At 63.1% G+C, this 57671-nt stretch carries 46 protein-coding genes (2 of these 46 cut by a window edge); 17 read left to right on the forward strand and 29 right to left on the reverse strand.

The window, feature by feature from the left end; translation table 11 throughout:
* The 8 genes from Q7S20_11715 to Q7S20_11750 form a co-directional block, all read left to right on the forward strand.
* A protein-coding gene (locus tag Q7S20_11715; GenBank protein MDO8502498.1) for an enoyl-CoA hydratase/isomerase family protein crosses the window boundary here: on the forward strand, positions 1-518 show its 3' portion. Its footprint begins 256 nt before the window's first position; 518 of the gene's 774 nt are visible here — the last part of the coding sequence; its start codon lies off the left edge, out of view; its stop codon occupies positions 516-518.
* Positions 519-549: 31 nt separating this feature from the next.
* Positions 550-2865, forward strand: coding sequence for a 2-dehydropantoate 2-reductase (locus Q7S20_11720; protein MDO8502499.1), 2316 nt, complete (start codon positions 550-552; stop codon positions 2863-2865).
* A gap of 3 nt (positions 2866-2868) precedes the next feature.
* Positions 2869-3708 carry an acyl-CoA dehydratase activase gene (locus tag Q7S20_11725; GenBank protein MDO8502500.1) on the forward strand — a complete coding sequence of 280 codons (840 nt, stop codon included), beginning with the start codon at positions 2869-2871 and terminating at the stop codon, positions 3706-3708.
* Positions 3705-4949 (forward strand): 2-hydroxyacyl-CoA dehydratase family protein, encoded by a 1245-nt coding sequence (locus Q7S20_11730; GenBank protein ID MDO8502501.1) that lies wholly within the window; start codon positions 3705-3707, stop codon positions 4947-4949. Before Q7S20_11725 ends, Q7S20_11730 begins: the two co-directional genes overlap by 4 nt.
* Positions 4949-5761, forward strand: a complete 813-nt coding sequence (locus Q7S20_11735) for an acyl-CoA dehydratase activase (GenBank protein ID MDO8502502.1) — start codon at positions 4949-4951, stop codon at positions 5759-5761. Before Q7S20_11730 ends, Q7S20_11735 begins: the two co-directional genes overlap by 1 nt.
* A complete protein-coding gene (locus Q7S20_11740) occupies positions 5758-7656 on the forward strand; it encodes an AMP-binding protein (GenBank protein ID MDO8502503.1) in 1899 nt (632 codons plus the stop codon). The genes Q7S20_11735 and Q7S20_11740 overlap by 4 nt, the downstream gene beginning before the upstream one ends.
* Positions 7653-8741 carry a 6-hydroxycyclohex-1-ene-1-carbonyl-CoA dehydrogenase gene (gene had, locus Q7S20_11745; GenBank protein ID MDO8502504.1) on the forward strand — a complete coding sequence of 363 codons (1089 nt, stop codon included), beginning with the start codon at positions 7653-7655 and terminating at the stop codon, positions 8739-8741. The genes Q7S20_11740 and had overlap by 4 nt, the downstream gene beginning before the upstream one ends.
* A gap of 613 nt (positions 8742-9354) precedes the next feature.
* The gene (locus tag Q7S20_11750) at positions 9355-9543 is read left to right on the forward strand and encodes a hypothetical protein (GenBank protein ID MDO8502505.1); all 189 of its coding nucleotides are present in this window, start codon (positions 9355-9357) and stop codon (positions 9541-9543) included.
* A 1-nt stretch (position 9544) separates the two neighbouring features.
* Here Q7S20_11750 and Q7S20_11755 read toward each other — a convergent pair whose 3' ends face one another.
* Positions 9545-10690, reverse strand: a complete 1146-nt coding sequence (locus Q7S20_11755) for a hypothetical protein (protein MDO8502506.1) — start codon at positions 10688-10690, stop codon at positions 9545-9547.
* Positions 10691-10952: 262 nt separating this feature from the next.
* Here Q7S20_11755 and Q7S20_11760 point away from each other — a divergent pair, with 262 nt between their 5' ends.
* The 6 genes from Q7S20_11760 to brxL all read left to right on the forward strand — a co-directional run bounded on the left by Q7S20_11760 (position 10953) and on the right by brxL (position 23550).
* A complete protein-coding gene (locus Q7S20_11760; protein MDO8502507.1) occupies positions 10953-11726 on the forward strand; it encodes a hypothetical protein in 774 nt (257 codons plus the stop codon).
* Positions 11727-11728: 2 nt separating this feature from the next.
* On the forward strand, positions 11729-12283 hold the full coding sequence (locus Q7S20_11765; protein MDO8502508.1) for a DUF1788 domain-containing protein: 555 nt from the start codon (positions 11729-11731) through the stop codon (positions 12281-12283).
* Positions 12283-15747, forward strand: coding sequence for a BREX system P-loop protein BrxC (gene brxC / locus Q7S20_11770; GenBank protein ID MDO8502509.1), 3465 nt, complete (start codon positions 12283-12285; stop codon positions 15745-15747). The genes Q7S20_11765 and brxC overlap by 1 nt, the downstream gene beginning before the upstream one ends.
* A gap of 86 nt (positions 15748-15833) precedes the next feature.
* A complete protein-coding gene (locus Q7S20_11775; GenBank protein ID MDO8502510.1) occupies positions 15834-19151 on the forward strand; it encodes a hypothetical protein in 3318 nt (1105 codons plus the stop codon).
* On the forward strand, positions 19148-21499 hold the full coding sequence (gene pglZ, locus Q7S20_11780; protein MDO8502511.1) for a BREX-1 system phosphatase PglZ type B: 2352 nt from the start codon (positions 19148-19150) through the stop codon (positions 21497-21499). The genes Q7S20_11775 and pglZ overlap by 4 nt, the downstream gene beginning before the upstream one ends.
* A complete protein-coding gene (brxL, locus tag Q7S20_11785) occupies positions 21496-23550 on the forward strand; it encodes a BREX system Lon protease-like protein BrxL (protein ID MDO8502512.1) in 2055 nt (684 codons plus the stop codon). The genes pglZ and brxL overlap by 4 nt, the downstream gene beginning before the upstream one ends.
* A gap of 668 nt (positions 23551-24218) precedes the next feature.
* On the opposite strand, the gene Q7S20_11790 is transcribed toward brxL, so the two are convergent.
* The 3 genes from Q7S20_11790 to Q7S20_11800 are packed head-to-tail and all read right to left on the reverse strand — an operon-like array spanning position 24219 to position 28239.
* Entirely contained in the window at positions 24219-25322 is a 1104-nt protein-coding gene (locus tag Q7S20_11790) for an ATP-binding cassette domain-containing protein (protein MDO8502513.1), read from the reverse strand.
* On the reverse strand, positions 25322-27058 hold the full coding sequence (locus Q7S20_11795; protein ID MDO8502514.1) for a hypothetical protein: 1737 nt from the start codon (positions 27056-27058) through the stop codon (positions 25322-25324). Before Q7S20_11795 ends, Q7S20_11790 begins: the two co-directional genes overlap by 1 nt.
* Before the next feature lie 8 nt (positions 27059-27066).
* A complete protein-coding gene (locus Q7S20_11800; protein MDO8502515.1) occupies positions 27067-28239 on the reverse strand; it encodes an ABC transporter substrate-binding protein in 1173 nt (390 codons plus the stop codon).
* Between the two features lie 263 nt (positions 28240-28502).
* Between Q7S20_11800 and Q7S20_11805 the strand changes: the two genes are divergently transcribed.
* Positions 28503-28760 (forward strand): BREX system Lon protease-like protein BrxL, encoded by a 258-nt coding sequence (locus Q7S20_11805; GenBank protein ID MDO8502516.1) that lies wholly within the window; start codon positions 28503-28505, stop codon positions 28758-28760.
* Positions 28761-28829: 69 nt separating this feature from the next.
* Here the strand turns inward: Q7S20_11805 and Q7S20_11810 are convergent, their stop codons facing one another.
* On the reverse strand, positions 28830-29087 hold the full coding sequence (locus Q7S20_11810) for a hypothetical protein (GenBank protein ID MDO8502517.1): 258 nt from the start codon (positions 29085-29087) through the stop codon (positions 28830-28832).
* A gap of 91 nt (positions 29088-29178) precedes the next feature.
* Here Q7S20_11810 and Q7S20_11815 point away from each other — a divergent pair, with 91 nt between their 5' ends.
* Positions 29179-29436, forward strand: coding sequence for a hypothetical protein (locus tag Q7S20_11815; GenBank protein MDO8502518.1), 258 nt, complete (start codon positions 29179-29181; stop codon positions 29434-29436).
* 113 nt (positions 29437-29549) lie between these two features.
* Here Q7S20_11815 and Q7S20_11820 read toward each other — a convergent pair whose 3' ends face one another.
* Positions 29550-30140: a hemerythrin domain-containing protein gene (locus tag Q7S20_11820; protein MDO8502519.1), complete on the reverse strand. Its 591-nt coding sequence runs from the start codon at positions 30138-30140 to the stop codon at positions 29550-29552.
* 68 nt (positions 30141-30208) lie between these two features.
* Positions 30209-31198: a DUF1906 domain-containing protein gene (locus Q7S20_11825; GenBank protein ID MDO8502520.1), complete on the reverse strand. Its 990-nt coding sequence runs from the start codon at positions 31196-31198 to the stop codon at positions 30209-30211.
* Positions 31199-31534: 336 nt separating this feature from the next.
* Between Q7S20_11825 and Q7S20_11830 the strand changes: the two genes are divergently transcribed.
* The gene (locus Q7S20_11830) at positions 31535-32731 is read left to right on the forward strand and encodes a PQQ-dependent sugar dehydrogenase (GenBank protein ID MDO8502521.1); all 1197 of its coding nucleotides are present in this window, start codon (positions 31535-31537) and stop codon (positions 32729-32731) included.
* 83 nt (positions 32732-32814) lie between these two features.
* Here the strand turns inward: Q7S20_11830 and Q7S20_11835 are convergent, their stop codons facing one another.
* From Q7S20_11835 to Q7S20_11940, 22 genes are all read right to left on the reverse strand, one after another.
* Positions 32815-33219, reverse strand: a complete 405-nt coding sequence (locus Q7S20_11835; GenBank protein ID MDO8502522.1) for a hotdog fold thioesterase — start codon at positions 33217-33219, stop codon at positions 32815-32817.
* Positions 33220-33313: 94 nt separating this feature from the next.
* Positions 33314-33868 (reverse strand): hypothetical protein, encoded by a 555-nt coding sequence (locus tag Q7S20_11840; protein ID MDO8502523.1) that lies wholly within the window; start codon positions 33866-33868, stop codon positions 33314-33316.
* A gap of 1 nt (position 33869) precedes the next feature.
* Entirely contained in the window at positions 33870-35414 is a 1545-nt protein-coding gene (locus Q7S20_11845) for an AMP-binding protein (protein ID MDO8502524.1), read from the reverse strand.
* A 5-nt stretch (positions 35415-35419) separates the two neighbouring features.
* Entirely contained in the window at positions 35420-36355 is a 936-nt protein-coding gene (locus Q7S20_11850) for a PHB depolymerase family esterase (GenBank protein MDO8502525.1), read from the reverse strand.
* On the reverse strand, positions 36352-36759 hold the full coding sequence (locus Q7S20_11855; GenBank protein ID MDO8502526.1) for a MaoC family dehydratase: 408 nt from the start codon (positions 36757-36759) through the stop codon (positions 36352-36354). Before Q7S20_11855 ends, Q7S20_11850 begins: the two co-directional genes overlap by 4 nt.
* Before the next feature lies 1 nt (position 36760).
* Positions 36761-38287, reverse strand: a complete 1527-nt coding sequence (locus Q7S20_11860) for a hypothetical protein (GenBank protein ID MDO8502527.1) — start codon at positions 38285-38287, stop codon at positions 36761-36763.
* Positions 38284-38787 carry a hypothetical protein gene (locus Q7S20_11865; GenBank protein ID MDO8502528.1) on the reverse strand — a complete coding sequence of 168 codons (504 nt, stop codon included), beginning with the start codon at positions 38785-38787 and terminating at the stop codon, positions 38284-38286. The genes Q7S20_11860 and Q7S20_11865 overlap by 4 nt, the downstream gene beginning before the upstream one ends.
* Complete coding sequence (locus tag Q7S20_11870) at positions 38784-39806, reverse strand: ketoacyl-ACP synthase III (protein MDO8502529.1); 1023 nt, start codon at positions 39804-39806, stop codon at positions 38784-38786. Before Q7S20_11870 ends, Q7S20_11865 begins: the two co-directional genes overlap by 4 nt.
* A complete protein-coding gene (locus Q7S20_11875) occupies positions 39803-40843 on the reverse strand; it encodes a LacI family DNA-binding transcriptional regulator (protein ID MDO8502530.1) in 1041 nt (346 codons plus the stop codon). Before Q7S20_11875 ends, Q7S20_11870 begins: the two co-directional genes overlap by 4 nt.
* A gap of 25 nt (positions 40844-40868) precedes the next feature.
* Positions 40869-41768, reverse strand: coding sequence for an alpha/beta hydrolase (locus Q7S20_11880; protein ID MDO8502531.1), 900 nt, complete (start codon positions 41766-41768; stop codon positions 40869-40871).
* A complete protein-coding gene (locus tag Q7S20_11885) occupies positions 41765-43306 on the reverse strand; it encodes a class I adenylate-forming enzyme family protein (GenBank protein MDO8502532.1) in 1542 nt (513 codons plus the stop codon). Before Q7S20_11885 ends, Q7S20_11880 begins: the two co-directional genes overlap by 4 nt.
* Positions 43307-43405: 99 nt before the next feature.
* Complete coding sequence (locus Q7S20_11890; protein ID MDO8502533.1) at positions 43406-45886, reverse strand: TonB-dependent receptor; 2481 nt, start codon at positions 45884-45886, stop codon at positions 43406-43408.
* A 220-nt stretch (positions 45887-46106) separates the two neighbouring features.
* A complete protein-coding gene (locus Q7S20_11895) occupies positions 46107-46454 on the reverse strand; it encodes a hypothetical protein (GenBank protein MDO8502534.1) in 348 nt (115 codons plus the stop codon).
* A gap of 171 nt (positions 46455-46625) precedes the next feature.
* Complete coding sequence (locus Q7S20_11900) at positions 46626-47618, reverse strand: FAD:protein FMN transferase (GenBank protein ID MDO8502535.1); 993 nt, start codon at positions 47616-47618, stop codon at positions 46626-46628.
* The gene (locus tag Q7S20_11905) at positions 47618-47764 is read right to left on the reverse strand and encodes a hypothetical protein (protein ID MDO8502536.1); all 147 of its coding nucleotides are present in this window, start codon (positions 47762-47764) and stop codon (positions 47618-47620) included. Before Q7S20_11905 ends, Q7S20_11900 begins: the two co-directional genes overlap by 1 nt.
* A complete protein-coding gene (locus tag Q7S20_11910; protein MDO8502537.1) occupies positions 47761-48342 on the reverse strand; it encodes an Rnf-Nqr domain containing protein in 582 nt (193 codons plus the stop codon). The genes Q7S20_11905 and Q7S20_11910 overlap by 4 nt, the downstream gene beginning before the upstream one ends.
* A complete protein-coding gene (locus Q7S20_11915) occupies positions 48339-49076 on the reverse strand; it encodes an electron transport complex subunit E (GenBank protein ID MDO8502538.1) in 738 nt (245 codons plus the stop codon). Before Q7S20_11915 ends, Q7S20_11910 begins: the two co-directional genes overlap by 4 nt.
* Positions 49076-49756 carry an FMN-binding protein gene (locus Q7S20_11920; protein ID MDO8502539.1) on the reverse strand — a complete coding sequence of 227 codons (681 nt, stop codon included), beginning with the start codon at positions 49754-49756 and terminating at the stop codon, positions 49076-49078. The genes Q7S20_11915 and Q7S20_11920 overlap by 1 nt, the downstream gene beginning before the upstream one ends.
* Entirely contained in the window at positions 49753-50766 is a 1014-nt protein-coding gene (locus Q7S20_11925; GenBank protein MDO8502540.1) for an RnfABCDGE type electron transport complex subunit D, read from the reverse strand. Before Q7S20_11925 ends, Q7S20_11920 begins: the two co-directional genes overlap by 4 nt.
* A complete protein-coding gene (gene rsxC / locus Q7S20_11930) occupies positions 50763-52100 on the reverse strand; it encodes an electron transport complex subunit RsxC (GenBank protein MDO8502541.1) in 1338 nt (445 codons plus the stop codon). Before rsxC ends, Q7S20_11925 begins: the two co-directional genes overlap by 4 nt.
* A gap of 7 nt (positions 52101-52107) precedes the next feature.
* Complete coding sequence (locus tag Q7S20_11935) at positions 52108-57129, reverse strand: 2-oxoacid:acceptor oxidoreductase family protein (protein ID MDO8502542.1); 5022 nt, start codon at positions 57127-57129, stop codon at positions 52108-52110.
* A protein-coding gene (locus Q7S20_11940) for an RnfABCDGE type electron transport complex subunit B (protein MDO8502543.1) crosses the window boundary here: on the reverse strand, positions 57126-57671 show its 3' portion. The gene runs 309 nt beyond the window's last position; only the last 546 of its 855 coding nucleotides appear in the window; its start codon lies beyond the right edge, outside the window; it ends in the stop codon at positions 57126-57128. Before Q7S20_11940 ends, Q7S20_11935 begins: the two co-directional genes overlap by 4 nt.

Raw genomic sequence — 57671 nt, forward strand, 5'->3', positions numbered from 1 at the left:
TGTTCCGCGTGCTGGGGGCGAGCGAGTTGCCCCTTGTCATGGCTGTAGACGGGGCGGCGCTTGGGGCGGGATTCGAGCTGGCGATGATGGCCGACGTGCTCCTCGCGAGCGATCGCGCGACGTTCGGTCAACCGGAAATCCGGCTTGGCTTCTTCGCGCCGGTTGGCGTCACCGCGTTGCCGGCGCGTATCGGACTCGCGCGTGCGCTTGAAATCACATGCACGGGACGCACGTACACGGCGGCGGAGATGCTCGCGATGGGCCTTGTGTCGCGCGTCATCGCGTTTGCCGAGCTGCCGGCGGCGATAGACGGTGTGCTCGCGGACCTGCGGCGCTCGAGCCCGCTCGTGATGCGGATGAACGTGCGGTTGACGCGAACGCTCTTCGGCCAGCCATTCGAGGATGCGCGCTGTGCGGCGGAACGTGTGTTCCTTGGCGAACTCATGGCGACGGAAGACGTCCGCGAAGGACTCGCGTCCTTCTTCGAGAAGCGCCGGCCGGCGTGGAAAAACCGATGAGCGGCGCGGGCGCGCGGGAGCGACCAGAGCGATGAGAATCCTGATCGTCGGTGCAGGCGCGCTGGGAGGGCTCGTGGGAGCATTCCTCACGCGTGCAGGAGAGGATGTGACGCTCCTCGAGACGAATGTTGCCCGCGCACATCTGCTCAACACGGACGGACTGCACATCGTGCAAACAGGACGCGATGAATCCATCACCGTTCCTCTGCGCGTCGTGACGTCGGCGGAAGGGCTCGAGCCGTTCGATCTCGTGTTCATCGCGGTCAAGACGTATCAGACCGAGGACGCCGTGAAGGCAGCGTTGCCGGCCGCGCATGCGGGCACGCGATTCCTGTCGATGCAGAACGGCATCGGCAATACGGAGGTCGTGGCAGGCCTTGTCGGTCCCGATCGCGTGCTGTGCGGCATCACGTACCACAGCGTGCAGCACGTCGGCCCGGGGCGGCTGCAGTTCCGCGCCGGGATCAAACCGATCCAGATCGCACCATTCGACGGGGTCGTGACCCCCGCGATCGACGCGATCGGCGAGACGTTTCGCCGCGCGGGGCTCGATACGACGGTCGTCGCGAACATCGACCACGCTGTGTGGCACAAGTTGCTGCACAACGCGGCAATCAATCCCGTCTCCGCCATCACCGGCCTCACCTGCCGCGAGATCCTCGGAGACGAAGACCTGCTGGCGTTCATACGCGACTTGTGCGCGGAAATTGTCGCCGTGATGCGCGCGCGCGGCGTTCCCATCGTCGATGAGGAAGATCCGTTCCGTCCGCTGCTCGGATCACTTAACGCGCTCGGAAACAATCGGCCGACGATGTGGCAGGATCTCGCGCGGGGCGTGCGGACGGAAGTGGACGCACTCAACGGAGCGGTCGTGGCGGAGGCGAAACGACTCGGGTTGCTCGCGCCGCACAATGCGGCGCTCGTGCGGTTCGTGCATTCACGCGAGCGGCAACGGTTTCTCAACCGGCAGCACATCACGCGCTCGCTGGGACTCGACAGCACGTCCCGAACGAACCGGATGAGTTCCGCTGCCGGTGGCACCTTTGCGGCTGCGCGGCGGGCGGACCGCGGGAACCAGCCACAGGCACCGCCGCTCGAAAGCACGCGGCGGCTGAAGGAAATCGTGCAGGCGTACTACCGCGACCTTGGTGCCGCCTCCGATGATCCCAACCGGTTCGTCGCAGCGTGTTCAAGCCTCGCCCCCGTGGAGATCGTTCGCGCGCTCGGAATCGCTCCCTACTCTCCGGAGAACCATGCGGTGCTCATCAGCGCGCGTCATGAAGCGGCGCGCTATCTGGCGCGCGCGTCCACGGAAGGGTTCTCCGAGTTCTCCAGCTCAGCGATGCGCGCGGACATCGGTGCACTTCTGGCGCAAAGCAGCCCGCTCATCGCGGCTCATGGGATCAAAGGTCCGCCGCGCCCCGATGTCGTCGTCTACTCGACCAACACGGGGCAGGAACTGCTGCGCTGGTTCGAGTTCTATGGCGCCCACTTCGGCGTGCCCGTTGTGGGCCTCCATCCGTCGTCGGCGCTGCACGAGATGGACAGCACCGAATTGTACGGCGCGGTCGAGCAGTTGTTGCGTCTGGTCGAGCAAGTCGAACGCGCCACCGGTCTTACGCTCTCCATGGACCGGCTTGGCGAAACGGTGGCGTACACGGCGCAGGCGGCGAAACTGTGGGGCGACATTCTCGATCTCGCGCGCGCGGCGCCGGCTCCGCTGACGTTTTTTGACATGCTGACCCACATGACACCGATGGTTGTGCTCCGCGGCACGCCAGAGGCGGTCGCATACTACCAACTATTGAAGAGCGAAGTCGAAAACCGTATTGCGAACGGCACCGCGGCGGTGCCCGGCGAGCGGCAGCGCTTCTACTGGGACGGTCCGCCAATCTGGAGTGCGCTGCGGCCGCTCGCGCAGATCTTCGCCGACCGGGGGGTCGCGATCGTGGCGTCGACGTTCTGCGCGACGTTCACGCTCACGGGGCTCGACCCGCGCGACCCGGTCGAGAGCATCGCGCGGACCTACGCCTCCGTGTTCAGCAATCGCTCGGAGCGATATCAGCGCGACTACCTCGCCGACAAGTTCGCGCGGTTCGGCGTCGACGCGGCGGTCTTTCACGATTCCCGCACGACACCCGAAGCGAGTCACGTGCGCTACGGGCTCGCGGTTCGGGCCGAGCGGCAGACGGGCGTGCCGGCGTTCGTGATCGAGGCCGATTCGCACGACGAGAGACTGTTTTCGGCCGATCGACTGCAACAGCGGCTCGGGGAATTCCTGGAACAGCATGAACCGCAGACAGCGGGCGTCGGCGGGCGCCAGCGAATGGACACGAGGAGGAGGTAGCCCATGCCAGACAGCGCGAGCGGAATCGCGGCGGGAGTGGACGTCGGAACGGAGTGCGTGAAGGCCGTCGTGATAACGGATGCCGGTCGCACGCTCGGTCGCTCGGTGATACCGACGCGCGGCTACTTCCAGGTCTGCGCATACGAAGCGCTGACCGCCGCTCTCGATGATGCGCACAGGCGGCTTGACGAGCTGACGGGGATCGGAGCGACTGGCTTCGCCATGACGTGCGTGCCGAACGCGACGGTCACGATAACGGAATCGGTGTCGCACGCGCGGGGCGCGTTTCATCACCGGCAACACGCCATGACGCTGGTGAACATCGGCGGCGGCGATCCGCACGTGATCATCGTTGACGCTGCGGGGCGCCGGGTCGGGGAGCGCGGCATGCGGCGCTGTGCGGTGGGGGTCGGGAGTTTTCTGATGTTTTCGGCGCGCCACCTCGACGTGAACGCGACCCAACTCGACGAGCTCGCCGCTGCGGCCGGCAACGATGCGGCAGCGGTGAGCAGCTATTGCTCGGTGTTCTCCGCATCAGAAGTGCTTGAACGGCTGCGTGAGGGCGCCACGCGCGAGCAGGTGGCGCTGGGCTGCATACGGTCCATCGCGCAGCGCGTGCTGGAACTCGGTGGCTTCGAAGATCCCGTCGTGATATCGGGGGGCGTTGCCGAGTATTTCCCAGGCGTGCTGCGTGCGCTGGAATCGCTCTCGGGATTGCAGCTGACCACGCTGCCGGAGCCGATCTTCACTGGCGCATTCGGCGCGGCACTCGCAGCGTTCAGTGACCAGTGGGAAGATCCAGCGCGCCGCGGCGTCGACCAGGCAGAAGGAGCGCTGAAATGACCGAACTGGCCAGCACCAACGCGCTACGCGCCACCATGGACGCGTATTACCGTTCGTTGGCTGATGCCGCCCTCCGCAAGACCGCACCGGTAGCCTGGTGCACGAGTGCGGGGCCGGTGGAATTGCTGCGCGCGCTGGGCTTTGCCGTGCATTTTCCCGAAAACCACGCGGCGATGATGGGAGCCGCGCGCACGGCGAGCCGTTACCTGCCGCTGGCGCACGCGCAGGGATACTCGCAGGACATCTGCTCGTACCTGACGAGCGACATCGGCGCGTACCTCGCGGGCGAGTCGCCGCTCAAAGCTTACGGATTGGAGCGCGCGCCAGCGCCTGACGTCCTCGTGTTCAACACCAACCAGTGCCGGGATGTCCGTGACTGGTTCGAGTGGTACGGACGCGAGCTACACGTTCCCGTGGTTGGCGTGCACTCTCCGCGCTCGATCGACGACGTCACCGAAAGTGACATCGATTCGGTGACCAGGCAGCTCGAGTCGCTGGTGGCTCCACTCGAGCAGGTGGCCGGCACGCGGCTCGACGACGCGCGGCTGATGGCCGCCATGCGCGCGTCGAGGGACGCCGCGCGACTATGGGGGACATGTCTCGGGACAGCGTCGGCCCGCCCGGCGCCGTTGACCTTCTTCGACGGCTCCATCCACATGGGGCCGGCCGTGGTGCTTCGTGGAAGCGACGACGCTCCGGCGTACTACCGGACGCTGCTCGCAGAACTCGAGCAGCGGGTCGAAAACCGTGTCGCCGCCGTGCCGGGCGAGACACTGCGCCTGTATTGGGACGGCATGCCGGTCTGGGGACGGTTGCGGGCGCTATCGACGATGTTCGCTGAGTTCCATACCGCGGTCGTGGCTTCGACCTACTGCAACAGCTGGGCATTTGCGGACCTCGACCCCGCTGAGCCGTGGCGGTCCGTCGCCCGTGCCTCGCTCGAACTGTTCATCGCGCGCTCCGAAGCACCGAAGGAGCGGTACATCGCCCGCATGGTGAAATTCTACGACGTCGATGGCGTGATTTTCCACGACTGCCGCACGTGCCCAAACAATTCGAACACGCGCTACGGCATGCCGGGACGTATCACCGAACGCCTTGGGATCCCGACACTGGTGCTCGACGGGGACGTCAACGATCTGCGGTGTTTCTCCGACGAGCAGGCGCGCACGAATATCGAGGGATTCGTCGAACAACTGACCGATGCGCGCGGGGCGACGTCAGCGAGGGGATCGCGCTGATGAAATTCTACGCCGGCGTCGACAGCGGATCCTGGACGACGAAGGCAGCCGTCATCGACGAAGAGGGCCACGTGCTCGGCACCGCCGTTACGCGGTCCGGCGCCGACCTGGCCGCGGCGGCCGAACGCGCGTATGCGACGGCCCTGGCAAACAGCGGCCGTACGGGCGACGACATCGAGGCGGTATGGTCAACAGGTTTTGGCCGGAACACGATTCCATTCGCGGACGGATCGCGCACGGAACTCGACTGTCACGGGCGCGGCGTGGCCTATTACCTCAAGGGACCGCTCGTGGTGATCGACGTCGGCGGGCAGGACGCGAAGGTCATCCGTCTCGATGCCGCGGGGCATCGTCTGTCGCATCGCATGAACCGAAAATGCGCCGCCGGCACCGGGAGCTTCCTCGACGAAATCTCGCTGCGGCTTGGCATCGACATCGGCGAACTGAATGCGCTGGGTCGCGGCGCGACCGAGAGTCTGGAACTCTCGAGTTTCTGCACGGTGTTCGCCGGAACCGAGTTGCTCACGCTGATCCGCAGCGGCAAGCGACCCGCCGACCTGGCGATGGCTGCATACCGCTCGCTCGTCAAACGCATCGTCTCAATGGACGTACTTGAAGGTCGCATCGCTGCGACGGGCGGCGTCGTGGCCTACCATCCGATCGTTGTCGAGCTGATCGGCGCTGCATGTCGCGGCGAAGTGGTCGTGCCTCCCCACCCTCAGGAGATCGGCGCGTTTGGCGCGGCGCTCGCCGCATTGGCCGCGTGCGAGGAGCACGACACGTCGGACACGGCGGAGTTGGTTCAACCATGAACCTCGCTGGCTCATCCGTCCGCGACGGAAACGTCATTTACTCGCTGCTGTCGCCGATCGGCGAGCGCGAGACCGTCGGGGCAATGCTGGCGCGCAATGCGGCCCGGCTCGCAGACCACGCCATGTATGGCGTCAAGCAGCGCGACGGACAGTTTCATCGCGTCACGTGGGGGCAATGCCTGCGCGATGTCGTCACGTTCGGACGATTCCTGGCGGAGGCAGGCGTGGATCCGAACACGCGCGTCGTGTCTTTCTCGCCGAATCGCGGTGAGACGCTGGTCGTCGAGCTGGCGACGATGTGCCTCGGCGCGACGTACGTCCCGATCTTTGCCGGCTATCCCTCCGCGGAGGCGCGCGACCTCATCGAATACGCTGATCCGACGGTGCTCGTCGTGCCCGGACAGCAGCAGATCATGCGGGCGTGCGTTCCGCAGACGGTGCGCGCACTGATCACACTGGATCCGCTCGCGGACGCCGAACGCGATGCGGTGCTGGCCGGCACGCGAGCGGCGCATACGACATTCGCCGGGGTGCTGGAGCGCGGAGCCAGCGATGCCGATGGCTCCACCGCTGGACATTTCCTCGATGCCGCGAAGCGGCTGGATCCGTCCACGCCCTGCCTGATGATGTACACATCCGGAACGAGCGGGCGCATGAAAGGCGTGGTGCTCACCCATGACAACATTCTCTCGCAGCAGCGCTCGCTCGCCGCGATATGGAACGTCACGCCGGAGGATCGCTTTCTGTCGTACCTGCCGTGGCACCACAGTTTCGGCGGCATTTTCGAGAAGTACACGGCCCTCTACAACGGCGCGACGCTCTTTATTGACGATTCGCTGGGCAAGGACACGACACGGTTGCTGGCCAACTGGATGAACATCCAGCCCACGATCTACTTCAGCGTTCCGCAGATCTACCAACAACTGGTCGTGCACGCGCAAACGCACGCCGAGGACGAGTCGCGCATCTTCCATCCGGGGTTGCGGTTCGTTTTCACTGCCGCCGCACCATTGCCGGCGAATATTTCGGCGTACTTCGCCGCCAGGCGCATTCCCGTAATCGAAGGATGGGGACTGACTGAGACGTCCCCTTGCTGCACGGTCACGGATCTCATGGAGCCTCGCACGTTGCCCGGGATGGTCGGGTATCCGATTCCAGGCGTGAAGCTGGGCATCGCCGACGACGGCGAGATCCTGGTGAAGGGACCCAACGTCATGCGGGGCTACGACAACGACTCTGCCGCGACGTTGGCGGCGCTGCCCGGCGACGGCTGGTTCCACACGGGTGACCTCGGGGAATTCGTTGGCGCCGGGCTCAAGCTCATCACTCGCAAAGACCGCGTTTTCAAGATGCTGAACGCGGAGAAGATCGTTCCGACGGAGATGGAGAATCGCCTCGCCGGAATGAACAGCTTCATACGGCATGTGATCGTTGCTGGCGACGGACGGCGATTCCTCGCCGCCCTCATCTACCCGGATTACTTCCGGATTGCCGAGCAGTTTGGAAACGACCGCGCCACCGCGGAGCGCGTCGTCAAGCAATCACTCCGCGAGACGATCCTGCAGTTCAATTGCGAGCGCCCAGCCAAGTATGAACGGATCGAAGCATTCGCCGTAGTCGCCAGGGAACTGTCGCTCGAGGCCCGCGAGCTCACGCCGTCGATGAAGGTGCGCGTGCGCAATGTGCTGCAGAACGCGGAAGCGTACCTCGAAGCCATTTACGAGCCGACCATCGACTGCGACTGCCGTTTTCTGCAGAAAGTCATGCGGCTCACGACCGACGAACGGGGTTGCTTTGCAGGACAGGCGCGCACGCTCGATCGCTGCCACGAGTGCGGCAGCTTCGTGTTCGGTGATGCATCCGTGCCAATATCGGAGAGCGACAGGAATCCATGACGAATATGACACACGCAAACAGCATGTGGGACGCGTGGGTGATGACGGCGCCGGGTGCGCTACTCGAACACCGCCCGCGGCCGGCGGAGACGCCGGGCCCCGGTGAGGCGACAATCGAGGTGGCGGGATGCGGCGTCTGCCACACCGATCTCTCGTTTCTCCACGACGGTGTGCGCACTCGATCGGCGTTACCGCTCGTGCTGGGTCATGAGATCAGCGGATACGTGCGACAAGTGGGACCCGACGTCGACACCGCACTGGTAGGACATCCGGTGGTCGTGCCGGCCGTTCTCCCATGTGGCGAGTGCGACCTGTGCCGGGCTGGCCGACGCTCCATCTGTCGCATGCAGGTTATGCCGGGTAACGACCGGCATGGCGGATTCGCCTCGCACGTCGTCCTGCCGGCACGGTTTTTCTGCCCCGTCCCCGACGCGGTTCTTCGGCAGCACGATCTCTGGGAGCTGAGTGTCGTCGCAGACGCCGTGTCGACGCCGTTTCAGGCCGTTAAGCGCTCCGGCCTCGCGGCAGGCGACCTCGCCGTGTGCGTAGGGGTTGGCGGCATCGGCGTGTACGGCGTGCAGATCGCGGCTGCGGTTGGCGCGAAAGTCGTCGCGCTCGACATTGACGACGCCAAGCTTGCGCAAGCGCGCGCGGCCGGTGCGCACGCGACGCTCAACGTCAAAGACCTGGCGGCACAGGACGCGCGAAAGCAGGTAAAACGTCTGGCCGACGAACTGGGAGCGAGCCAGTTCCTGTGGAAGATCTTCGAGACCTCGGGCACGCGCGCGGGGCAGGAACTAGCCTACGCGCTCATTGGCTACGGTGCGACACTGTCGGTGGTTGGCTACGCGACGGGCAAGATCGAGATTTGCCTCTCGAACCTGATGGCGTTCGACGCCGTCGCGCAGGGAAACTGGGGCGCCGACCCGCTGGTGTATCCGGAGCTCCTGCAGTGGATCGGCGACGGCCGGATTGCCGTGCGGCCATACGTTGAGCGGCACGCGCTCGCCGACATCAACGACGTGTTCGATCGGGCGCACCACGGCAAGCTCGTCAAGCGCGCGGTGCTGGTCCCGGCAGCGTGAATGCGCATTGCAATGCACACATGGCAGCGTCCTTCGCGGAGGAGTCCCATGCGTCGTCTTCTGGCCGGTTTGGTTCTGTGTTCCGCTCTCGCCGCCGATGCCGGTGGTCAGGCGATTTTCGGGATGTACACCACGACTCCGGTGCAAGGGGGGGCGCGTCAGTGACCCTCGTGTTGAAGAAGGACCCGCAATGAAAGGTGACAGGATCGCTCTCCGGCAACGGCATGTCCTATACGCGGTCCAGGGCGAGATGCCAGCAGCATGTGCGATTCGACGAGGTTGGAGAACGACAGCAGCAACCTCTGTTTGTCGGCGACCTGGATGAGCGGGGGGAAAATGCCGAGCGCCCGTACGTGTCGCATAGCTTCGCCCGAGATACCAGGTTCACAATGTCGCCGGCGCGACGCGGACGTAGCGCGCCGCCTCCGCGAGCGGGTGACTCCTTGCGCCGCGCCACCCCGCCCGTACCTTTCCCAGCGATAGGAAGAGGGAACCAGACCAATGGATGGAGGGTATTTTTCTGCCCTACGAGAACGGTATGGTTTCGCGAATTAAGTCCGCGCGCGCTCACGACGATACTTCACCGGCGATGGGTGCCAACACGGAGGATCACATGGCCATCGAAGTCAACTTGCAGGCGCGTTTCGTCGCCGCGAATGAGTTTCAAATTGTTGAACAGCTCGGCCCCGCAGAGGCGAAGAGTGACAGCAGCACCCCAGCGGTTCGGCCCGCGGCCGACCGCGTGGTTCCCAGCGGCTCAAGCACAATCGCCCCGGGAATGAGTATCGTGGTCTCTTGGTAGGCTAAGACTCCAGCCGCCACCGCCCCTCGCGGAACGAGTACTCTGCTCCGACGAGGGGCGCTTGGTTTTTCAGAGCCTGCTGAACGGCGTGTTGCGCCTGTTGCACCAGACTCTGCTGCGCCTGCTGCATAAGCTCCTGAAGGAGTTGCTGCGCGCTCTGCGGAATCTTCGCGACGTCGATAGTCGGCGGGAGCTGCAAATTCAGTGCGACGTTCACCGTGAGCGCTTGCGGCATCTGCCGCTTGGCGCGGACTTCAATCTTGCCGGCGAACGACCACGTGGCTGCCCGCGATTCCACCATCCCGATCGTCGCGTCTTCTGAATAGAAGTCCGTGGCCGCCACAACGGCCGCAGGGTCGAGCGGCTCGCGGAGCTTCATGTGCGTCTCGTACTCACCGAGCAAGCGCCACATCAGTGTGTCCAGCGTGGCGTCCGCCGCCTTGACGGGGAGGCCGATGTCTTGGGCATCCTTCATTCCAATCGCGTGACCGTGCGCATAGACCTTCTCCGCGAGCGTCTGCACGATTGTGGTGAGCGCCTCCTCGCTTGGGGGAGCCTTGCGCGACTGTAGAATCCGCCGCGCGACATCCCGAATATGCGTGTGGGTGCGGTACACGTTGCCCAAGACGACCGCATCGAGACGATCGGTCAGTTTCGCCAAGCTGGCGGTCAACGCGGTCTGTTCCGACAAGCCGGCTCGTTCCTGCACGAACTTCACGTAGGCCATCACGTCTTCTACGCTCACAGCCTCCTGAACGTCGCTGCCGGGGCGCACGACGTTCAGTTGCGGATCAATCGGCCCCAACTCCCCTTGGGGCCCGAGCACGATCGAGTCGGCACCAAGCGCGATCAACGTGGCCGCGCTATTCGCGCGATAGGGAACAAGCACGTTCCACTCGTCGCTGTACCGCCTGATCGCGTTCACAACTCGCCAGGGAACGTCAATGGCGCCGCCGCGGCTGTAGATGAAAAGGTCGATGCGCGGTACGTGCCCCATCTCGCGGAGCTGCTCGTACAGCGGCCGCAACGCGTCGTCCGACACTTGCGCGGTCACCGGGGACCGGTCGCCCGTGATGTACGTGATCACGCGGCTCTCCCGCGTCGTCTCGATCTGCTGGATCAACTCCCTACGCTCAGCCTGGCCCATCGGATTGTTCCTCCGTTCACGTCGCAGAAAGTACTTCGCTCAGCTCAGTGGACTCCGCACCCAATCTCATCGTTGTGTAGACACGTTAATGCCGGCGACTTTGCCGGCGATAAGTGTAGACACCATCTTGCATTGTGTCAACAGATGCCGGCAAGTTTGCCGGCGAGGCTTGCGACAATCCAGCTGGTGGTTCATATTTGCGTTTCCGACGCGGCTTAGCGCAACCGGTCAAGCGACCAATCACGACCACTGAGAATCCACCGTGCAATTCATCCGGGACCCCAACAACGCAGACCGGATCGGCTTCCGAATGGGTGACAAGGGCACACACACCAGCCGAACCATCATGCTCGACGATCTCTCGCTGACACTGGCTGCGGCCGGACCCGACTCGCGTCGCGCCGACTTCGCCGATGAGATCATTGAGCACAACTGCCTGGCCAAGACGACTGTCGCCACCCGTCGCCTCAGCAATCAACGTCTTGGTGAGCTGTATGCCCTCGATCCTGGCGTACCGTTGTTCCGCGTGCTGCGCCACCTTTGGCGTGTGGACGAACCCGGGCGGCCCCTTCTGGCGATGCTCGCAGCCATTGGTCGCGACCCCCTGCTGGCGGCATCAGCCGCCGCGATCCTTCCGCTCGCCGAGGGCGATCCGCTGGACCGGGATCAGCTCGCGCGAGTAATCCGGGCGCAGGCTGGCGAGCGCCTCAGCGATGCCACCGCGGGCAAAGTTGCGCGGAACGTCGCAAGCTCGTGGGAGCAGTCGGGGCACCTACAAGGACGCACCTTCAAAAAGCGCCGCCGGGTTGGCGCCACGCCGCACACCATGGCCTTCGCGCTCTACCTCGGCCACGCCGCCGGCTACCGCGGCCAGGAACTCCTGGCAAATCCTTGGGTCGATGTGCTCGATTGCTCTCCGACGGCGGCCCGTCAACTGGCACTGGAAGCAAAGCGCATTGGGCTCATCGATTTGCGAAGTGCCGGCGACGTGCTCTCCATCGAACTCGGTCGACTCGATCCCGCAGGAATCCGATAAAAATGGGACGTCTTGAGGATTTCGCCGACCGGTACGGCCAACACATCGCTACTCCCTGGCAGCGCACCATCGCCGGCGCGCAACGGATCGTGATGCTCGTATACGACAAGGAACTCGAGCGGACGCTGCGCGCGCGCAAGAGCCTCTTCGAGCTGGAGACACACAAGGCGCTTCATGAGTGGCTCGAGGTGGACGTGACCGACGCCTTTGCAACATGGATGGGCGCTGACGAGTACCGTGACGCCTACTTCGAATCGCCGGACGATCTACAACTCAAACTCGACAGCGAGTTCGCCGACTTTGTCGCGACGCGGATTCGCGAAGTGCTGAAGGGTGCGTCGGCCAACGCGGTGGTCGCCGTCTTCGGCGTGGGCTCGCTATTCGGTTTTGTGCGAGTGTCGCACGTCTTGCGTGCTGTTGAACCGGATATCGTCGGCCGGCTCGCTGTCTTTTTCCCTGGCCAGTACGAAGGCAATAACTACCGCTTGCTCGACGCGCGTGATGGGTGGAACTACCTCGCGGTCCCGATAACGATGCACGGAATGGAGAACGCCTGATGCACATCAAGGATACGCTACAGCGCGACCCCTCAACGCACCCGTTGGTGAATCAGGGGCAAGCGCGTATCACAGACCGTTCCGACGATCGCACCTGGGACGAACTTCGCGCAGAGCTGTCCACCTTCGTCTGCGAGGGGCAATACCAGGAAGGATTGCAGCGCATTCTATCGTCCTTCCTGTCCAACCTTGGCCACACGAGCCAGAAAGGGGCGTGGGTCAGCGGCTTTTACGGCAGCGGCAAGTCGCACTTGCTCAAGATGCTGTGCCACCTGTGGCAAAACACAGAGTTCCCTGACGGCACGACCGCGCGGGAGCTTGTGCCATCGCTCCCGGCGGATGTGCGTGCACTGCTCAAGGAGTTGGACACGCAAGGGAAGCGGCGAGGCGGTCTCTTTGCCGCCGCTGGCGCTCTCCCCAGCGGCACATCCGCTCACGTGCGGTTGACAGTGCTGGGCCTGGTGCTGAGGAGCGCGGGGCTTCCGGAGAAGTACGCCCAGGCGCGCTTTGTCATGTGGCTAACGGACGAAGGGCATCTCCACTCCGTACAGAGAGCGGTAGCCGCCGCGGGCAAAGTGTGGGAGGCGGAACTGAACAATCTGTACGTAAGTCCTGTCATCGCGAAGGCAGTGCTCGCATGCGACACCAACTTCGCGACGACCGAATCGGACGCTCGCCAAATGATCAAGGCGCAGTTTCCTCAGCCCACCACGGATGTCAGCACCGAAGACTTCCTCGTGATGCTGCGTCGCGTCCTGTCGCAGCGTGGAAAAAACGGACGGCTCCCATGCACGGTGATCGCCCTTGACGAAGTGCAGCAGTACATCGGGAGCGACGTTGAACGCTCGTCGTTGGTGTCCGAGGTAGCGGAGGCTGTGTCCAAGGAGCTTGGCAGCTCGGCGATCATAGTCGCCGCCGGACAGAGCGCCCTGTCCGATTCCAAAGACTTGCAGCGGCTGATGGATCGGTTCACAATCCGCGTCCCGCTATCAGATACGGACGTAGAAGCAGTGACGCGGAAGGTTCTTCTTCAGAAGAAGCCCTCTGTGATCGCTCCTCTCCGCGCTCTCCTCGACAAGCACGCCGGAGAGATCTCTCGGCAGCTGGCCAACACACGCATCGCTGAAACGGGATCCGACCATGACACGATCATTGACGACTACCCGCTACTACCTATTCGCCGCCGATTCTGGGAGCAGTGTTTTCGCCAAGTAGACTTGGCAGGGACAAACAGCCAACTGAGGTCACAGCTTCGCATCATCCACGACGCGGTGACGAAGATCGCGGACCGCCCGTTGGGCGCTGTCATCCCGGCGGATGAACTCTACGATCAGCTTGCGCCGGAGATGGTCAACACTGGCGTCCTGCTGAGAGAGATCAATGAGCGCATCATCAATCTTGCCAGAGATGGATCCGCGGAAGGCATTCTCGCCAGCCGACTCTGCGGCCTGATCTTCCTCATTGGCAAGTTGCCGCGCGAAACCGGCGCGGACATTGGCGTTCGTGCTACCAAGGAGCACCTCTGCGACTTACTCGTTGACGACGTGGCGGCCGACAACGGCAAGCTTCGCTCGGCGGTGGCTGCGGCGCTCACGCGCATGGCCAGCGATGGCGTGCTACTCGAGGTTGGTGACGAGTACCGCTTGCAGACGCGCGAAGGAACGGAATGGGACCGCGAGCTCAAGAACCGTCAAACGCGGTTCAGTAACGCCACGGCGGATCTCCAACTCCGTCATGATCAACTGCTCTACGCCGAGATCGATCGCATCGTGCGCTCGATCAAGGTGATGCAGGGCGCCGCGCGAGAGGTTCGCCCACTGGCGATTCACCGCGCGGACACTCCGCCAAACGTGACAGGTGAGTCGATTCCCGTATGGGTGCGCGATCAATGGTCGTGCGCCGAAAAGGATCACGTGGCGGCGGCGCAAAAAGCTGGTTTGGACAGCCCCGTGGTCTACGTCTTTATCCCCAAGCGTGACGCCGATCCTCTGCGCGAGGCCATCATCAATGCCGAAGCTGCGCGTCAGACGTTGGAGTACAAGGGAGCGCCCGCCACACCGGAGGGTGAGGAAGCGCGCCGAGCGATGGACAGCAGGCGCCTCCTGGCAGAGAGACAACGCGACGTATTGGTGCGACAGATCGTCGCCAACGCCAAGGTATTTCAAGGGGGCGGGTCGGAGATCTTGCAACTCACCCTGGAAGACCGCATCCGATCCGCAGCCGAAGCGTCCCTCGTCCGTCTCTTTCCGGAATTCTCCAAGGCGGACGCGCCGGCTACTGCGTGGGAGGCGGTCAAGAAGCGCTCACAGGAGGGTGCCGATCACCTATTTCAGCCTGTGGGTCACACTGGGGCGATCGATCAGCACCCCGTCTCGCAACAGGTGCTCGCGACTATTGGCGCAGGCAAGGTCGGGAGCGAGGTGCGCAAGGCGCTCGGCGGCAAGCCGTTTGGATGGCCAAAGGAGGCTATTGATGCAACGCTGATCGCGTTGCACCGCTCACAGCATCTGTCGGCTGTGCTCAACGGCGCGCCGGTGATTGCGGGGCAACTTGATCACAACAAGATTCCCAAAGCCGAGTTCCGAGTCGAGCGGACGATCCTCACCGCAAACGATCGGATCAAGATCCGCGGAGTATTCCAAGCTGCTGGCGTACCCTGCAAGAGCGGTGAGGAACCGGCCAAAGGGGGCGAGTTTGTGCGCGCTATGCTCGACCTTGCGCGATCCGCCGGCGGCGATGCGCCGCTTCCGCCAAGCCCCGACGTCGCTGCGCTCGAGGATATCGGCCGCTTGACGGGCACAGAACAACTCGCCGCCATCCGTGACGCCGCTAGTGACCTCGAGACCCGCGTCGCAAGCTGGAAAGAGCGAGCGCGACTCGCTGCGGAGCGCGTCCCGGGATGGGAAACACTTCAACGACTGGCGCATTTCGCCGCGGAGCTGCCGGCCGCCTCTGACGCGTTGACCGAGCTATCGCACATACGCAGCCAGCGCCTGTTGCTTGAATCTTCAAACCCGGTTGACCCAGTGCGCGTAAAGCTTGGCGGTTTTCTCCGCGCGGCGCTTGGCGAAGCACATCAAGCATTGGCATCGGCGCGCGCCACCGCGGTCGCCGACCTGGAGCGAAACGAGACATGGCGTGCTGTGGGCGAAACTGATCGAGCGAAAATCCTGACGGATGTCGGCCTGTCTTTGCCCGTTCCGCTGTCGGCGGCAGACGATCTTGGGTTGATGTATGCGCTGGACGCGCGCAACCTGCCCGCGCGACGCGCGGAGGTGGATGCCGTTCCCGGCCGCGCGCAGCGCGCGCTGGAGTTGGCCGCGCGGATCCTCGAGCCTCAGGTGCAGCCGGTCACGCTCGACCGCGCGACGTTGCGCACGAGCGACGATGTACGCGCATGGGTTGCTCGGCAGGAGTCGATCCTCTTGGAAGCCGTTAAGCGCGGCCCGGTGCTCATTCGATGACGATGCTCGATCGCGCACACCGACGGCTGCTGGAGCAGGCAGCGCGTAAGGCGCGCCGCGCAGCGGAGGCGGGCGCTGAACAGGCATTGGAACATCTGGCTGTTGCGCACCATGAGCCGCGCGCACACCTGACGCCTGCTCAGCGTGCGCTTCGGAATCGTCTGCGTGCACGAGGCAAACAACTCGGCGATCGGCGCAACGCTCAAGGACGACAGGAGACTACCCGTCTCGTTGAGCAGTGCGCGTATGAGCATTGGCATCGCATTCTGTTTGCGCGGTTCCTGGCGGAGAACGAGTTCCTGATTGAGCCGAGTCGCGGTGTCGCGATTTCGCTTGACGATTGTCGGGAATTGGCGGCTGAGCAGAGACGGCCCTGGATAGCAGTGGCGAGCGAGTACGCAGTGCGGATGCTACCGCAGGTGTTTCGTGCAGACGATCCCGTGTTGGAGGTCGAGCTGCCGGCCGAGCGACGCGCCGAACTGGAGACGTTGCTCGAGGAGCTTCCCGTGGATGTGTTCACGGCGACGGATAGTCTTGGATGGACGTATCAGTTCTGGCAGGCGGACGCCAAGGATGCGGTGAACGCTTCAGGGGAGAAAATCGGCGCGGAGGAGCTGGGCCCGGTCACCCAGCTCTTCACCGAGGACTACATGGTGGACTTTCTCCTGCACAACACGCTCGGTGCGTGGTGGGCAGGGAAGTTGGGGCCGATTGCGGCGGCGAGCGAAGACGAAGCTCGCGCGAAAGCTTCGCTGCCGGCGCGTGACGGCTTGCCGATTTTAGAATGGCGATATCTGCGTTTCATGCAGAGTGAAAACGGAATGTGGAGACCGGCGGCCGGAATGTTCGACGGATGGCCGACGACTGCGCAAGAGATCACGGTTCTCGATCCGTGTATGGGCAGCGGACACTTTCTGGTCTTTGCGCTGCCACTGCTGGCGCGCCTCCGGGCCGAGGAAGAGCATTTGCACGCTGCAGAAGCAGTGGCGGTGGTGCTCCGTGACAACCTCTTTGGACTGGAATTGGACGAGCGCTGCACGCAGATCGCTGCGTTCAATCTGGCACTCGTGGCATGGCGTCTCGCCGGCTATCGCGTTTTGCCGCGGCTCAATCTGGCGTGTTCGGGACTCAACATCAGTGCGACTGAGAACGAATGGACCGCCTTGGCGAACGGTGATTTGCGGCTGGCTGGTGGCATGAAGAGGCTTTACGAGCTCTTCCGACAGGCGCCAACACTTGGAAGCCTTGTCGATCCGCGCGCCATGTGGGGAGAGGTGTTCGAAGCAGGTTTTGATGAGCTTGGACCCTTGCTGACACGCGCGGTCTCCAGCGAGCGAGGCGATGAGAACGGTCATGAGCTTGCGGTCACCGCGCAGGGCGTGGCGAAGGCCGCGGAGATATTGGCCGGCACCTTTACCCTCGTGGTTACCAACGTGCCGTACCTTGGCCGTGGAAAGCAGGATGACGTTTTGAAGGACTACTGTGAGCGACGCTACCCAAAGTCGAAGGCAGACTTGGCGACGTGTTTTGTCGAGCGGTGCGTCGCGTTTTGTTCGGAGTCCGGCAGCTCCGCATTCGTCACACCACAATCGTGGCATTTTCTGGATACATACAAGCATCTGCGCAAGCAGCTCCTCACAAGAGTTGAGTGGAACGCCGTTGCTCGATTGGGTGTACGCGCATTCGAGACAATCGGTGGTGAAGTTGTGAACGTGGCGCTCACCACGCTCACTGCCCGTGCGCCGGCTGCTGCGACCGCATTTCTTGGAATTGACGTGAGTGGCGCCGACAATCCAGAGTCGAAGGCTGCATCGTTGAGAACCATTGGAGTCTCGATGGTCTCACAAGCGGGGCAGCTAGCGAACCCAGATGCCATTTTGACGTTCGACACTGCCACATCCCGCGGCAGGCTCGGTCAGTACGCTCAGTGCTTTCAGGGAATTTCTACCGGTGATTCCGACCGCCTAGTCCGGCGTTTTTGGGAGTCGCCTCAGCCTTCCTCTAGGTGGCGGCCGTTCCAATCCCCAGCATCTGGGCGCGCTAGCCATTCCGGAAAAACTTCGATTGTCGATTGGAAGACTCTTGACGCCGGCTTTGAGTCGGCGGCGATACGGGGTGGCGAGGCATGGGGTCGCCGCGGCGTGTCGATCGGCCAAATGAGCGACCTTCCAGCGTCGCTCTTCGATGGCGAATTGTTTTCGAATTCCACACCGGTCATCATACCCACGCGAGAGGACTACCTGCCTGCTGTTTGGGCCTTCGTGAGTTCATCGCACTTTGCTTCCGAAATGCGACGGCTCAACCCGAAGGTCTCAGTTGACAATGGATATGTTGGCAAAGTGGAATTTGATCTTGCGTACTGGGAACAGCGCGCGCACGAGCGGTACCCTGATGGTCTTCCCAAGCCGCATTCCAACGACCCTAGCCAATGGCTCTTTGCCGGACAACCGCGAGGCTCCGAGAGCCCACTTCACGTCGCTGTGGCGCGCTTGGTGGGCTTTAGGTGGCCGCGACAATCGGGATCCTCTTTCCCAGAGTGCGCCGCACTCGGAGATGACGGACTGGAGCATCACGCAGACGTTGACGGAATCGTTTGCCTGCAAGCGCTTCAGCGTGAGCACCCAGCACCAACCCGACTCCGCTCTCTTCTTGCCGACGCGTTCGGTAGCGAATGGAACGGTGCTAAGGAGCGCGAATTACTCACGGACACAGGAGCGGCCAGCGATTCTCTTGAGGAATGGCTGCGCGACGAATTTTTTGAACAGCATTGTGCCCTGTTCGGGCAGCGCCCGTTTGTGTGGCACATCTGGGACGGGCGTGTCGACGGGTTTAGCGCTCTTGTCAACTACCACAACCTCGCCGGTCCCGACGGTGGAGGTCGCCGCACCCTCGACAGGCTGACACACACTTACCTGGGCGACTGGATCACCCGCCAGCGCGCGGCCGTCAGCGCGCGTGAGGATGGAGCGGAAGGACGCCTCGCTGCCGCCGAACATCTCAAGGCCCAACTCGAGCGCATCCTCGAAGGTGAATCGCCATACGACTTGTTCGTACGATGGAAGCCGCTTTACGAGCAGGCCATTGGGTGGGCACCGGATATCAACGACGGCGTTCGGATGAACATTCGCCCGTTCATGACGGCTCGTCCGTTCAGCGCGCGCGGCAAGAATTCATGCATTCTTCGCGTAACTCCGAGAATCAAGTGGAACAAGGACCGCGGAAAGGAACCCGAGCGCCCAAGAGAAGACTTTCCTTGGTTCTGGGAGTGGGACGGCGCCGCACTGAACTTTGCTGGTGGTCGCAACTTCGACCGGGTCCGGTGGAATGACCTCCACTACTCCCGGGACAGGAAGCAGGAGGCCCGTGAGGCGCAGGCGGCGCGCGAACCGGGGACCGCGCGATGACCGCCGTCGCTTCCGCAAGCACCACACCGCACCGCACGCTCCTCGATGCGTTAATTGCGTCGTTCGCCGAAGCGCGCCGCGTACCGAACGACGTCTCCGAGCCCGCGGTAATCCTTTGGCCCGATCCGGAGCACCAGTGGCAGCCGCTGGTCTCTCGTCTTCGCGAGTCGTTTCCGTTCGTATATACCCTCGGCGCGTACGCGCCGGACACCGGAACTGGCCCGGCCATCTGGCTGCGCTGCATCGCCGATCGAACACTCCCCAACGTTTCGCCGTCCCTCGACACGGTTCCGGTGTTCTACCTGCCTGGAGTCAGCCGCCAGGTGCTGCGCGCCGGCGCAGAGTGCCCGGTCGAGCTGCAGCCGTTGATTGAGCTCCAGTACCGGGGAACTGTCTGGCATCAGAAAAACGGCCGCGATTGGACCGTCGAGGCCTTCGTCGGATCGCGACAGGGACTCGGCCTCGAGATGGCGCAGGACGCACGCACGCGCGAGGCGCTTCTGCGCACGCTGTCGATCGTCGCCGACGCCGACCTCACGCCGCTCCGCGATCGCAGGCTGGAGGCCGAACACTTTGATGCGCTGGCGGTGGACGATCCGGTGCGGGACCTACTGCGGTGGATGAACGATCCCGACGGTACTCGTCGCGCGCTCGACGCCGTTCGGTGGCAGGCTCTCTGCAGCCGCGCGCGTGCAACATTCGACTTCGACCCGGCAAGCGATAGCGCGCTCGACGCAGCGGATCGATTGGCGCGCGCTGATTCACGATGGAATTCAATATGGCGCCGGTTTGTCGAAAACCCGCGGCTCTATCCCGCCATTCCGGCGCTACTGCGCCAGGCCGATGTCGAGAGCGGTGAGCTGGCGCTCGATTCCAGTCGCCGGCCCAAGGCCAATGACGACGCGGAAGCAAGCGTACGCGTCGCGCTGGATGGAATCCAAGAGCTGCCGCACCATGAGGCGTGCGCCCGCGTGCTGGAACTCGAACGGACCCACGGGCATCGTCGCGACTATGTATGGGCGCAATTGAGCGAGAGTCCGCTCGCCGCAGTGTTGGCGCCACTAGCCCGAGTTGCCTCGATGTCGGGATCTCCTTTGGCGGGAATGACGCTTGACGCCGTAGCGTCGGCCTATGCTAAAGATGGATGGCGGTGCGACGCCGCAGCCATCGAGGCGCTCGCGAGCGTCGCGCGTCCGGCGGATGCACACATCATCGGTGGCGTGGTGCGCGCGCTCTATCTGCCGTGGCTCGACTCATCAGCGCGACACTTTCAGGAGATAGCGGCACGCGAGGTTGGCCGATTGCATGCCCTCGCCGGAACAGTGGTTCCGGATGCCGATACCTGTGTGCTGTTTGCCGACGGTCTGCGCTTTGACGTTGCCGCGGCGTTGCAGTCGCTACTCGAGACTCGCGGCTTTCTATCCCGGCTGTCGCATCGAATTGCCGCAATCCCAACGGCCACGCCGACCGCCAAGCCTGTGGCATCGCCTGCGGCTGACGCATTGACCGGTTCTGCGGATCCAGTGGATTTCACGCCTGTCTTTCGCGCCACCCAGCAGATGTGTACCGCGCAGCGACTGCGCGATGAGATATCGCGTCGCGATATCGTCGTTCTCGACGCCGACGAAGTGCGACTCCCAAGCGGCGCTGGCGGCGGGTGGACAGAAGCCGGACAACTCGATGAGCTCGGCCACAAGCTCGGTGTCCGCCTCGCCGATGAGTTGTCGCGTGAGGTAGAACGGCTCGCCGAACGCATCGCAACGCTCATCGAGAGTGGGTGGCAACAGGTTCGCGTTGTCACCGATCACGGCTGGCTGCTCATGCCGGGTGGGTTGCCGAAGGTCGCGATGCCGAAATCGGTCGCCGCCACGAAGTGGGCGCGATGCGCGGTAGTCACTGGAGAGTCCGTCACGGAGATGCCAGTGTGGCCGTGGTATTGGGATCCACAGGTACGCATTGCCTGCCCGCCGGGGGTCGCCTCTTTCGTTGCCGGTCGCGAGTATGCGCACGGTGGAATTAGTCCCCAGGAGAGCGTGATTCCCGAGCTGGTCGTGGAGCGCGGTATTCAGCCGGTTCACGCCACCATCGTTGACGTCACATGGACGCGGCTCCGCTGCCGAACCACGGTGCATGACGCAGCGCTCGGCTACATGGTGGACATTCGCACAAATGGCAAAGACCCACGGACTTCGATAGTCGGCTCGCCAAAGGCGCCCGATGCAGCAGGCCTCGTGAGTCTCGTCGTTCCGGATGATGAGTATGAGGGCGCGGCCGCGATCGTCGTGCTGCTTGACGCCAGCGGCAGTGTTGTCGCGAAGAGGGTCACGACAGTCGGAGAGTCCCAATGACCATTACGCTGGACGCGCTCGATACGCTCGCGGCGTCCGCCTTTGAAGGATTTGTGGTGCGCAAGGATCTTGTACGGAAGTACGCACGCCAGTATCCGGTGCCCACCTACGTCGTCGAGTTCCTCCTTGGGCGGTACTGCGCCAGCACGGACGAGCGGGAGATTCAGGAAGGATTGGAGATCGTCGAGAACCAGTTGCGCGACCGCACTGTCCGCTCAGGCGAGCAGGAGTTGTTCAAGGCGAGGGCGCGAGAGAAGGGGTCGGTGAAACTGATCGACCTCATCAAGGCTCGCCTCGACGCCAAGAACGATTGTTATCTCGTTGAGCTGTCTAGTGTCGGTTTGCGCGATGTGCGCATTCCGGACGCGATGGTACGCGAGAATGAGCGCATGCTCACCGATGGCTTTTATGCCGAGGTGACGCTGGGATATGACGCGATCGTGGCGCAGGAGCAGGGGGGACGGCCGTTCGCGGTTGACGGCATCCGACCGATTCAGATGTCAAAGTCGGATATCATCGAGACGCTGAACCGTGGGCGCCAGGCCCTCAGCACGGACGAGTGGAAGGACTTGTTGATCCGATCGGTGGGTCTGGAGCCGTCGTCGCTGAATGACCGCGCCAAGAAAGTCCTGTTCTTGCGCATGGTGTCGTTCGTCGAGCGCAACTACAACCTCGTGGAGCTCGGCCCGCGAGGCACGGGCAAGAGTCATCTGTTCCAGCAAATCTCGCCGTACTCCCACCTGATTTCAGGCGGAAAGGCGACGGTGGCCAAGATGTTCGTCAACAACGCCAACGGGCAGCGGGGCCTCGTGTGCCAGTATGACGTCGTCTGTTTCGACGAGGTTGCCGGCATCTCGTTCGATCAAAAGGACGGCGTCAACATCATGAAGGGGTACATGGCGGCCGGGCAGTTCAGCCGCGGCAAGGAGAATATCCGGGCCGAGGGTTCGATTGTGATGCTCGGCAACCTGGACGTGGACGTGGAGCAGCAGCAGCGCGCTGGCCATTTGCTCAGCGCGTTGCCGCCGGAGATGCGCGACGACACCGCATTCATGGACCGGCTCCATGCGTATGCCGCCGGCTGGGAGTTTCCCAAGCTCAATCCCAATCAGCATCTCACGGATCGGTTTGGACTGGTGAGCGATTTTCTGAGCGAATGTTGGAGCAAGCTCCGGAATGGCAGCCGTGCGTCAGTGATGCAGGGTCGGATCTATCTGGGCGGCGCGCTGAGCGGACGCGACATTGAAGCGGTCAGCAAGACCGTCAGCGGTCTCACCAAGCTGCTCTATCCCGATCCGTCGGTATCACCGTCGGATGAAGATCTCGAGTGGATGGTTCGGCTCGCACTGGAATCCCGCAGACGCGTGAAGGAACAGCAGAAGCGCGTCTTCAAGAGCGAGTTTCGGAACACGCACTTCAGTTACACGTTGGGAGCGGATGGCGTGGAACAGTTCGTGTCAACGCCGGAGCTCCATAGCGACGAAGCCATTGAAGGGGACCCTCTACCGCCGGGGCAGGTGTGGGCCGTGAGCCCAGGCACTGGTGAGACCGGTCCGGGGCTCTGCCGAGTTGAGGTGACCTCAGGGCCAGGCGGGGGCGTCCGGATTCTCAATCAGCCGACACCGGCCGCGTTCCGCGAGAGCGTCAAGGTGGGCGAGCAGAACCTCTACCAACGGGCGAAAGAGCTTGTTGGTGACCGCGACCCGCGCGAGCACGAGTTCAGCGTGCAGTTGCGGGCGTTCGACGCGGACAAGAGCGGGAATGGGGTGGGCGTCGCGGTGCTTGTGGCGTTGGCGGGATCGCTGCTTGGTCGCAATACACGGGGGGGAACACTCGTGGTTGGCTCTCTAAACCTGGGCGGTTCCGTCGATCTGTTGCGAAACGCGGTGGCGATTGCGGAACTGGCGGTGGACAAGCAGGCGCAGACGCTATTGATGCCCGTTTCGGCGCGGCGGCAGTTGAATGATTTGCCTGACGAGATGTGGACGCGGATTGGGATTGAGTTCTACAAAGATGCGTCGGATGCGGTGTTCAAGGCGTTGGTGGAGTAGAGGAATGGTCCGGGGCGTCTGTGTTCATGCCTCGCATCATGGCCGCAGAATGAGAACGGTAGGCAACGACAGTTCGTGCCCATCCGTCCCACTCAGACCTCCATGTCGGGGCCGCTTTGGGCCATTCCGGATGACTCTGCTCCATTTCTGCAACGCGGACCTCCCAAAGGCCCTCTGGCGCCAAGCGCCAATCCTTGGGGATGACTTCAGCGGCACTCCAGTCTGGAGCTGGAAGCGAAGCCTTGGACTCGTCGGTTCTAAGTTGGACGAACCAGTCAAGACCGAACACAACGACTGTCGCAGTCCCGATGAAAAGCGTATGCCCGAGTAATGTGCGCAGCCCCGCCCCAAGCTGTGCAAAGTGGTTGGTGTCGAGGCCGATACGGTTTTGGATGACCCAGTTAACTCGGTGCAAATACTGAAATACGTGAACAAAGAAGTGGGTGGATGCATAGACGGCTATGCAGACTAACGCCCACCTCTCGCGAAGGCGGCGGCGTTCCCGCCGCGCTTCTGACCCGAGCAGACCGTTCGCAGCAACTGCTTCCAATCGGCGGCGGCGACGGCTGGCCGGTCCAAACTCCCCTGCACGCCATATGAGAAGCGAGCCAACTATCGCCGCTATGCCTAGAAGCTGCGCCAGTGCAATCCCGATCTCTGCTTCCCAATCAGACATCTGTACGCGGTGACAATTGCTGTTCCGGCCTGCTAGAATCTCGCTCCCGCGCCGTGACAGAGCTGAGGGCCGTCCTATACTTCCGTAGCAATACTCGGCTGTCACGGTGAACATGATCGACTAAGCGTTCATCAAACTGGCCTATCCCTGCAGCCGCTGCCGCAAGCGCACAAAGTATGATGCGCTGTCCGCCACTAAGTTGCCCAATCTCCGGCGCCTGGACGAATGGCCAGTCGGTGATCATTCGTTTGATCCATTGACGCACGTTCACCACCCGCCCCGCCATCATTGCGCGCCTCAGCAGGCGTATCGGGTCATTATCGAGCTCGAGCAATCGTTCGGCATCACAATAGTATGGTAGCCTATGGGCATCACTCGGTGTCGGTGGCGCAACGGTCTCATTGTGAATCAACAGTGCCACCGCTTCGGACGGAGAGATAACAGATGGCGGCTTGCGACGGTGAAGCAATAGGACGCGATCCGCGGCTTTCAATCCGGCTGCCACATCATGCTCGACCAAAACGACTGCAGTCATTGGCAATAGTGACTTAAGAGCTAGGTAGCCGTCATCGTGGCGGAGGGCGGATTTCGCACGCGCATCGATCTCGTCTAGGATTAGCACGCTTGGGGCGGATAGTATGCCGGTTACTAAGTCGAACAGCGGGGAAACGATCCGGTCGTCCTTGACTAGGCCCAATTCTGTGAACTGATTCTTAAGGCTCATCAGAGCCGCTTCGTTGTAGAGGCCGGGCCGTGAGCCCATCGCAAGAGCCACAGCATCCGACCAAGACTGGTCAGTCCCGGGCAGCGCCGGCTCCTGGGCAACGTAGACCATGCCGACTCTGAACCGATCGAAGCGCGAGTGCGGTCGGAGGTGGCGCCCGTCCACCTCCACGCGTCCGCCGCAGACCGGCGCGCTGCCAGCAATCCCACGTAATAGCGTGCTCTTGCCAGCCCCGTTCCACCCAATCACCACAAGCCACTGTCCGGGCTCCAGCGACACCGAGATGGCTGCCCGCGCGTGATGGCCGCCAACGCCGCGCTTCGTTGTCCACGCGCTCCATAGACTTCGCAACACGAGCACGGGCGGTGCCATTACGGCTCCTTGAGCCTGCGATTAGTTGTAAGCGCAAATACGGCGAGTAGCAGACCGATCGCCAAATCGAGCAAAACCCCCTTGCCGGCGAGCCAGCGTTCGATGAATGCGCTTAGGAACACGACGCCAGACGCCCCTAGAACAAACGGAATCGTGCTAAGGACACTCGATACCAAGAGAATAAGCAACCCCAGACCAACTGAAATATCACGGTCGGAAAGAACCGCAGCATCCGCGCTGAATGCGATTCCCGCGAACATTGCCGCTAGCGCCAGCGTCCCTGATCCGGCAACGAGCGCCGTGATCGTGCGTTGTCCGTGATTCTCACCATTCGCGAGGTTGACTAGACCGAGAATGGTGGCACGGCCTCTTTGCCCTCGTGCGAGCCAAGGAATTCCTGTCCATAAGATTCCGACGATCCCAGCAAGAACGCTGGCCACAACAGCGAGTGACCACGTAGCTCCTAATGCCGCGAACTGACGAGCACCCTCACTACCAAAGACGCTGTGCGACGTCGCGAGTTGCACGACGGAAACAGTCGCTGCCAAGTCAATAACGAGGGCGGACGCAGTCGGAAGAGCCCGGAGGGCAAGTGCGTATACCGACCAGATCGTGACGACGAGCAACGCAAACAGGATGACGGATTCCGGGCCGGCGCTCCGTGCGACCGCAAGCGGGCCTGCGGCTGCGAGAAGCGGCCAAGCGATCGAGCGAACTCCAAGTATGCGCGCGCTCTGAGCCGCGCATAATGTGAGTGCAAGCACAAAAAGCCCGCGCACTAGCCCGTGAGCGGTCGGCGCAGCCGACAAAAGGATCCATCCGAGAACCGCGGCGCCAAACATCACAGCTAAGGCCGGATGCGTCAGAAGCGACCTGTTCGCCGGCCTAGCGCCACGCCCAAATGGCCAACCCGGCCACGCAGGGAAAACTGTCTCGACCAACCGTGAACCGGTGATGAGCCCCGTCGGCCAATAACGCACGGTCACAAAGGTCCCCAGAAGCAGCAGTACCACAGAAGACGCGGCCGTGCCGACGTGAAGGAAGCTGCCCTCGACAAAACGCATCACTACAAGCGCCGCTGCAGAAATCACGAAGGCGCGGCCTGCATCAAACCGTGTCGCACACACTGCCAAGACGGGTACGATCGTGAGGAACTCGTTACCCGGAATACCATGCAGTGTTGGCCCGGCGAAGACGCCAACAAGCAACAGCAAGCCTATTTCCAAAAGCAGCACCATGCTTACTAAACGCCATACCGGAGAGCTATTGTCGGAGACGCGAGCACGAAGGGCGATACGACTGAACCACCCTGAATTCTTAGCCCAGATCGCTGATCCAACAATGACAGATATGCCCAGCCAGCAGACCCAGTCGGGCAATGCGTTGGGCGGAATCCGTGATTGCCAACTAGCGACAAACCATCGCGAACTGATTGCATCGGCTGCTCGGTGGCACCCTAACGTCACGAGCAGGAATGCGAGTGGACGCTCAAGAACGTTTCGTCGCAGCACCAAGGCCGACCCAGCTTGCAACAGGGCAACCGCCGAGAGCGGTAACAAGCCGACGAGGTTCAGGGCTGTGAGTGGCTGCCGCCCGACGATTGCCATGGCGCTGAGCCCAAGCCAACCGCCGATCGTCACCCAAGTGCCTGCTGCAAGATTGAGCGTGCCAAAGGCGCGCGCACTCGCGCTCAGAACGAGCGCAATAGACCCGTATATGAGCGCCTCTGTCAGCAAGTGCGAAATCACTTATTGGGCATATCACGAGGAACGAACCGTCCGTTGCTGATCCGAAATGTTGCAAATGCCGAGGCATCCAATCCCGCGTGATCAGTGGGACTAAACCGGAACGTTCCCGTGACGCCGTAATATGTGCCCAGGTTTTCCAACCCATCCCGCACGGCCGCACGGGTATGGATGCCCGGCTTGGAAAACACTTGCATCAAAGCCTGGAACCCATCGCGCGCGTGGCCACCGAAATGCGAAGGGGGACCACGGAAGTCTCTCTTGCCCCAGAACAGCTGGTAGTCGCTGATCACCTTGTCGGCCGGGAGAGCGGGGTTCAGAGCGCTTTGCTCAAGCAGCACCCGCGAGCCGATCACGACGAGCCCTTCCGCATCTGCACCCAGGTTTGCGAGAAAATCCTGGGAGGCATTGCCGTGGCTTAGATAGATGCTGGTCGGGCCGCGCTTGCGGAGCGCGTGAATAATTTCAGTTGGCCCGGGCGCAGTTCCCCAGATGACCACTGCGTCCAAGGCAGGTGGCAGCCCGCGCACGACAGGCTCTGCCGTTGTTAGTTTCGGGTCATAGGCGGACACATAAAGCACCCGAACCGCGCCGAGTTGTGACGCTGCGCGCTTAAACTGCTCTGCTCCACTCTTTCCAAATCCGTCATCGGAATATAGCAACCCCACGGTCGTTTTTCCGTCGGCGGTGAGCGCCGTGAGAAGTGCAGCGGCGGCCAAATCATCATTCTGAGCGAACTTGAACATCCACGGCCGAACGTGATCCGTGGTGTCGACAACAATCTTCTTGCTGGCGGCGAGGGCTAGCACGGGCAGTTTCAGCTCGTCGGCCAGGCTGCTCACCGCGATTGCTTCGCCGGAGGTGGACGGTCCTATCACCGCGAGAACAGTCGTATCTGCGGCGAAATCGCGGTAGAGCGAAGCAGCGCGGGCGGGATCTCCTGCGGAGTTCACAATTCGCAACCGGAATGGCATGGGCGTACTTGGCGCCAAAGAGTATTCCTTCTCCAGCGCCTCGAGCACTTGCTGTTCCGGCCGGCCGATGTAGTCAGCCGGGCCTTCACTCGCAACGATCACCCCGACGGTTGGCAGAGTCGTAGGCTGCTCGCTGCAGGCACTGACTGTGAGCAACAAGAAGAAGAGCAGCGGCGAATACGGGCGTGGCGTTCCCATTAGCGTCCCCTGATATCTGGCCTGGTTGGTCTAGCGATCGATAGCCTTCCGCAGGACATCACAGGTGGTTCTGACAATCTCGTGCCCATGCGGTGCGCGCGTGCCCGTACGAATGCAGCGGATTGGAAAATGCGTGCGCGCGGTTCAGAGTATACGTTGCGCAAAATGGGCGCGCGAGGGGGCAAGTGCTCAATTTGGAGAAGCTTGGCCCACGAGGCACCGGCAAGAATCGCCTGTCCCAGCAAATCTAGCCGTATTCCCATCTGATTTCGGGCGGCAAGGCCACGGTCGCCAAGATGTTCGTCAACAACGCCAGCGGGCAGCGGGGCCTCGTGTGCCAGTATGACGTCGTCTGTTTCGACGAGGTGGCCGGCATCTCCCAGGATCAGAAGGACGGTGTCAACATCATGAAGGGGTACATGGCGGCCGGGCAGTTCAGCCGCGGCAAAGAGAATATCCCGACCGAGGGTTCGATTGTGATGCTCGGCGACGTGGACGTGGAGCAGCGGCAGCGCGTATGACGGAACGGGGACAAAGTGAGCATTGTTGCATTGGTCCATCCGAAGACGGTGCGGCAGGAAGCGAAGCCACTATCTGCCGATGCGCGAAAGCGTCTGACGAGAATTGTCGTTAGCGATGATGAGCCGGACAGCGTGCCGACCGACGATCTTCGGGCGACCGGACGACACATGCCGCAACCAGAGTTGCAGTCCATTGCTGAACGGGTTGAGTAATAACAACGCTCCACCGATCAGGGCCAACCGCTGCAAATGGCCCGCCGGAATCACCGTGTCGAAGATATAGCGCAAGATCACGGCAAAGGGCCCAAGCAGGACGGCCTGCGCCAACGCTAACACGGCACAAAGCGGCGCTGCTTCCGCAGCGGGCGGCGCGATGAGCCGAGGCACAACCGCGCAGGACCAGCAGCTCTGAAACCTGTTGACGAGTACCGCGTGCGAGTTCAGCTACTCGGGTTCGACGACGTCCACCCGAGGCTCGGGTGGGGCGACGCGAACCAGGCGCGGCGTGGGCAGCAACTCGAGTGGACAGCAGGCGCGATGGAAGGTCGAGAACGGCCAGTTGATGCTGTGCGCCAACGGCGTCCAGTGGGTCCCTCAGCCGATGAAGATCGAGAACAACTCGAACGGCCATCCGATCGTCACGACCGGCGGAAAAGAATACATGATGTGCAAGTAGGGACACTCAGCGACGACGCACATCCTGCACGGCCGGCGCCACTCACGGAATGACGATGAACGTGAGCGCCGTGACGAAGCCCTGCGTTGCCACCATCACCAACTGATAGATCGTCACGAGCACGCATCGTCTAGCTTCATCGCCGCTGCTTCGCGGTCGAGTCTTTCGGCGAGCGCTCGGAAGCTTTCGTGGGCCTCAGCCCCGACATCTTCGCGTTGGACCCGCTCGAAGTCCTGCAACACGCTGCGCTGCTGCTCGGCGGAGAACATTTCGTCCGCCATCGGAAAGAGCATTTCGTCTTCCTTGATGATGTGATCCCGCAGCAACGCGACGTATCGTCGCGCGTTGGAGATGGCCGCCGCGCGCGCACCTGTGTCGCCCGCCTGGAGCTGGAGCGCGGCATCGCGCATACCACGCGTGAAAGCGCGTCCCTGCACGTGCTCGTCGAGGAACATGTCGAGAGGTCCGTCGGACCGGGGGACACCGCTCTCGACCATCGCTCCGAAGAGCACGCCTTCTTCCTTCCTGTGATGGCACCCATCAGCGAAGCCGGCGATGAAATCAGCGGCCTCAAGGAAAAACTCCGCGCGCACCGGATGCCCCTTCTCAAGATGCCAGGTCGCCGTTTCGAGCGCGTCGAGTATGCGCTCGATAAGCCGGTGCTCCTGCATCAGTTCGTCGGTGGCTCTCGCGAATTCGCCCATTACGCTTCCCCCCGGTGTGTGAGTCGTCCGCTGACCGGCGGATCGGCTGGAAGTTTAGTCTAATCGGGCTAGTCGGCGCTGGCGAACTCCGTTGCCGACGGGGACGGTACTGCCGCAACACTCACGTCTATCGGGAGCCTGACCCCGTTGTGCGTCTGGACTACGTCGAGCACGCCCTGCCACACGCTCGCGAACGAGTGACCCACTTCAATGGGCTCCTTGTCCTCGGAGAAGCCGCGTCCGCTGGCGATCCAGAACGGCGGCTGGTCGAGCTTTCCGGCGCTGACGAACACACTCGCAACGTCGTGATAGATGAGCTTCGCGTTGTAGTCGTGGACGTAATAGCCGGGCCTGTACCGGCTGTCCGCGATGACACGCTTCGTCCACTCCGTGTAGTAGTCGCGCATCGCTGCGGGCACCCTGTCCATGCGCTCGATGTCGAGAAACACTACTGTACCGGGAGCGAACCCTTCGCGAGCCGCGTGAGCGATGGCGTCGTTCGCGTCGGTGCGTCCGCGCGCGCCGCTCACGAGGTGCGTCGAGCACGACTGGCCCGGCTCGGCACGCGCGTACGTCACCACCTTCACGGGCACTTTCTTCTTGGCGTTGCGCGTTACGCGCTGTCCATCCACCCAGCGAACCTGTTTCACCGTCTTCGTGACCCACCTGGTCTTCACGATGCGATGCCGCGGCGTCCCGCTCCACACCTGCTGTCCAACGTAGATGACCGCGAGGCCCCAGCCCATGTCGGCAAGAGTCTGCCGCTTCCCGCCCCACGTCTCGCCCTTATGGCAGGGAGCGGAAGGGAGATAGTAACCGACCCATTCGTATGGCGCGCCGTCCTGGCGCCAGGCGCGCATCGCTTCGTCACCGGGATACGCGTACGTGTCGAAACCGAGGTGTCTGCCAGCCCGGAGATTGCTCGTAATGTTGTACGACGCCTCGCTGACTGCTTCTCCGAGCGCCGCTACCGGATTTGGCACCGGGCGCGACGGGTCGTAACTGACAACGAAGGGCAGCATCAGCAGAGCCAGCGCCGTAGTCCTGAGCCTGGACATCGCACCTCACAAAGCTGCTGGAACAGCGCGCACCAGTGACGTACGCACATATGAGAGTGATACCGCTGCGATCCTCGCTTGTTCCTGGCAATCCGGTGTTTCCCCCTCTGAAATCCAGGCGACAATTCACGCGTGGCGGTGTGCTTCTTGCTCGACGAGGAATCACACACTCCCGGGGTGTTCTTGTCGTTACGGCACAATCGCAGCGCAATCGTGGCTTCGTCGTTCGTCCTGGCGGCAGTCGGTGGCGGATGCGCAAACGCGAGTAGCTCAGGCACAGCGGCGATGCCTGCGGCCAGTGTCAGTGCCACGTGCGCGGCTGATAACGCCGGACTGATGCTCCCTGACGGTTTCTGCGCCGGCATCTTTGCCGACAGCCTGGGCCGCGCGCGCTATCTCACGGTCGCCCCAAACGGCGACGTGTACGTCGCGATCGAAGGCACGCGGCCAGTGCAGCCTGGTCAGACGGCGGCTACCACTCCGGCATTCCTCGCGCTCCGCGACACGAATCACGACGGGCGGGCCGACATGATCGAGCGAGTTGGCTCCCGCGGCAACACGGGAATCGCGCTTTACAATGGCTACGTCTATGTGGACCAGGGAGAGCGCATCACCCGGTACGCGTTGACCGCGGGTACGCTCGCGCCGTCCGGCCCACCGGAGGTGGTGGTCGAAGGGCTGCCAATAAGTCCGGGGCACCGTGCACGCAATTTCGCGATCGGCGCCGACGGATCTCTCTTCGTGAACGTCGGCTCGCCGAACAACGCATGCCAGGTGAAGGACCGCACGCTCGAGTCGCCGGGCAAGGACCCGTGCACGGACCTCGAGACGCGCGCGGGTATCTGGAAGTTCGACGCGAATCGTACGAACCAGAGCTTCAGTCCTTCGGCTCGATACGCGACTGGTGCGCGCAACAGCACGGGGATGGCGTTCGCGCCCAACAGCCTGCTTTACGCGATGACACACGGTCGAGACCAGCTTCACGAGAACTGGCCGAAAGTGTTTCCCGACAGCGAGTATGGCCAGGAGAATCCCGCCGAATCGCTGCTGCAGTTGAGCCAGGGCGACGACTTCGGGTGGCCGTACTGCTTCTATTCGATGCACCAGATGAAGCTCGTGGATACGCCGGAATACGGAGGCGACGGGCTCAAGGCTACACGTTGCGCGCAGAAGAAGGAGCCGGCCGCGGTGTATCCTGCGCACTGGGCCCCGCTCGACCTTGTTTTCTACCGGTCGTCGGTATTTCCCGAAAAATACCGGAACGGCGCCTTCATTTCCTTCCACGGATCGTGGAACCGGGCGCCGGGGCTGCAGGCCGGAGGAAAGATCGTCTTCCAGCCGATGTCCGCGACCGGACCCAGCGGGAAATACGAAATCTTCGCCGACGGGTTTGCGGGATTGCCGCCTCAGGAAATTCAGCCCAATCGCGCCAAGCATCGGCCGGTCGGTCTCGCCGTCGGGCCTGACGGATCGCTATACGTCGCTGACGACGCCGGGGGCAGAATCTACCGAATCACCTGGCGCGGACGGTAAGGACCGCTACCCGTTACCCGCTACCCGCTACCCGTCAGGTAACAGGTAACAGGTAACGGTTAACAGGCAGCGGGTAGCGGGTACTAGGCATCCTCGCGATCAATGATCGCGAGGGTGCATCGGGCGACGCAAACGGGGCGGCCCTGCTCATCCTCGATGCGGATGTCCCACACGTGCGTCCGGCGACCGCGATGCAGCGGCGTCGCGCTCGCGGTGACTGTGCCCGTGGTCTTGCCGCGCAGGTGATTGGCATTCAGCTCGAGCCCCACCGCCATCTGCTTCTCGAGATCTATGTTCATGGACGCGCCGAACGATGCCACGGTCTCGGCGAGTGCGGCGGACGCGCCGCCGTGCAGCAGGCCGAACTCCTGCCGCGTCCGCTCGTCCACCGGCATCGTGGCCACGACGAGATCCGCGCGAAGCGTCGTCAGCTCGATACCAATGGCATGTGCCATTCCCGTCTGAAGACGGTTGAGATCGTCGACCATGGTCACGCCTGTTTCTGCAAATCCATTGGAGCACCTACGAGCGAAGACCATGCCATGATCGGACTCGCCTGTTCTATCACTTCGGATTTGGCGCTTACCGCCAACGCAGCTCCCATTCGCAGAATGCATCGCCCTCCGCGACGCATCTGACGTGCGACGCAAGTGGCTCCTGCCCTCCCGCTTCGGTGAGCACGCGCCGAAGGCCACCGGTTTGCCGGCGGCAGAAGAGCGGATCGGCCTGATCGAATCCGACGAGACGCAGCACCGCGTGCTCCTCTTCCTCCTCCACCACTTCCATGTTGCCGGGATGATAGTAGAGGCGGAACAGTGACACGCGCTGCGTGAGGAACTCGCGCGGCGAAGACTTCCTGAGAATTCCGCTGTACATGCGGACTCCTGGCACTTCGATAGCATAGCCGCCGGCCCGCTCGACCCAGTCCGGCTCGTCCGCGCGCAGCTCTTCGTCCGCGGAACGCCAGAGCATGAGAGCGAGATCGAGCGGCACTTCCTCGGTCGGCTTGCATGAGAGGATACGCCTGCGGTCGCTCGACGGAATCGCCTCGAGCACGCGGGCGAGCACATCCTCTCCCTTTTCCGCGCGAATGAAATCCATCGTCGCGATGATCGCGGAGCCTTTCGCTTTTGCCATTCTATGCTCGCACCGGATCCGGTTCGGCTGACGGGGCCTGCGACGCCAGAGCGCGCCGGTCGGGCTTGCCCGATCCGAGCCGCGGAAAGTCGCTGAGGAAGACTATCAGGCGCGGCACCTTGTAGCCCGCCAGATGCTGCCGCGCAAACGCCGCAATTTCCTCCGGTGATGGAGCGGCGACCGACGCGGGATCGCGCAGAATGACGAAGGCGCATCCGACTTCGCCCCACAGCGAGTGCGGCACGCCAACAACGACGACCTCGGCGACATCGGGATGCGAAGCGAGAGTGGATTCGACTTCGGCGGGAAAGACGTTCTCACCACCGGAGATGTACATCTCCTTGCGGCGACCGCAAATGGCGAAGAGACCGCTTTCGTCGCGCATCGCGAGATCACCGGTGCGCAGCCACCCTCCGGGCGCGAGCGCGTCGGCCGTTCGCTCGGCGTCGTGCAGATATCCACCGAACATCTGCGGGCCTCTCAGGAGCAACTCACCTGGCTCTCCATCAGAAACGTCGTGCAGATCTTCGGAGACGAGACGCATCTCGAGAAATGGCACTGGGCGTCCGACTTTTCCCGGATTGCGGAGTGATTCTTCGCTCGAGATCGCAAAGCAGTTGGGCCCGCACTCGGTGAGGCCGTATCCTTCGCGCAGCGTGTAGCCGGCGGCGCGCACCTTTTCGGCGAGTGCCGGCGGGCACGGAGCGCCCCCCGAAATGAAAAACCGGAGATCGGGCAGCTCCCTTCCCCAGCTCGAGCTGGCGTGCATCATCACGAGCTGTGTCGGGACGGTGAGAACGACCGTGCAGCGCTCTTCCGCAAGGCCGTCGAGAAACGTCGCCGGATCGAACTGGTCGAACAGCACGACCGTGCCGCCGCGATGCCAGAGCGGAGTCGCGAAGACGTTCCACCCGCCGGTGTGAAAGAAAGGGGTCGCGACTGGCGCGACGTCGGTGTGCCCGAGTTCCCATGCCGTCGTCGTTGCGATGGCGTTGAAGAGAATCTGCCGTTGCGGGATGATGACGCCTTTCGGCTGGCCGGTGCTCCCCGACGTATACAATATGAGTGCGGGATCGTCCGCCTCGAGCTCGACATCGGACACGGGGTCAGAGGCGGTGCGGAGCAGCCGCGGCGCATCATCGTCGAGATCTATCCATCGGTGATCGGTCGCGCCGGTGCTCTCGAGCGATGCGCGGAACCGCGATTCACCGACAAGCAGCTTCACCCGGGCGTGCACGAGTATGCCCGACAGCTCCTGCGGGGCGAGACGCCAGTTGAGCGGAACGAGCGCTGCGCCGATTCGCGTGCAGGCGAAAAAGAGCTGCGCGACCTCGGCGCGGTTGCCTGCAACCACTGCGACGCGGTCGCCCTTCTCGACTCCCGCTTCGCGGAGAACTGATGCCCAACGGTCGCAGCTCGCGTCGAGCTCGGCGTAGCTCTGCCGAGAATCGCGTGACCTGTCCACCAGCGCTATCCGCGCGGGCGCAATGTCCCGCCACTGCCTCAGCGGATCGTTATGCCAGGGGAAAACCGGCCAGGTATCCATGGCGCTCAATTCCGAGGATGTTCCATAAGAAACCGCAGCATCTCGCGACTGGCGTCGGGTCCCTTCGGATCGGTGTACGTACCGTCCTTCGATCCGCCGGACCACGCATGCCCGAGCTCGCTCACGACCCATTTCTCGACGACCAGGCAGCCGTTGCCGTATACCTGTTTCGTGAAGTGGTATCCGCCTTCGGTCTCACCGCTCACCTCCGAAAGCTTTTCCAGTGGCCTCGGCGCGAACGACTGAGTGAGCTGCTCCACGATCTGCGACGCATTCACGACATTGACGCTCCTGTCGCTCGCTCCCTGAAACACGATAGCCGGAAAATATCGTGTGCTCCCCATTCCCTTCACGACCGCCGCGGCAAGCCCGGCTGGATCGGCCGCACCGGCCCCCATCGCCTTGATCGCCTCGGCCGGTGACGAAACGGTTCCATAGGCGATGCCGGAGTGGATTGCCACGGCGGCGAAGATCTCGGGATACGCGTACGCGGTCGTGAGCGCCATTGCTCCTCCGGCCGACAGTCCGGCGATGTAAACTCGTCGCGCGTCAACAGTGTAATCGCCGATGACGCGCTGCGTGATCGCCGCGATGAGCGCCGGCTCTCCCTGATTTCGCTTCTGGTGCGCTGGATCGAACCAGTTCCAGCACTTGAGCCCATTCGCCTTCTGCGGCTGCTCGGGATACGCGACGAGCATGTTCGCCTCTTCGGCCAGCGCATTGAAGCGCGTACCGCGCGCGACATCGTCGGGGTCCTGCGTGCATCCGTGCAACACGACGAGTAGCGGCGCGGGTCTTCCGCTCTCGTATCGCGACGGCACGTAGAGCTTGAATCGCCGCGGGCCTTCAGGCGTAGCGATCTCCTGCATCAGGAACTGTCCCTGGCTCGCGGGTGCGGCTTCGGCCACGATCGCGGGCGGTGGCGTCACGTCAGCCATCATTCATCCGCCATGAGCACGGTCGCCTCGCCGTCGAGCACGGTTTCGCCATTCTGGTTGCGGCATACGGTGGAAAGCTTCACGCGGTTCTTCGGCAGCAGCTCCGTGACGGCCACGAGGACGGTTACAGTGTCGCCGATTCGCACGGGCCTGGTGAATCGAAGCGTCTGCCCCAGATAGATAGAGCCCGGTCCGGGCATCCGATTGGCGATCGCCGCCGAGATGAGGCCGGCGCTCAGCATCCCGTGCGCGATGCGGCTGCCGAATCGCGATTTTGCGGCTGCCTCTTCGTCCACGTGAACCGGATTGAAATCTCCCGTCACCGCGGCAAAGCTCATCACGTCAGCGTCGCTGATGGTACGGGAGAATTCGGCGGACTGCCCGACGGCGAGCTCGTCGTAGCGCATGTCAGAGCTCCATGATGAGCTTCACGTCGGGATCGAGAGCCGCCTTCGCGGACTCCCGCGTGAGCCACGACACGAAGAAGAAGACGAGGAAGGAAAGCACCAGCGCAACCGCCGACGCCGTGACCCCCGACGGAAAAGTGAACGCCTTGGAATAGGCCGAGATCTCGAGCGACAGCGTGACGATCAATCCTGTCGCGATCGAAGCAATGGCACCGGCGCGCGTGGCACCATCCCAGTTGAGCCCCACTGCTAGCGCCGGCACAAGCGTGGACGCGAACAGCCCCCATCCGAAGATTCCCAGGAATGCGACCATCGTTCCCGATTTCTGCGCGACGAGCGCCGCCGCGATGGCGATCAGCACCGTGACCGCGCGTCCCCACGCAAGCTCGTTTCTGAGCCGCCTGCCGAAGGCGATGGGGAGATCGTGCATCACCACCGCGGCGCCGATGTTGATGAAGGAATTGGCGGCGCTCATCGTCGCCGCCGCTATGCCGGAGAACACGAGCGCGGCAAGAAACAGCGGCGTGACACTGAGCAGCAGGCTGGGTGTGGCCTGGTCAGGAGCGGAGAGCGGCGCCATGCGGCCGCTCAGCACAAACGCCTTCACGCCGATACCGACACCAAAGTAGAGCAGCAGCACGAGTACCAACCCGAGCGTCTTGAGCAGCGGATACCATTTGAGCTGCATGGGATCGCGCAGCATGTAGTACTTGTGCACGCCTTGCGGCTGGCCGAGCGATCCCATGCCGAACACGAAGAAGAACGACAGCGCCGCCAGCGGAGTCATCTTTCCCCATGGCGCCATGAACTTCGGATCGCTGGCGAGAATCGTGTGCGAAATCCCGCCGAGCCCGCCACCGACCTTGAGCACGAAGAGAAAGACGAGCAGAGACGCGACGGCCATCAGAGTGCCCTGGAACACGTCGTTGTAGATGCCGGCAAGAATTCCGCCGGCCACCGAGTACGCCAGCGTGACCCCCATGCCCAGCCAGATTCCCCAGCCGATGCCGATGCCGAAGATAGCGTTGATCACGACGCCCATCGCCAGCGCGTTAGTCGCCATGTAGCCGATGATTCCCACGAGCATCGCGACGCCGGCGAGACCCTGCGCCGCCGGCGACCGATACCGCGCGCCGATCGCGTCCGGAACGGTCATCAGCCCCCGCGCTTCGCCGAGCAGGCGCATGCGCTTGGCGAGCACCCACGCACCCATGACGTTCGTGACCGACGCCGGCAGCACGATGAACATCGCGCCAAGCCCAACCGTATAAATGAGCCCCGGCCCGCCAATGAACGCGAACCCCGACACCGCCGTTGAGACCGACGCGACGGTGAGCGCGATCAGCCCGATGCCATGACCCGCGACGAAGAAATCGCTGGCGGTGCGCGTACGGCGTGCCGCCCACACGCTGATCGCGATGATGACGGCGAAATAGGCGAGCCCGACGCCGATCACCACCGGCTGGGCAACGTGCGGGAGCGACGTCTGGATCAGCGAAAGAAGCGGCAGAAGCGACGGAATTGTCACGCCTCTTCCTCCGCCTGCGCCGCCAGGCGCTGGCGAGCCAGCTCGCGAGCCAGCTCGCGCACGCGCTCGATGTCGGACTCATTCAGTGTCTGCGTATCGAAAGTCAGCGCATACGCCACCGGCAGCACGACGATCGGCAGCAGGCCTATACCATATATGACGATCGCTGCCCGATGGGGCAGACCGAGCCAGAGGGCTGTGTTCGGGCCCTCGGTGGCCGGAAGGCCCAAGGCGAGACAGAACCCCGACGCGAGGACGATGAAGACGAACGCGAACGGCAGCTTGAGCTTGCCTATGCCGGCGCTGCCCCGGGCCGCGCCGAGAATCATGATCGCGCCGAGCGCGGCGGGAATCCCGATGCCAAGAAGCCACGGCGCCCAGGGTGGCGCGCCACCGGGAATGAACGCCGCCGCATATGCGCTGGCTATCGCGCAGATCGCGAGCACCAGCGCAAACCGCGCGGCCCTGCGCGTGACGTCGATCTTGCCGTCCATGCTCATTGCGCGCTCCGCGAGTGAGGATGCCATTCGAGAGCGAGCGACCCCATCGCGAGGCCAGCCCCCGATCCCGTCATGAGAATCAGGTCACCTTCGCCGATGCGCCCGGTGCGGACTGCGTCATCCAGCGCCATGGGAATGCAAGCGGCGCCCGTGTAGCCCCACTTTCCCATCACGGTATGCGCCTTCTCGATCGGCTCGCCGAGTGTCGTCATGACTTCGTAAATGGTCGAGCGGTTCACCTGCGTCCACAGCCATTCGTCCACATCCGACGTGGTTCGGCCAATGCGCTCGAGCACCGAGCGCGCGATACGCGGCCATCCGACCTCGTTCACTTCGCGCGGATACTTCGTGACGAATCGCAGCTTGTTGCGCGTTCCGTCGCGCAGCACTTCTTCGGTGATCGGCTCTGCTGTCCCGCCGGCGAACACCCCCATGCCGGGAGCGAGTCGCCCGTCGGCGTAGAGCTCGGATGCGAGAATGCCCGGTATGTCGGACCGCTCAAGCACTACCGCTCCCGCCCCGTCGGCGAAGATCGTGGAAGTTTTCTTGTCGTGCGGGTCCACGAACTTGGACATCGCGTACGCGCCGACGACGAGAACGCGATTGTAGCGCTCGTCGGCGCGGACGTACTTCCACGCGGCGTCGAGCGCGGTGACGAACCCGGCGCACGCGCTGTTGATGTCGAACGCCCCCGCCTTCCACGCGCCGATGCGCGCCTGCACCACTGGCGCCGTCGCGGGAGAGATGTATTCCGGCGTATCCGTCGCGACGATCAGCAGATCGAGATTCGCCGCCTCCACGCCCGCCGACTCGAGAGCGTTCCGCGCCGCGGCTGCCGCCAGGTCCGCCGTGGACTCGTCGGCCGCGCAGTAGCGGCGCTCGCGGATACCCAGCGTATTGGACACAAAATCATCGATGTCCTCGCCGAGTATCGCCGAGAGCTCGGCGTTGGTGACCACCCGCTCGGGGACGTACGAGCCGGTGCCGGTAATGACGGCTTCGCGTTGAGAGGTGCTCACTGATTGCGGTTCGCTTGTGGAGGTGCGGTGGTGCCACGCACCACGAGGCGCGAAGCAATCGTACGTTGCGGGCGGGGAGGAGTTCGCGATTCGCCATCCTCGCCCTTGATCGCCTGCAACAGCAATCTCGCCGCGCGCGCGCCGAGCTCGCGCGCCGGGATGGCGATCGTCGTGAGCTCCGGCACGAGCAGTGACGCGAGCTCGATGTCGTCGCACCCGACGATGGAGATTTCTTGCGGGACGCGGACCCCTTCCATCGAGCACACCTTGAGCGCGCCCGCCGCCACGAGGTCATTGCTGCAGAAGACAGCGGTGGGCGGCGATTCGAGATCGAGGAGCGCGCGCATCCCTTTCTGCCCGCCCGCGGCCGTTGCCGCGACGCGACGAAGCATTGGCGACTCGAGGCGAATCCCTTTTTCGGTGAGTGCTGCCACGAATCCCCGTTCCCGCATGCGAATTGCGTGCACGTTCGTCGCCGGTCCGAGAAACCCGAAGCGCTTGTGGCCGAGCGACAGCAGATGCTCGGCGGCCAGACGTCCCGCGCCGACGGCGTCGCTCGCGACACCCGGCCATCTGTCTGGCGGCTCGTCAATGAGCACGAGGTTCACTCCGACCATCATCGGCTCGGGGAGGGACGCGGCACCAATCGCGTCCACCATGATTCCATCCACCTGGCGCTCGAGCAGCGCCTGAATGTGGCGGTCGCGCGGAATCTCGCGCGTCTCGCACAGCAGCACGGCATAGCCCGCCTCCGAAACGACCCTTTCCGCCCCGCTCACCACTTCGGCGAAGAACGGATTGCGCAGATCCGGAACGATCACGCCGATCGCATATGAGCGGCTGCGGACGAGCGAGCGAGCGACGACGTTGGGGACGTATCCAAGCTCGCGCGCCGCTTCCAGTACGCGCTCGCGCGTTTCGGCCGACACGCGCGCTCTCGCGTTCTTGCTGAGCACGAGCGACACCGTCGGCTGCGAGACACCCGCTCGCTTCGCCACGTCGTGCGTGGTGACCCGTTTGATGCGCGACTGTTCCACGTCGTGAATCTACGGACCACGCCGGTCACTCGCCCGGCGCATCGCCTGCGAGAAATTGGTCGATCTCGTGACGCACGATCGCGGCGTTGGCGCCGAATACCATCGTAAGGTGATTCCCCGGAACCGCAACGTAACGGCAATGGGGGAATGCCTCCGCGGTCATCTTCGCATGCTCGGGCGGGACGAGAGGTGGACTCCCGGGAAGTCCATACCCTTCCTTTGCATTGAGCAGAAGCACCGGGTGGCGAACGCTCGCGACGAGCTCCGCCCACGGCTCGTCCTGCACGCCGAGCAATGCCTGCTCGACGGCGTTCGCGCTCGTCAGCGACTGCGCGGTTCCATCGGGGTTCTGCTGCAGCTCCGCGCGGAAGTAGCCTTCGATCGCGCTGTCCCACAGTCCCGCGACGTATGGCGCGCCACGCATTTCATCGAGGTACGCGTCGGTTGACGGAAGGACGCGAGCGAGTCGCGCCAGAGATGGCTTCAGCATGTCCACCACATCGGGATGAAACACGATAGCCGCGTCTATCACGATTACCTTCGATACGCGATCGGGATGATGCGCCGCAATGTAGATGGCGAGGAGTGCGCCGAACGAATGGCCGCCCATCACCACCTCGTCGAGACCGAGCTCATCGAGCAGAGCGATGACATCCGCGGCGTGCTCGGCCATCGAGTAGCCGGTCTCCGGTTTCCCCGAGCGGCCACGACCGCGGAGGTCCGGCGCGACCACGCGATGAGTTTCTGCCAGGCCGTGGTCCATCAGGCCGCCGAACTCGTTCGCGTTGGCCGACAATCCATGCAGCAGGATGATCGCCGGCTCGGGTCCGGGATAGTCGAGATAATGAACGCGCAGGCCGCGCACGGTCGCATACCTGTCGTACTCGGCGCGATCGTCAATCACGACACGGGGGTCAGCGGTCATGCCGATGCCTCCGCGCGGGACGATGAGTGCGTTTCGCGAAGGACGCGCTTCAGCGTCTTGCCCGCGGTGCTGCGGGGAAAATCGTCGGTGATGATGACCTCGTGAATCTGCTGGTATCGCGCCGCGACGCGCGCGTTGATCCATGTCCGCAGATCTTCCGCGGAGATGGCACCGGTGCTCTTCAGGATGACCGCGGCGACCGGCGATTCTCCCCACTTCTTGTCGGGAATGCCGAATACCGCAACTTCGCGCACGGACGGATGCTGCACGACGATCTCCTCTATGTCCTTGGGAAACACGTTCACTCCGCCGGAGATTATCAGATCCTTCTTCCTGTCCACCAGGTGAAGGAATCCATCCTTATCGGCGAATCCCACGTCGCCCGTGTGCAGCCAGCCGTCCACTATCGCCTGCGCCGTGAGGTCGGGGCGCTTGTAGTAGCCAGTCATGAGCAGAGGACCACGGCCGGTGATCTCGCCGATCTCCCCCGCCGGAAGCTCGTGTCCGTCGTCGGCGATGATGCGCATTTCGCTGAACGGGATCGGCACCCCGACCGAATCTATCTTCGAGGCAAAGTCGCGGCTGTCGAGCACGGTAACGAATCCTTCGGTCAGTCCGTACAGCTCGTACAGCGAATCGGGCAGTATGGGCACCAGCCGCTCCTTGTGCTCGCGATGCCACGGCGCGCCCACCGAGCAGAGCATGCGCAATGACTTGAGCTTCTCCGGAGCGAACGTCGGCGCGTTCATCACGGCCACGATTTGCGACGGTACCATCATCACGTGCGTCACGCCCTCGCGCTCGACGGTCTCGAGGAACACGTCCGGATCGAAGCGATGCTGGAGGATGTAGGTGCACCCGAGGTACCATGCCGGCATCAGCGTCACGAATGCGCCGTTGAAGACGAGCGAGCCCGCGTGCATCACGACGCTCTCGGGAGTGAAGCGGAAGCTTCCCGCGAACTGAGTGCAGTACATCGCGCGAATGTAATGCGTGTGAACGATTCCCTTCGGAGAGCCCGTCGTACCGCTGGAGTAGATGATGTTGTAGAGATCGTCGTCACCGATTTCGGCGGCGGGCGGGGCGTCGCCGCTCCGGCCGGCGATGAGGTCCGCATAGCCGAGGTAGCCGCGGCGGTCGGACGCGTCGGTCAGGATGTAATTGCCTTCAGGAATTCCCGGCATCTCTGCACGGGCTTCGTCCAGCGCATCCACCATGGATGCGCAAGAGAGGACAGCGACCGAGTCCGAGTCGCGCAGCAGCGAGACCAGGCCGGCGCCGCGGAGAAGCGGACTGAGCGGCACGGCGACGATGCCGAGCAGGGCGGCCGCACGGTAGGCGTAGAGCAGCTCGATGCAGTTGGGGAGAACCAGCGCAAGCTTGTCGCCTTTGCGCAGCCCGAGAGCGAGCAACGCGTTGGCAAGCCGGTTCACACGAGCGTCGAGCTCGGCGAACGTGAGCCGTTCGTCGCCGCATATGACTGCGGGATGGTCAGGCCGGAAGCGGGCGTGCCACGGCAGAAGGGATCCGACGTTCATCCCAGCCTCTCTCCCTGAATTGTTGAACCTGGAATAGTCGAGGGGGAGTCACTCCCTGCCGCCCGGATGTTCTGCGGACGGCAGGGAGTCAAAGTGCTTCTATCGGTCGAGACGCACGCCGAGGAACGCCATCGTTCCGATCTCCGGCATGTTGATCATCTCGATGTGCTTCTTGCCGAGTCCGCACTCCTGTTTGGAGGTGTAGATGGACGGCTTTGTTGCGGCGATCCAGCCATTGATCGCGGACGTTCCGCCGCGGCAGGCAAGCAGGTTCTGGACGCTGAGGTTGATGCTGGCACCGAGCGCCGGCAGCCTGTAGCCGGCGGTGAAGTCGAACGTGCTGAACGTCGGAATCTTTCCGTTGTTCACTCCCGAGAGGAAGTGATAACCGTTCACGTAACGGACCGTGAAGCCGCCGTGGAGCTGGTTGTTCCAGAGGTTGGCGAAGTCCATTCCGACGTTGAACTTCGTCGTCGGGCTGTTGAACGCCGTCGCCTCCTTGGGATCACCCGCCTTGCTCTTGACCGTATCGAGCTTCTGGAGGCTGGCCGTGCCGTTGAGCGCGATCGTGGGAGTGAGAAGGAACTTGAGCCCCATGTCCGTACCCGTGATCTGCGCATCGCCAACGTTGAAGTAGGTGAGCGGGATCTGCAGCCCGCCTGTTGCGCTGGTGAGCTTGTCTCCCGTCTTCGCGTCGAATGCGAAGGTCGGAGCGGCGGTTAGCGGATTGGCGATGATCACGAGCGGACTCATGAACTTCTTGAAGTTCGACCGATAGCCCGTGATGTCCACGAACATGCGATTCCCGAGAACGCCCTTGTATCCGAGCTCCCAGGTGTCGTTCGTCTCGGGCTCGATCGGGGCGATCGTCCTAACGGTCACTCCCGCGGCGTTCTTGATCAGGTAGCCATTCGGATTTCCAAACACGCCAACGAGCGGCGCGAAATCGGGGAAGAAGAAGCCGTACTGCAGAACCGACGGCGACTTGAACGCGCGGTTGTACGAGACGCGGAATGTCTGATCCTGGACCGGCGTGAGAAGCAGCGCCGCTTTCGGACTGAATTGACCGTCGAACAACTCGTGCTTGTCATAGCGGGCGGCGACGACGGCGCGGAGCATCGGAACGATCGGGAGATCGGCCTGTCCGTAGATACCCTTCTGGTCGGTCGTGATATCCTTGCCCGTCTTCCGATCCACAAGCCACTGGCGCTTGGAGCTGACGATGTCATGCCGATACTGTCCGCCCCATGTGAGACGAAGGCTATTGAGCTGCGGCACGACGAACGTGTTCTGAAGCTCGGCCGCCATCAGCCGTCCCTCGGCGGGGAAATCGGAGAGGTGCTTCACCGAATCCTCGCTGATCGTCGGATAGCGGAGGCGGTTCTGCGAGTACGCATTGAGCTGGTACGTGTCGCCGGAGAGCGACTGCGTCATGTACGCCTGAGCGAACCAGTTCGGGTGCGTAAACTTCACCTGGCCGTCGCGGTACTGCCAGTCAACGAGCTGGTTGCGTCCGACGCTCGTCTGTCCGATGGCGTTCGACTTGCTCGCGCCGCCGGTGAACTCGAGGCGGCTGAGATTCGGCATATAGTAGACGAGGGCGCCGCTGCCGCGCATGACATTGGTGTTCCAGTCGGCCGAGAGCTCGGGCGACGGAGTGGTGCCGGCGATGGGCGCGTAGATGTTCTTGTTGGAGAAGTCCTTCGCCTGCTGATATTCGCCGGAGAGCTTGTATCCCCAGTTGCCGTTGGCGAAGAGACCGGCCTGACGTCCCTGTATGTCAACGAAATTGCGGACGCCGGCGGCGACCTCGAGGGTAGTGCCGGGATACTCGCGCGGATCTTTCGTGGTGAGTGTGAGAACGCCGTTCGAGGCATCGGGTCCGTAGAGCGCCGAGCCCGGTCCGACGAGCACTTCGATGCCGGCGAGGTCAACCTTCGGCGTCGTGGTGAACGCGCCGACCGGAAGTCCGTTCTCCGGAAGCACCGCAATGCGGTTGTCTTCCATCATCAGCATGCGGTTGTTGAACGCCGAATTGAATCCGCGCGCGTTGATGGCGACCGCGGTGACGCCGACCTGGATGAAATCAATGCCCTTCACTTCCTTGAGCGCGGGGGCGAAGGAGTTGCCGACCGTGTTCTGGATCGCGGCTGCGTCTATGCGCGTGATCGTCGCTGGCGCGTCGGTGATCTTCTCAGCTCTGCGTGATGCCGAGACTACGACCCCACCGAGTGAGAGAGGAACCGTGGCGAGCGAGACGTTGACCTGGGTCTCTTCACCCGGCTTGACGACGATGCCGCTGACCGTCTGGGCGCGCTGGCCAAGTCTCTGGACGCGGAGGTCGTATGTGCCGGCGGGTACGCCGCTGATGCTGAAGCGGCCGCTGACGTCGCTGACTCCGTTGAAGCGGGTACCGGCGACGGTGACCTGAGTGCCCGGGAGAACTGCGCGGGCGGAGTCGGTGACGGCGCCAGCAATTCTGCCGGTCTGTGCGGCGACCGATGAGGGCATGGCCGCGGCGAGCAGGAGTGCGCTCGCGATGGTGAAGATGGTTGCGAAGAGACTTCTCGATCGTGACATGCTCACTCCTCCCCGGGCGGGGAAATGGGCTAGTGCGGCGGTTTTTAGGCTCGGGAACGGGTGCTAATACGTATTAGCTGGCTGGGAATGTCAAGGATTTCTTTTCGCAGGGGCGGAATTGCGGCATAAACAAATGTAGGGCAAGCAACTGACAAGCAACTGACAAGCGCCTGGCTTTGAGCTCGGAAGCTGCTGCTGAACCGCCGGGATTCTGAAAGAGCTATGAGAGCTTGATCGCGTTCCGCTTTGATGTCGTCCCGCACTGGGAGCAGATGCAGTACTCACGACTCACGATCACGAAGTCGGTCGAGCTGTCGCACGCAGGGCACTGCGCCTTCACGATCGGCTGCATCTTTGTCTGCAGGCCGTTTCGTACAAGCCGCGCCGCCATCACAACCGGAGGCACCGCGCCCAACGGGCAGAGAGCACCGGAGCAATGCTCCCCGATCTCGAGACAAACAACCTCACGGTCATGAATCGGTGAAGGGTCGTCCTGCACCGGCTCATCGGTGAGCACGAGGCGCACTTCATGATCGCATGCCGAACAGTAGGCGTCGATGGTTTTCATTACGACCTCCGTGGTTCCTGCGCGGCGGCGTCACCGCAACGCATAGATGGGTGCATTACCTATCCACTCCGACAGTTTGCAGCCGTCCGGCCGAGCGAAAGCGCATCAGCATCTTCACGAGCACGATTACCGCGACCAGCAATCCTCCGATAGGCCTTGCATGCGCTTTTCTCATGCGATGCGTACTACCGTGGTTCCTGGGGCGCAGCGCGCGAAAAGCGCGTTCGCCTTTGCGGCGGTCAATCCATACGCCGCCGTTGCCGCGACGTCGGCATGCATGCAACTGTCCGACCGAACCGTGAAGCTCCGCACTAGGGTCTCGCGCGGCGCGCCTGTCGAGGGATCGAGCAGATGATGATAGTCATGGCCCCGATAACGGAAATGCTGGATGTACGTTCCGGAGGTGGCGATCGCTGCATCGGCGACTTCCACAATCCCGATCGTCGCGGCTTCGTCTGCCGGATCCTGAATTCCGACGCGCCAGGGCGACCCGTCAACCGATGCGCCGATTGCGTATAGATCCCCGCCGACACTCACGAGCCCCCGGCGAATCCCGCGCTCACGCAGCACCGCCGCCGCGCGATCCACTGCGTACCCCTTGGCGATGGAGCCGAGATCTACTTTGACCTCCGGATCGTGATAGAGCATCACCGGCGAGCGGTTGTTCGTCCCGAGCTCCACTTTCCGATGAAGCGCTCTCGCACGATAGCGTGAGACGGCAGCCTCGGGCGGCGGCTCGTGCCGGTGCGTCACGTCCCACAACGCCACCGCACCTCCAATCGCCGGGTCGTATGCTCCACCCGTAAATTCGGCCCACCGAAGCGCTGCCTCGACGACGAGCGCTGTCTCCGCGCTGATTCGCACCGGCCGGTCACTCGCGAAGTGATTGGCGCGGCCGATGTCGGAGCTGAACCTGAACCGCGTCATCATGCTTTCGATGCGGGTCAGCTCCGCCATGGCAGCATCCATCGCGGAGTGAGCGTACGGCGCGTCGCGATGCACCACAGCGAGATCGGCGATGGTTCCCATGACGGGCATCGTGCGGCGCACGAGGCGTTCGCGTCGCGACGCTGCAAGTGGGATCGATGCGACAACGAATGCGCCCGCACCGAGCGCCACGAATTCGCGGCGCGACATCTCGCGACGGGACTCCTTGCCTGACATTACGACCTCCTTTCCTTCAGGGCGCAGTCGGATGCGCCGGTGCACGAGCCGCAGTTTCCGGAGCACTCACGCACCGGCCTGATAAGCGTGAAGCAGATGAAGAGCGCGGCCACCGCCACCGCCGCGACAATCGTCGAGACCATCATGCGCCACTCAGCAGGCCGGCGAACCCCATGAACGCCAGTGAGAGGCTGCCCGCTATGATGAGAACTATTGCCGTCCCTTTTGCCACCGCCGGGACGGTCGCGAACTGGAGCTTTTCGCGAATGGACGCCATCAGTGTCAGCGCCAGGATGAGACCGGCACCAGCGCCGAGTGCGAAGACCTGGCCCTCGATGAAAGTGTAGTTCCGGTTGGTCTGGAAAATCGCCAGCGCGAGTATGGCGCAGTTCGTCGTTATGAGAGGCAGGTAAATCCCAAGCTCACGAAAGAGCATCGGGCTCAGTTTCTTGATCGCCATCTCCACGATCTGCACCAGCGACGCGATCACGATGATGAAAGTGATGAGCCGCAGATACGGCGCCGAGCCGAGCACAAAATTATTGAGCAGCGACACGCTCGCCGCGGTCAGCACGAGGACGAAGAGGTTCGCGAATCCCAGGCGAAGCGCGGTCGGGATGTTGTTGGTCACGCCAAAGAACGAGCACAGCCCGAGGAACAGGACCAGCGTAAAGTTGTTCACCAGCATCGACGAGACAAAAATCCAGAGGAGATTGGCCATCATGCGACCTTCGCCGGTCCGGCAGGCGCCTCCAGTAGCTGAATCATCGCTTTCGCGGCTGTGACGGTTCGCCCTCGCGCGGGGCGATCACGCATCTCACGCCGCCAGCCGAGCGCGAGAAGAATGAAGCCGAGCGTGAGAAAACCGCCCGGAGGCAGCAGCATGATCACCCAGGGCTCGAAGCGCGGACCGAATACGCTGACGCCGAGGATCGTGCCCGCGCCGAGGATTTCGCGGATGGTGCCCATCATCAGCATGGCGACGGTGAACCCGGCTCCCATTCCGAGAGCGTCGAGAACCGATCTCCATACCGTGTTCCTGGCGGAGAACGCCTCCTGCCGTCCGAGGATGATGCAGTTCACCACGATGAGCGCGACGAATGCGCCGAGCGCCTTGTGCGTGTCTGGAACCAGCGCCTCGAGCGACATGTCGGCGATCGTCACGAACGTCGCGATGATGAGAACGTAAGACGAGATGCGCACCTCGTTCGGAATGAGCTTGCGCAGGCTCGACACGAAGAAACTCGAGAACACGAGGACGAGGAGCGTGGCGACCCCCATGGTCAGAGCGTTCATCACGCTGTTCGTGACCGCGAGCATCGGACAGAGGCCGAGCAGCTGAACGAGAACCGGATTCTCTTTCCAGAGCCCCTTGAGGAGATCGTCACGCGCGGTTGGACCCTTGCTCGCCATGGAAGGTGCCGGAGCGCTCGCCGCGCCAAGCATGTGATCGTGCATCACTTCTGCCCTCGCTGATATTTCTCGAGCAACGGCTGCCACCGCTTTGCCGCGTTGTTGATCTCGCGTATCACCGTTCGGGACGAGATGGTAGCACCGGTGATCATCTCGATCGCGCTTTTGTCACCGGAGGGCACTTTGCCCTTCACCCCGACGAGCGGCGCGATCCTGCTGGCGAACTGAGCGGTGAACGTGGGACGCTCGATCTTGTCGCCGAGGCCCGGTGTCTCCTTGCTCGAGAGGATCTTGAGCCCGAGCACCTGTTTCTGCGCTGGATCATAGCCGATGATCAGCCCAATCTGGTCAACGAACCCCGCTTCGGAAGTGCTGATGGCATACCCCAAGACGTGGCCGTCAGCCGCGTAGCCCTTGTAGATCCGATCGAGCTTCGACCGGTCCGTCGCGGCAGCCGGCTTGTCGGTGAGCGCGCCCTGATCGAGATAGATGGTGTCGGTGCGCTGAGGTGAATGCAGCACCTCCTCGATCGCAGCGCGTAGCAGCTTGGCGTTGTGCGCATCAATCCGCGGCCGCGTCCAGTCGTAGGCGAGCACTATCAACAGGCCGGCGAGCGCTCCGGCGCCTCCCAGTGTCAGGAGAAGCCGCCACGACTGAGGATGCGGCTGAACTGGCACGTTCTCCGCGCCGCCCATCGGCATTCCCGACTCGCTCAATCCGGTCATGCGGCCGCCTTCGCGCGACTCACGCCGAACGGAGTCGGCTGCGTCGCCCGGTTGATGAAGGGGACCATCGCGTTCATGAGCAGTATCGCGTACATCACTCCTTCCGGCAGTCCGCCCCAGACGCGAATGACCACGACGAGTATTCCGATGCCGAGTCCGAAGATCCACCGCCCCAGATTCGTCACCGGCGCGGTCACCATGTCAGTCGCCATGAAAACGGCGCCAAGGATGAGCCCGCCGGAAAACACCATGAAGAGAGACGTCGCGTAGCGCGCCGGGTCCAGCGCGTGGAGCGCCGCGGAGAATGCGGCTACCGTCGCCAGAATGGAGACCGGTATCCGCCAGTTCAGAAATCCGCGAATCGCCAGCCACGCGCCGCAAATCAGGATCAGGATTCCCGCAGTCTCGCCAAGCGAGCCGCTCGTCGTGCCGATCATGAGATCCCAAAGGGCCGTCGGCTTGTGCTCGAACTTCATGAGACCGAGTGGCGTCGCGGACGTGACGATATCGGCGACGCGAGGGCTCATGAGAGGAATCGCGAAGTTGTCTCCGCGGAGTGCCAGCCAGCTCCCGCCCGTCGCCGGCCACGTGGTGATCGCCACCGGAAACGCCGCCTGCAGGAACGCGCGCCCGAGAAGCGCCGGATTGAAGATGTTGTAGCCCAATCCGCCGAAGATGAGCTTCCCCAATCCAATGCCGAACGCGGCACCAAGCACGACCATCCACAGTGGCATTCCCGCGGGTAGCGTCAGACCGAGAAGTAGCCCGGTGATCGCCGCCGATCCGTCGGCGATCGTTCCGCCCTTGCCGAACACACGCTCCGTGGCGACAGCGCCTCCCACCGACGCCGCGAGCACGAGAAGCGCGCTCGGTCCGAAAAACCACACCGCAGCGCCAACGATCGGAGCGAGGCTCGCCACGACGTTCCACATGATGTACGGCGTGCTGTCGCGCTTCCTGATGTGCGGCGACGCCGTCACCACGAGGGAGCGGCCGAGTCTCAGGCTCATGCGGCCCCCGCCTTCACTCTCTTGAGAGCGCTCTTGCTCGCCTGGAACAGCTGCGCGAGCGGAATGTTCGACGGACACACATACGTGCACGATCCGCACAGCATGCAATCCGCGAGATGCTCCGCTTCCATTTCGCCGTATCGCCCCGTGCGGGCGAGGTCGCCGAGCAGCGACGGATTGAGCATCATCGGACACGCGTCGAGACAGCGTCCGCAGTGAATGCAGGGATAGGATCGCGCATCGGGAACCTGCGCGAAGGTGAGGACGATGACGCCGGTGGTTCCCTTGATGATCGGTGCATCGAGGTTTCCCTGCGCCACGCCCATCATCGGTCCGCCGAAAACGATCTCGGCCGCGTCGTCGGTGACGCCGCCACACATGTCGAGCAGATCGCCGACTTTTGTACCGACGGGAACGATCAGGTTGGCGGGATGCTTCACTCCCGGTCCGGAGACTGTGACGATTCGCTCGAGCAGCGGAAGTCCGGTCTCGAAAACTTCGCCGATCGAAGCCGCCGACCCGACGTTCTGCACGAGCACGCCAAGACTCACAGGCAGCTTGCCCGATGGAACCTCGCGCCCCGTGACGGCGTGGATCAGCATCTTCTCCGCGCCCTGCGGGTACTTCACCGTGAGTGGCAGAACCGATACATCTATGTCCGTGGGCAGAGTCGCGCGAAGAGCTTCGATGGCGTCCGGCTTGTTTCGCTCGACACCGATCACCACTCTCTTTGCGCCGAGTGTGTGGAGCATGATGCGGGCGCCGAGCTGAACTCGCCCGGGATACTCGACCATGATACGATGATCGGTCGTGAGATATGGCTCGCACTCCGCGCCGTTGAGAATGATCGTCTCGACTGAAACATCGGGCGGCGGCGCAAGCTTCACGTGGGTTGGAAAGGCCGCGCCACCCAGTCCGACGACTCCCGCATTCTGAACGGCGGCGACGATCTCCTTTGGAGTGAGACCCTCCCAGTGTGGCACCATGCGCGGACGAGTTACCTGGGGCGAGTAACGGTCGACTTCGATTCTCACCGCGTCACTCATCGTGCCGTCGGGATGCGGCCATAGTCCGATGTCCACGACTGTTCCCGAGGCGGAGGCATGCACCGGCGCGGAGACGAAGCCGGATGCCGTAGCGATCGTGTCGCCTCTGATCACCCGGTCGCCTTTATTCACGGCGAGTTTCGCGGGCGCGCCAGCATGCTGTCTGAGTGGAAGCACGACCTCGTCCGGGTACGGCATGCGGCGGATCGGCAAGTGCGACGTGAGCTCCTTGAGCTCCGGCGGGTGCACGCCGTGATCGAAATGCGGGCCGCGGTAGAAGAGTCTCATCTGCGGCTCAGCTGAAAGGCGCCGCGCGCTTGATCCACTTCTCGAGATCCTTCTCCTTCGGGTTCAGCGGCGTGCCGGGGTGAATGATCCCGACCGGGCACCGCTCGGCCGCGACAACCAGCTGCTGGAACGTTCCCGCCCGCGGATCCCTGATGATCGCCTGCTTCTCGGCGTTGTACACAAACATCTTTCCGTTGAGGTTCGTGCACTCGTTGCAGGTGGTGCATCGCTCGGATTCGATGTATGGATCCATCGAGAGGCCGACTTCCGCTTCAGGTGGCACAGCGGTCGCGGTTGCCGTCGAGGCCGCCACTGCGACTGCTTCGACAGGCTTTGCAGCGGCGACTGGTACAGGACGCTCCGCGACCGGAGCCACAGTCACGCGAGAGAGAAGATCCTCCATTCCTGACGCGGCCTTCGGTCCCTTGAGCAGGGCTTCCGCCATTCGTCGCGCAATCGCAACAGGATACGTCGCGCGCAGCTCGGCCATCTTCCCCTCGTAATCGGCACGGAGCTGCTCGAGGCGCTGCTCGTACTCCGCCTGGACCTGCGAGACGAGTCGGTCGCGCACGGTAGCCGAAGGCTCCAGTCCGGCGAGCTCTCTCAACTGCCCCCAGAATTGCAGCCGCTCCTCGGCCAGCATCACGATCTCGCGCGAGACTTCCAGGCGATTGAGCCGCTTGTCCGCTGCGAGTGTGTAGATGAATGGTGTCTTGCCTTCACGATCCGACAGAGACAACTCGAGGAAGCTGTGGAACGGAATCATGTCGTCGTTCCATTTGTCGGCAGGCACCGCGTGGAAATGCCGTTTGAACCTTCCCTCGGTTGCCGCCCAGTCGGCAATGGTGAGAGGCAGGTCCATGCGCTGATTCCCGCCTTCGCCGTCAACGTACTCGAGCGCATACATCGGCCAGAGCTCGTCCAGCGCGGGGTTACCGTCGAGCGTCAGCGCATCGGACACGAGCGGGCCTGCGTCGGGATCGTACGTGAGGAACGGGAACGCGCGTGACTCCAGCGCGAGCCGTGCAGCGCGTGTGGACCAGTCGTCGGCAAGTCCGTGCTCGACAGGGCACGGAGTGTAGATGTTGAAGATTGCAGGGCGCCGCTTGTTGAGCCCTCGCAGAACGCCGCTGATGAGGTGAGACGCCGATGCCTGCGACGACTGATGCACGAACACTCCACGGTGCGCGATGGCCATCAGCGCCATCTCTTTCCGAACCTCGGTCTTTCCGTGTTGCGCTTCGCCGTACGCGGCCATGTCGGACACCTGGCCGGTGTAGCCGCTGGTGCACGCCTGACCGCCGGTGTTGGAGTAGACCTGCGTGTCGAGAACGATCACGCGGATCGGCTTGCCCGAGGCCAGAAGGCGGGAGAGGTTCTGGAATCCGATGTCCAGCATTGCGCCGTCGCCACCCATCGCCACGATCGGTGGGCACATCCCGAATTCCTCGTCGCTGAACGATTTCCAGTCGAGCTTTGCAAGCTCGTCCTCATCCCTCGCGACGTCGTAATTGTCCGCGAGCAGGAGCTCAGCGCGCCGTACCTCGACGAACTGGTCGGACATCTTCCGCATCTGCCCCTCGAACAGGCCGATCGCGATGGACGGCGAATCCTGGAAGAGGTGATTCACCCACGGGAATGGATACGGATTGTACGGATAGGTGCTGCCCCATACCGACGAGCATCCCGTGCTGTTCGCCATGCCGAGCTGAGCGCGGCCCTTTCCGCCGGGCCCTTCGGTGTAGCGCCACCTGAGATCTCGAAGAGCGTGGATCGTCTGCGTAATGCGCTCGAGCTCCGCGCGCTTGGCGGGAGCGAGAGGCACCGCGATCTCGGATGCTGACGTGGATGAGGCGCGCTCGAGATCGGCATCCGACGCGAGTATCGCCCGCGCCTTCGTGTCGAGCTGCGAAATCATGTCATCGAGCCGCGCCAGGTAAGCTGCGACCCGCGGAAGCATCAGCGAGTGAATCGCCGAAATGATGAGATGCACGGCGGTCTTCTCGCCGCATCCCATGCATGCTCCATCCCCTCCGACCATCGAGCGGTACGCGTCCTTACTGAGCAGCAACGAGGAGAGAATGCCGACACCCTCGTCGATGTTCGTGACGTGCGCGAACCGCTCCGGAGTATCGGGGAGTTTCTCCCAGATCTTCCAGTTGTTGCGCAGCGTTTCGACTATCGCGGCATCCTGCCGCACGCTTTCCAGCGCGCCGTCCGGACATACCGCAACGCACAGGTTGCAGCCTTTGCATGCTTCCGGATTGACCGTTATCGAGAGAAGCGCGCCCGTTCCCGGCTGCTTCGACTCGGGATTATCGAAGAAGGGAGCCGTCTTCGCGACAGGGAAATCGGCGAGCACATCCTTCACTCGCGAGAACTCGCCGGCGAGCTCCGCGCGGCGCGCATCGTCCCACCCGAGCTTCGGCACGACATTGTCGAAAGCAGCCGAGAAAACGTCGGTGAACTTTCCCATTCCATTGGTCGTGAGGAGCCGCCTCGTCTCCTTCACGAGATGCTTCGAGACCTGACGCATGCGGTCGAGGGATTTACCGTTTGCCGCCACTCCCATCGCGACGTCTATGAGCTGGTCGATCTCGGTGACGAGTCCCGGTATCGCCGAGTCGGGACATTGCACCCAGCACTGGCTGCATCCGGTGCACTTGTCCGGATGGAAGAGCGGGACTTCCATGCGGACGTCAGTCATGTCGCGCACCGCGCCGGTTGCGGCGGGTATCGCGCTCAGCGCGGCGAACGGATCGGCGATCCCGTCTTGCCCCGCTCTGGTGGGGAAGCATACCTGTTCCCAGAACCTGCCCGGATTTCCGAACCCATCACGCGCCGCAGGCACGTCGAGAAGCGATGGCATTTCGGGGATCGCTGCCTCTACGCCACCCTGCATTGGGAGGGACGAGTAGTCGAGCGCTCGCATCTCGTGGAAGCCGCGGTCCATCACGCGGATGTTGTCCTCGACGACGCTGGCGCCAAGCCGCGCAAACTTCTTCTCGAGCTGCCGGCGAATTCCCGCAAACAGCTTCGCCTCGTCGAGTCCCGCTTCCTTCACGAGCGGTGACACCGCGAAGAACGCACCCATGAATGCCGCGCCCTGCATGCGGTAGCGAAGCTCGGTGTCGGACGCTTCCCCGCTCGCGATTTTGAATCCGTCGAGCAGGTAGACCTTGACGCCCCTCTCGTGCATTTCCTGTCGCGCCCATACCGGCACGCGATCCCAGAACTGCTCCGGGGGCCGGTCAGTCTGGATGACGAACGCTCCGCCCTTGACGAGTCCCGCGAGCGGATTGGAGTGCAGGAACACGTTCGGATCGGGAGAGAGCACCACGTCCACGTTGCGCAGCTCGCAGTTGAGTCGAATCGGCTCAGGAGCGAACGTGGCATAGAACGTCGTGGGCTGGCCTTTCTTCTCCGAGCCGTATTTGGGGTTCGCCTTGATGTGAAGCCCGAACAGCTCGAACACCGTGGACGCGACGTTCTTGCCCATGGTGATCGCGCCCCATCCGCCGACGGAGTGAATGCGGAGCGATACCGAGCCGGCGGGAAGAAGGTTGACTTCTTCTGCGCTCTTGAGCGACAGCTCCTCGAGGTCCGGATACTCAGCCTCGAGCTTCTCCTGCCATATCTGGAGCTTCGGAAGCTTCGTTCCCGGTCGGATGAAATCGATGCCAAGGTAGAACTGTCGGCGATGCGCGCCGCCGGGCAGCATGTTCTCGACCGCGGCAATGATGTCCGAAGGCTGCAGATCCCGGCTTCCCAGGCCAAAGCATCCGGAATAGAAATCCGGAACCTCGGCGGGCTCGAGCGCGGCGAGCTTACGGAACGGCAGCTCCTCCGCCGTGCGAACGCGTCCGTTCTCCATCGCCTGCGCCATCGCGGCGCGCAGCTCGCGCAGAAGCGGCGCATCCACCGCGAGCGGCTGATCCGTCCTCTCGAGTACCACCACGCCTTTCTTTCCGCGCAGCATTCGCGAGACGAGGTCGGCAGGAAACGGCCGGAACATGGCGAGGTTCATCACGCCGACGCGCAGTCCGCGCACGTCCCTTAGATGATCACACACCGCTTCGGCGTTGCTCACAACGGATCCCTGCCCGACGATCGCGTACTCCGCGTCATCGAGACGATACCCTTCGGCGCGTGTATAGCTGCGCCCGGTGAGATGGGCAAACTCGGCGAATGCCTGATCCGACAGATCGGCGATGTGATCGAAGTAGAACGGCCGCTGCGCTGCGACGCCCTGCGCGTAGCTCTCCTGATTCTGCACCACACCGAGCATCGCCGGATAATCCAGGTCGAACATCTCAGGAATCCGGCGTCGCTTTGCTCCGAAGACGAGTCGCTGCGCGGCAGTCGGCGCGTCAATCATGTCGGCTGGATCGCCGAGGAACTCACGAACGAGGTCCCGCTCGGGAAGATACAGCGACTCGATGACGTGACTCGTGAGGAAGCCATCCTGCGCGCAGATCCCGGGATTCAGCGAGAGCTCGGCGACGCGGTGCGCGATGAGATTGAAATCGGCGCTCTGCTGGACATCCTTCGCAAAGAGCTGGAAGAAGCCAGTATCGTCGATCGCGTGATAATCATCGTGACCAGCGTGAACGTTGAGCGAGTGCTTCGTCATCGCACGGCATGCGACGTTGAGCACGTAGGTGAGCCGCTTGCCGACCGCCGCGTAAAGCGACTCGTGCATGTACGCGATGCCCTGGCCGCTTGAGAAGTTCGTCGCGCGGAGACCCACCATGCTCATGCCCGCCGTGACAGCGGCCGCTGCGTGTTCGCCTTCGGGCTCGAAGAAGAGAAGACGCCGACCGTTGACGTTCCGCTTTCCATCCGCGACCGCCGCGGCCCATCCCTCACCCATCTGCGTGGACGGCGTTATCGGATACGCGCCTGCTGCTTCGCTGCCCGCGGTTTCCATCGCCACGATCGCGGCGCTTCCGTCCATCGCCGCCCTGATTCCAGGGAAGCGGGGACGCTCGGGTGATGCAACCGCGGTTCTGCCCGGCCAGAGCTTCATGCTATCTCTCTCTGAAGGAGTGACTCCTTCGGTTGGGACGTCGTAAGCTGTGGTCCGTCGAGCCAGACGATTGCCCCGGTGGGACAACGTCGCGTTGCCGACTCGTCACCGGAGAGCGGGCTCGACGAATCCACTACCGCCACACCCGACGCAATACTGATCAATCCCGGTGGCGCATCGAGCACGCACTTGCCGCACGCAGTGCACGCAACCGAGCACTCGGCGAGTATTTCATCGCCGGCCATCAGGCTGCGGCACTGAACGAGCAGATGCTGCGGAAGCGGGAGAATCGTGAAGAGATTCTTCGGGCATGCATCAACACAGTCTCCGCATGCGGTGCACTTTACGGGATCCACGACCGGCAGCCCGTTCTCGTTCATATGGAGAGCGTCGAACTCGCACGAGACGGCGCAGTCACCGAGGCCAAGGCAGCCCCACGTGCAGCCCTTTCCGCCGCCGGACACCGTGGATGCCGCGGCGCAGGTCTGCAGTCCGCGATATTCGGCACGCTGCACCGTCACGTTTGTGCCGCCGGCGCACAA

The sequence above is a fragment of the Gemmatimonadaceae bacterium genome (genome assembly GCA_030647905.1).
In the GTDB taxonomy this organism is placed as follows: Bacteria; Gemmatimonadota; Gemmatimonadetes; order Gemmatimonadales; family Gemmatimonadaceae; genus UBA4720.

What these genes read in the sequence shown, in the direction of transcription:
- Q7S20_11720 (MDO8502499.1), top strand. Translation starts at nt 550, where the DNA reads ATGAGAATCCTGATCGTCGGTGCAGGCGCGCTGGGAGGGCTCGTGGGA.
- Q7S20_11725 (MDO8502500.1), top strand. Translation starts at nt 2,869, where the DNA reads ATGCCAGACAGCGCGAGCGGAATCGCGGCGGGAGTGGACGTCGGAACG.
- Q7S20_11730 (MDO8502501.1), top strand. Translation starts at nt 3,705, where the DNA reads ATGACCGAACTGGCCAGCACCAACGCGCTACGCGCCACCATGGACGCG.
- Q7S20_11735 (MDO8502502.1), top strand. Translation starts at nt 4,949, where the DNA reads ATGAAATTCTACGCCGGCGTCGACAGCGGATCCTGGACGACGAAGGCA.
- Q7S20_11740 (MDO8502503.1), top strand. Translation starts at nt 5,758, where the DNA reads ATGAACCTCGCTGGCTCATCCGTCCGCGACGGAAACGTCATTTACTCG.
- had (MDO8502504.1), top strand. Translation starts at nt 7,653, where the DNA reads ATGACGAATATGACACACGCAAACAGCATGTGGGACGCGTGGGTGATG.
- Q7S20_11750 (MDO8502505.1), top strand. Translation starts at nt 9,355, where the DNA reads ATGGCCATCGAAGTCAACTTGCAGGCGCGTTTCGTCGCCGCGAATGAG.
- Q7S20_11755 (MDO8502506.1), bottom strand. Translation starts at nt 10,690, where the DNA reads ATGGGCCAGGCTGAGCGTAGGGAGTTGATCCAGCAGATCGAGACGACG.
- Q7S20_11765 (MDO8502508.1), top strand. Translation starts at nt 11,729, where the DNA reads ATGGGACGTCTTGAGGATTTCGCCGACCGGTACGGCCAACACATCGCT.
- brxC (MDO8502509.1), top strand. Translation starts at nt 12,283, where the DNA reads ATGCACATCAAGGATACGCTACAGCGCGACCCCTCAACGCACCCGTTG.
- pglZ (MDO8502511.1), top strand. Translation starts at nt 19,148, where the DNA reads ATGACCGCCGTCGCTTCCGCAAGCACCACACCGCACCGCACGCTCCTC.
- brxL (MDO8502512.1), top strand. Translation starts at nt 21,496, where the DNA reads ATGACCATTACGCTGGACGCGCTCGATACGCTCGCGGCGTCCGCCTTT.
- Q7S20_11790 (MDO8502513.1), bottom strand. Translation starts at nt 25,322, where the DNA reads ATGGCACCGCCCGTGCTCGTGTTGCGAAGTCTATGGAGCGCGTGGACA.
- Q7S20_11800 (MDO8502515.1), bottom strand. Translation starts at nt 28,239, where the DNA reads ATGGGAACGCCACGCCCGTATTCGCCGCTGCTCTTCTTCTTGTTGCTC.
- Q7S20_11820 (MDO8502519.1), bottom strand. Translation starts at nt 30,140, where the DNA reads ATGGGCGAATTCGCGAGAGCCACCGACGAACTGATGCAGGAGCACCGG.
- Q7S20_11825 (MDO8502520.1), bottom strand. Translation starts at nt 31,198, where the DNA reads ATGTCCAGGCTCAGGACTACGGCGCTGGCTCTGCTGATGCTGCCCTTC.
- Q7S20_11830 (MDO8502521.1), top strand. Translation starts at nt 31,535, where the DNA reads ATGCTCCCTGACGGTTTCTGCGCCGGCATCTTTGCCGACAGCCTGGGC.
- Q7S20_11835 (MDO8502522.1), bottom strand. Translation starts at nt 33,219, where the DNA reads ATGGTCGACGATCTCAACCGTCTTCAGACGGGAATGGCACATGCCATT.
- Q7S20_11840 (MDO8502523.1), bottom strand. Translation starts at nt 33,868, where the DNA reads ATGGCAAAAGCGAAAGGCTCCGCGATCATCGCGACGATGGATTTCATT.
- Q7S20_11845 (MDO8502524.1), bottom strand. Translation starts at nt 35,414, where the DNA reads ATGGATACCTGGCCGGTTTTCCCCTGGCATAACGATCCGCTGAGGCAG.
- Q7S20_11850 (MDO8502525.1), bottom strand. Translation starts at nt 36,355, where the DNA reads ATGATGGCTGACGTGACGCCACCGCCCGCGATCGTGGCCGAAGCCGCA.
- Q7S20_11855 (MDO8502526.1), bottom strand. Translation starts at nt 36,759, where the DNA reads ATGCGCTACGACGAGCTCGCCGTCGGGCAGTCCGCCGAATTCTCCCGT.
- Q7S20_11865 (MDO8502528.1), bottom strand. Translation starts at nt 38,787, where the DNA reads ATGAGCATGGACGGCAAGATCGACGTCACGCGCAGGGCCGCGCGGTTT.
- Q7S20_11880 (MDO8502531.1), bottom strand. Translation starts at nt 41,768, where the DNA reads ATGACCGCTGACCCCCGTGTCGTGATTGACGATCGCGCCGAGTACGAC.
- Q7S20_11885 (MDO8502532.1), bottom strand. Translation starts at nt 43,306, where the DNA reads ATGAACGTCGGATCCCTTCTGCCGTGGCACGCCCGCTTCCGGCCTGAC.
- Q7S20_11890 (MDO8502533.1), bottom strand. Translation starts at nt 45,886, where the DNA reads ATGTCACGATCGAGAAGTCTCTTCGCAACCATCTTCACCATCGCGAGC.
- Q7S20_11895 (MDO8502534.1), bottom strand. Translation starts at nt 46,454, where the DNA reads ATGAAAACCATCGACGCCTACTGTTCGGCATGCGATCATGAAGTGCGC.
- Q7S20_11900 (MDO8502535.1), bottom strand. Translation starts at nt 47,618, where the DNA reads ATGTCAGGCAAGGAGTCCCGTCGCGAGATGTCGCGCCGCGAATTCGTG.
- Q7S20_11905 (MDO8502536.1), bottom strand. Translation starts at nt 47,764, where the DNA reads ATGATGGTCTCGACGATTGTCGCGGCGGTGGCGGTGGCCGCGCTCTTC.
- Q7S20_11910 (MDO8502537.1), bottom strand. Translation starts at nt 48,342, where the DNA reads ATGATGGCCAATCTCCTCTGGATTTTTGTCTCGTCGATGCTGGTGAAC.
- Q7S20_11915 (MDO8502538.1), bottom strand. Translation starts at nt 49,076, where the DNA reads ATGCACGATCACATGCTTGGCGCGGCGAGCGCTCCGGCACCTTCCATG.
- Q7S20_11920 (MDO8502539.1), bottom strand. Translation starts at nt 49,756, where the DNA reads ATGACCGGATTGAGCGAGTCGGGAATGCCGATGGGCGGCGCGGAGAAC.
- Q7S20_11925 (MDO8502540.1), bottom strand. Translation starts at nt 50,766, where the DNA reads ATGAGCCTGAGACTCGGCCGCTCCCTCGTGGTGACGGCGTCGCCGCAC.
- rsxC (MDO8502541.1), bottom strand. Translation starts at nt 52,100, where the DNA reads ATGAGACTCTTCTACCGCGGCCCGCATTTCGATCACGGCGTGCACCCG.
- Q7S20_11935 (MDO8502542.1), bottom strand. Translation starts at nt 57,129, where the DNA reads ATGAAGCTCTGGCCGGGCAGAACCGCGGTTGCATCACCCGAGCGTCCC.